Genomic DNA, 50,199 nt, shown 5'->3' with positions numbered 1-50,199 from the left:
TTATTTTGCTTTGTGCAGCGCTATACCAATCACTTTTCATTTGATTATCTGGTAGCACCCCTGCATTAGCCCCCGCCGACAACGCCAGTGTTAAACCAATTGCAGACGCAATTTTATTAATTTTCATTTTTAAGTTCCATTGATACGTTATGGTCAAGAAAGTTAGTAATAATCAGAGCGTTTATACTAGGCGGGTGCTAATGCAGGTGTGCTACCAGATAATCAAATGAAAAGTGATTGGTATAGCGCTGCACAAAGCAAAATAACCGCTAAACAGGCAATGGCTAATACCGCACCAGCAACAAAAGCAAAAAACGTGATTTTATTTGTCGGCGACGGTATGGGTGTATCAACGTTAACAGCCGCACGTATTCTTGCCGGTCAGCAACAAGGTGCTTTAGGTGAAGAAGGCTTTTTGAGTTTTGAAGAGTTTCCATACTCCGCGCAAATAAAAACGTATAACGTGGACGCGCAAACGCCTGATTCGGCTGGCACCATGACAGCAATGGCATCGGGTGTTAAAACTGATGTCGGTGTGGTTGGGGTTAACGAAAGTATCGAACGTGGTAATTGCAGCACAGTTGCAGGGAATGAGTTGATCACCACCACTGAACTGGCAGAAATTAAAGGCTTAGCAACGGGTATTATTTCTACCGCACGGATCACCCATGCAACACCCGCTGCGACTTATGCAAAGTCGGCAGATCGTAATTGGGAAGATGTCTCAGATATGCCTGAAGCTGCGGTTGCCGCAGGATGTGAAGATATCGCCTCACAGTTAGTTAATTTTGAAAAGAATTTAGAAGCGCGTTTTGCCGGTGTAGATGTTGATGGTCTAGAAGTGGTGATGGGCGGTGGTCGTCGTCATTTCTTACCAAAAGACGCGGCATTTAATTCTGCTGATGCAGTGAGTGGTGTTGAGGGTGACCGCACCGATGAACGCGATTTAACAGCACAATGGCAGCAAATGTACAGTGATGGTAAATACATTACTGATCAGGCAGGCTTTGACTCAATAAATGGCGATACTAAACGCGTATTTGCATTATTTAATGAATCGCACATGCAATATGAAGCGGACCGCAGCAATGATATTGCAGGTGAACCTTCATTAACGCAAATGACGACTAAAGCGATTGATATCTTAAAGAATAATGAAAAAGGGTTTTTCTTAACGGTTGAATCGGGTCGTATCGATCACGCCCACCACGCGGGTAATGCTTACAACGCACTCAATGACACCATTGAATTTGCCAATGCGGTTAAAGCCGCAGTTGAAAATACCGATCCAAACGAAACGCTGATTTTAGTTACAGCCGATCACAGCCATGTATTTACCATTGCTGGCTATCCAAAACGCGGTAACCCAATTTTAGGCCAAGTTGTAGCTGTTGGCAGTGATACAGCAACACTTGCGGCTGATGGTATGCCATATACCACGGTAGGCTATGCAAATGGCTTAGGCTTTAGAGATTTAGGTGATGAAACCGATGCCGATGCGTCATATTTAGAGGCCGCGATTGCAGGACGTGTTGATTTGTCTGCAATTGATACTTTAACACCAGGCTTTCATCAAGAAGCAACAGTTCCTATGGGCTCAGAAACCCACGCTGGTGAAGATATTTCACTACACGCAACGGGACCTGGCGCGCAGTTAGCACAAGGTGTGGTGGAACAAAATGTGATTTTCCACATTATCAATCAAGCGCTCGAACTAATAGAAGAATAATGGTGATCATAATGAAAAAATTAAATTTAATCTCTCTTGCCGTGGTTGTTGCCTTGGCGGGTTGCTCTGATGATGACGATAAAATTGAGTCACTGAGTGTGGAAAATACCATTGCAGTTGGCTCTGAGCAATGTATCAATGGTGGCATTGAAACCCAAACGGGTGAAGACAGTAATCAAAATGGTGAGCTTGATGCCGATGAAGTCACGGCTTCAACGGTAGCTTGTAATGACCCGGCAACGTCATTAAATGCTCAGCAGTTAGCACCGCTTACGACCAATACTTGGTTTAAAGAAGCGCAAACCAAGTTAGTTACTAGCCAAGATAATATCGCTAATATTGTTAAAGAGTCTGGCAAAGCAAAAAATGTCATTCTGTTTGTTGGTGATGGCATGGGCATTTCAACGGTAACAGCAGCGCGTATTTTAGCCGGTCAGTTACAAGGTAAAATGGGCGAAGAGCATCAGTTAAGCTTTGAAACACTGCCGTTTTCTGGTTTTGCTAAAACCTACAATGTTGATGCACAAACACCTGACTCAGCCGGCACCATGACCGCTATGGCGTCGGGTGTAAAAACAGATGTTGGTGTTATTGGTATTGATGAGGCCGTGGTTAATGGCAATTGTTTATCAGGCAAAGGCCATGAGCTTATTACTTCATTAGAATTGGCTGAAATTGCAGGTAAATCAACTGGGATTATCTCAACAGCACGTATTACCCATGCAACGCCAGCGGCAACTTATGCAAAATCGGCGAGCCGTAACTGGGAAGATATTTCTGATATGCCAGAGTCTGAGGCTGCAAATTGTGAAGATATCGCCTCGCAACTGGTTAATTTTGAAAAGAACTTAGAAGCACGTTTTGCTGGAATAGACGTTGATGGTATCGAAGTGGTAATGGGCGGTGGTCGCCGTCATTTCTTACCTAAAGATGCAGCATTTAACTCTGCTGATGCGGTGAGTAGTGTGGAAGGGGATCGTACTGATGGTCGCGACCTAACTGCAGAATGGCAGGCTCAATATCCAACTGGTCAATATGTGATGGACCAAGCGAGTTTTGATGCGATTGATGTGATTAATACTAAGCAAGTATTTGGTTTGTTTAATGAATCCCACATGCAGTATGAAGCTGACCGTAGCAATGATATTGCTGGCGAGCCATCTTTATCACAGATGACAGCAACAGCATTAGACGTACTAGATAATAACGACAAAGGCTTCTTCTTAACAGTTGAAGCTGGGCGTATTGACCATGCTCACCATGCGGGCAATGCCTATAACGCGTTAAACGATACGATTGAACTGTCAAAAGCGGTGCAAGTGGCGCTTGATAAAACCAGTATCGAAGATACATTAATTATTGTAACTGCCGATCATAGCCATGTATTTACCATTGCTGGCTACCCTAAACGCGGTAATCCAATTTTAGGTAAAGTGGTGGCTGTTGGTGAAACTGAGCCAAGCCTTGCTGCCGATAACATGCCATACACTACAGTTGGTTATACGAATGGTGGTGGTTTTAGAGATTTAGGTGAAGAAACAGATGCTGAAGCAGGCTACAACTTTGCTCCAGTAACGGGTCGTGTTGATTTGACTGATGTTGACACGCAAAGCCCTGGTTTCCACCAAGAAGCGTTAGTGCCTCTTTCATCTGAAACCCATGCTGGTGAAGATGTTGGTGTTTATGCCCGTGGTCCTGGTGCGCATCTGGTCACGGGTACTAACGAGCAGAGCTTTATTTTCCATGTGATGGATTATGCTGCTGATTTAGTAAAGCAAGCCGAGCAAAAAGTGGCTAACTAAGCAATGATAGCGAAATACGCTTAACAAAAAGAGCAACTCACATTTGAGTTGCTCTTTGTCATTAATTTGCCAAACAAACACTTTACAGTGATCTACCGTATTACATCGGAAAGAGAATTTAATGAAAAAAATCATCTTATCTTTAGTGTTAATAAGTCCACTGGCCAGTGCTGCACAGTGCGCGCTTGATAACCAATATGTACAAGCAAACTATCAGGTTAGTAAGCAAGCAGTAGCCAATACGCTAGCACAGACTGAGCAATTTACCTTGTGGCGAACACCGCATCAGGTTGCCGAACAAGGCCGTGAGTTAGTCGAAATGTGGCAGCAATTGAGTAATCAGCAAATTCGGCCAATTCGTTATTTTCAAACGCAGCAGCGTGGTATTGAATATCAGCCAACAGAAGTGCAAGTTCAGCAAGATTGGAGTACTAAATATCAGTTAGTGAGTGATGATTTTATTGCAAAAATGACTCTCAAAAGTGAGCAGGGCGAAGGGTGTGAGCAACTGCAAAATTATCAATTAGTGCAAGGTGATACTAAGATTGAGCTTGCATGGTTGGTCAATAAAAAGCTGGTAAGCTCAATGCGTATTAGCAAACCACAGTTAACACAAACATTAACCTTGGCTACTGTGCGTTTTGATAAAGCAGCTGTGTTGCAACAATTTGCCCGCTGGGATAGCTATCAAACCACCGATTATGCGGATATAGGTGATAATGAAGGCGACCCATTCTTAGCTAAAATGATCAACTTAGGATTTATAGAGCATGGTGCATCGGGTTTTTATGACGCCAGCGGTAAAGCGCTAGGCGGTGGCCATAGTCATTAAAAAGAGCGCTTAAGCGCTCTTTTTAAGGATTAACCTGTTGTTAGAAGCCGAAACGCCAATTTATACTAGCAACGCGCCCCGTGCCTGCAAAGTAACGGGTGGCGGCTGGGTTAGTTTGGCCATAATAAGTGATATAAAACTTATCGGTTAAGTTATCAATCCCTAAGCTAAATGCGCCGTATTGTTGCGTTTGATAGTTAACTGATAAATCAACCGTAGTGTAACCGGTAAATTCACCACCGGTGTTGTAGTCACGGTCAAATAGCTTATTGACTTGTAAGCGACTGTCGATGTTATTGAGCCACTGTTGCTGCCAAAATAAGTTAAGGCGTGTTGGTGAGATATTGCTGCCGCCTAAATCACTTTCTACAACATTGTCACCATCACCATCATATTGACCTTGGGTATCCGCATAATTGGCACCAAAGCTAGTATCGTCATTGAGGAAGTATTGTAAGCTTGCCTCTACCCCTGATATTTCAGTACGTTCACGTTGTACACTGTAAATACCATCGGCATCTGCTTGTAAACGTGAACCTAAATCAGAGTCTGATTCAAAATAACTGGCTTTAAAACTAATTAAATCATTGTTGTATTCAAGGCCGACTTCACGGTTGTCTGAAATTACTGGTTCAAGGTTTAAAAAGCTCTCAACTGATAAACCCGGTTGGTTAATACCACGCAGTACTCGCCCCACATCAGCCATGCTAAAGCCTTCGCTGTAGCTGGCATAAAAACGTAAATCTTTAGTGATTTGATAAACAACCCCCACATTGCCCAGCAACTCGTTAAAGCTTGGCTCACCCCCTTCAACAAATTGGCTACCGTAAGAAGCCAGCGTGGTGAAGTCATCTACCTTTAACTTACCGTATTCGTAGCGAGCGCCGACGTTGAAGGTCCAATCTTCAAGGCCATCAAAACGCAGTTGTGCAAATGGTGCGGCATTATCAAATTTAGTTTCTGGAACCCAGTTACGGCCAGTTTGCGCCAGTTCTTGATAGGTTTCATCGCTTAATAAATCAAGCCCGGTAACTAAATCAAAATCACTGCCAGCAAGGTTATTTTTCGCATAGGTTAAGCGGCTACCGAACTTTTGTGACTTGTTTTGCGATTGATCAAAAATATCATCGCCATAAGCAGGATCTTGGAATGTCGCAAAGTTACCACCGCCGTACATGGCAGCAAAATCCTGCATAAATACTTGCAGTGATAAACTACCGCCAGCGATATTGTTATGTACATAGTCAACAGTGGCAGTAGTAACACGGTTACGCGGCGCTTCTCCTTCGATATCACCTTTTTCAGCGCCAGTCGGGATCCCGTTTGTTACATCACCATTGGTTGCTAAATAGTCGCCATTCCCTTCAATTTTGTAATGGTTAAGCATCACTTGTAGGCTTTGTTCACTGTCTAATTGGTACTTGGCTTTAAAGAACAAATCTAGGCTGGTTGAGTCTTGGGTATCACCTTGAGCGCCATCGAGACCGACTAAATCGCCATTGCCATCACGGTACATACCAGTGCTGCGTGCTGACACGCCCGCTACTATGCTTAAATCGTCTTGCTCTTGGCTAAATAAGTAGCTGGCTTTATAGCTTTGGCTATCGCTACCACTACCACCGGTTGTTGGCGCGCTAAATCCGGCCGTTACTTGATGATTATCATCTCCAGGGGTTTTGGTAATGATATTGATAATACCGCCACTGGCGCCCATGCCTTGAATTGCATTGGCACCGCTGATCACTTCAATGCGCTCGATCATCGCAGGGTCAATGGTATTGCCATCACGAGAGCCATTGCGTAGCGGGTTTGATTGTGGCACACCATCAATCATATAAAGCGGTTCACGGCCGCGTAGCGTTTCACCTGCACTGGTCATTTTTTGCCTGCTTGGTGAAAAACTCGGTAATAAGTTACCAAGGATCTGCGACAGATCTTGCGTATGTGCTAATTGCTTTGCAATGTCTGCTGCGCTGATCACGTTAATTGTCGCAGGTACTGTACTTACAGGGGCAGTGCTACGAGTGGTTGATACTGTGATCTGTTCAATATCAGTTTGAGTATTAGCCAGTGCTGCTAAAGGAGTAAGTAAAAACGGTAAATAATATTTCATGGGCACGATGTAATCACTATTTATGATGGTAGTAAAAATTATTCGTATTTATACATTTATTTAATACCATTATCAATATTTTCAACTTGAATCGTGCTTCACTGTTGTGATTAATTGAATGAAGCCTTGTGTTACCAGGATCAATAACGGCTGATGCTACAAATAAAATTGGCTAAAATGGCTTTCCTCCTTTAACTTTAATAAATATATTTTTTAAGGAGAATGAACCATGAGCGAAACAAAAACAAATCATCCCCATGGGGTTTTCTGTTGGTCAGAGTTATGCACATCAGATTGGAAAAATGGTAAAGCTTTTTATACTGAACTCTTTGCTTGGGGGGCGGATGATCAACCGCTTGGTGATGATCTTTATTACACTATGTTGCAAAAGCAAGGTGATGATATTGCTGCCATGTATCAAATGTCGAACGAACAAAAAAACGCAGCGACGCCGAGCCATTGGTTAGCTTATATTGCGGTAGATAATATTGATGAAGTGGCTGCAAAAGCCAAACAATTAGGTGCTGAGATTATCGCAGGGCCGCATGATGTAATGGACGCGGGTCGCATGCTGTTACTTAATGAACCAGGTGGCGCATTGTTTGCTTTATGGCAAGGCAATCAACATCAAGGATGCAAACGCTTAAGTGAGTTAAATACCCCGTATTGGCATGAGCTGGCAACTCGCAATAGTGCCGCAAGCCGTGAGTTTTATTGCCAGTTACTGGGTTGGCAAAGCGTTGAAAAACCAATGGAGGGAATGAACTACACGTTATTTACAGTCGCCGATCAACCGGTTGCAGGGATGCTTGAAATGACGGATGAATGGCCTGCTGATATTCCTGCTCACTGGATGATTTATTTTGCCGTTGATAATTGTGATAACTATGCCACAACGGCCCAGCAACTTGGCGGTGAAATTTGTGTACCACCAACCGATATTCCTGAAGTGGGTCGTTTTAGTGTGATCACCGATCCACAAGGTGCGGTGTTTTCAATTATGACCTCCGCTATGAATGACGTGAAATGCAGCTAGTTACGGTTAATTAAATTGACTAAAAAAGCACTTTGGTGCTTTTTTTATTTTTCTTTGCCCCAAACTCTCAGTTATTGATTGTATATAAAATGGGAGCAAAAGTATGACAAAGCACGTGGTAATTACAGGCGCAAACCGCGGTATCGGCCTTAATTTATGTCGGCAATATTTAGCAAAGGGCTATCATGTCACAGCCGTGGTACGTACCCCAAGCACCGAGCTGAAAGAGTTAGCGGTCACCGTGATCAGTAATATCGATGTTGCAAATGGCGCAGACATTGCGGCTCTTGAAAACCAGTTACATGGCCATAAGATTGACCTGCTGATCAACAATGCCGGTATTTTCCATAATGAAAGTATGGCAGAGATGGATTTTGACACCATCAATCAACAAATTGCAGTAAATGCTGTGGCACCAATTCGGGTTACCCATGCCTTACTGCATTGCCTTGGGGTCGATGCGAAAGTCGCCATGATCAGCAGTCGCTTAGGGTCGATTACAGACAATGACTCAGGTGATTATATTGGTTATCGCATGTCAAAGGCTGCACTTAACGCGGCATCAGTCTGTTTAGCTCATGAGCTAAACAGTAAAAAAATTGCTGTTGGGTTATTTCACCCTGGCTTTGTGCAAACGCAAATGGTTAATTTTGCAGGTGATATTTCAGCAGAGGAGTCTGCACAGTGCTTAACAAAGCGTATTGATGAACTCAATCTCAGTAATAGCGGTGGTTTTTGGCATGCAAATGGTGAAACTCTACCTTGGTAGATTTACCAAAATGCACAGTGAGTGCCGTTACATTTCAACAGTTGGTGGGTAAAAAGCCACTAACTGCTGAAATCTTTAGCTAATTTTTGATGCTATTATTTGCTATAATCTTTCTATTAAAAGCCTGAACAGCCGTATTTAGAGAGCAGCACATGGAATTAGAGCAAGATAGCAGTTTAACCCTTCCGTTATTTCTTTTTGATGAGAACTTAAGTGAGCGAGATTTATCGACCCCAGATCTTTCGCTAAGCGTACTTTTAGATGACGACTTACTTACCCAGCTTTGTCAAAATCCAGCATCAGATAGCAGTATTGCTATTACTATTGCAGATTATATTATCGAAGCTCATAACCCGGCGTTTGCAGACTTAGTAACTGATGCACATCATGCACAGTTGACTCTGACCCATGGGCCATTGTTAAGTGCGGTGCTCGATACACTGTCAGAACAAACATTTGTGTCACCGCAAATGGATATGATGCCGACCTTTGATCTGGGTGATGAGGACGAATAAAGCGATGAAAAAGTCTTTTTTGCTGAGTGTATTTATTATTGTGCTCAGCGGCTGCGCTTACTTAGGCGCTGCCCATTACAATCAACTTTTTGGGCCAGAACAAACACAACAACGCATCGTTGAGCATACTACTGGTAGCGGTGCCGAGTTTTTACAGCATGTGCAACCGGTGCTAGAAAGCCGCTGTGTTGTGTGCCATGGTTGTTACGATGCACCATGCCAACTTAAATTGTCATCGCCAGAAGGGATCGACCGTGGTTTAAGTAAAGAGCTAGTGTATGACGGCACCCGTTTGTTAGCCTCAACACCGAGTCGGTTATTGTTTGATGCCACGCAAACCGAGCAATGGCGCGAAAAAGGTTTTAAACCAGTGCTAAATGAGCGAGAGCAGTCGGAGCAAGCTAATCTGGCTGGTAGTGTACTGTATAACAGCTTAGTACTGAAATTGAGCTCGCCTTTACCAGAAGATGACATTCTTGATGATGAATTTGATTTTTCACTGGATCGCGAACAAAGCTGTACCAGCATGGGCGAGTTTGACCGCTTTGCAGATAGTCAACCGCATGCAGGTATGCCTTACGGATTACCCGGTATTTCACGGACTGAATTTAAGCACCTAGAAAAATGGCTTAAAAGCGGTGGTAAAATGGCACATATTAAACCGCCAAGTAAAGCCGTAACAGCCCAAGCTCAGCGTTGGGAAAGCTTTTTAAATCAAGATGGTTTAAAGCACCAGCTAGCTGCACGCTATATATTTGAACATTGGTATCTGGCGCATATTTACTTTGCCCAAGATGGTGAAAAAAGCTTCTTCAAACTCGTGCGTTCAAGTACACCACCAGGGCAAGAGATCAAATTAATTAATACCCGTCGCCCGTACGATGACCCGAAAGTAGAGCGTGTGTACTACCGTTTGATGCACGATAGATCAACCATCTTGGCAAAAACACACCTACCACTGGCGCTAGACGATACTAAACTGGCTCGTTTATACCAGCAGTTTATTGCCGCGGATTACACGGTTGAAAAAATGCCGAGCTATACCGTTGATGTTGCATCTAACCCGTTTAAATCTTTTGCGGCAATTCCAACGAAATCTAAATATCAATTTATGCTTGATGAAGCAGAATTAATTATCATGGGCTTTATCAAAGGGCCTGTATGCCGTGGTCAAATTGCCTTAAATGTTATTAATGATCATTTTTGGGTGGCGTTCGCTGATCCTGATAAAGCCGCAACACCAGAAGTAGGGCAAATGCTAATGCAGCATGAAGATGCACTTGCATTGCCTGCAGCGGAAGAAAGCAATGCTTTACCTATTTCTAGCTGGGTAAAATATTCTAAGCGGCAAAGCACTTACCTAAAAGCTAAGGTAGACTTGGCGAATCGTATGTTTAAAAACGGTGAAAACCTCACAACTGACGTGCTATGGCGTGGTGAAGGTGTTAACGATAACGCGGCACTGACGATATTTCGCCATTTTGATAGCGCAACAGTCGTTAAAGGGTTTATAGGCCAAGAGCCAAAAACCATGTGGGTATTAGACTACGCACTGTTTGAGCGTATACATTACCTGTTGGTGGCGGGCTTTGATGTGTATGGCAATATTGGTCATCAGCTAATTACGCGCTTATATATGGACTTTTTACGGCTAGAAGGTGAGCAAAACTTTTTAGCTTTATTGCCAAAACAACAGCGCCAAGAATTAAAAGCAAATTGGTATCGCAAATCACCAACCAGTCTTACTGAATTCTTTAAAAGTGGCGAAAGCTTTAGCCAACCAACTGGCGTGGAATACCAAACTCAAGATCATCAACATGAGCTATATGGTTTAATTAAACAAACTCTTAAGCCTGTTCTTAGCCAACGCTATGATTATAGGCAAGTGCCAGAGCCGCTACAGCAGTTAAATAACATGCCTGCCAAGGCCGTTAACTTATTGCCGCAAATATCTTATGTGTTAGTCAAAGATGGTGACAAAGAGCACCAAGCCTATACCTTGATCCACCATAATGCGCACTATAATATTTCCAGCCTATTAAACGAAGAAGGGCAGCGGGCTTATGCAGAAGATACCGTCACTATCGTGCCGGGCTTTATTGGTGATTACCCGGAAGCTATTTGGTATTTGCACAACCCGCAACAGCTTGCATCATTTGCAGAGCAATTGCCTATGATGCAGATTGAAGCCGACTACAGCGCATTGAAAAGTCAATTTGCTATTCGTCGTACGCATCCACAGTTTTGGCAATACAGTGATATTTTGCATCGCGTTGCAAAGCAATATCGTGGCGTAGAATACGGCTTATTTGATTATAATCGTTTAGAGAATAGGTAACGCTGCAAGCTGCGAGTCATGCGCTTTTTCAAGCTCGTTGCTCGCAGCCCCAAGGCTAAATGGTTAACGTCATCATACTTGTGTATAACATTTATGGTTTGCACTCTAATCGCTAAAAATTTAGTGGCGGACTTTTATATCGCCTACACCAACTTCAATGTTAATAGTGTGCTGGCCATCACCGCGGTATTTACTGGTTGAGCTGACTATTTTACGGCTATGCTTAGCATCATTTTTCATTCCCGAGATCTTGGTATCACCTACACCACTATCAAGCGTGATCGATTGATAATCGGCTAATGCACTGCTGATGCGAACCGCGCCTACACCAACGTCAATTGCCGCAGAGTTAGCAAACTTATTCACTTCAATATCGCCAACACCCAGTGCTAAATCTATCGCCATAGCCTCCGGCATACTTACTAACCAAGTTTGTTGAACATCATCCTCAGCAATCGACAGGCTCAACTTATCGCTGCTTTGTTGATGTTTTAAGGTGATCTCTTCAAGTGCGACATCATCACTAAAGAAACTATTATTTTTAGCTTTTAGTTCAATAGATACAGTGACCTGATTGCTTTTGTTAGTGCTCAGTTCTAGGCTGCCAACGGGCACGTCAATGGTTAGTTTTTGCTGCCCGCTGATGTCAAAGGTATGCTCAATTTTATGCTCTGCTTGGGCAAATGCGCTACAGGTTAATAAAACGCTGGCTAAGGTAGTTATGCTTGCTGTGTTCATTTTTTTACTCGTTGTTGATGGTTTTATAGGTTAGACGTTGGCAGATTAAAAAAGGTTTAAACCGCGTGAATTTTATTCTATAGCCATACTAATTAAAGTCATGTACTTTCAAATTAAATTAAACTCTGTGGGCTAAAAGGAACCGCTGTGAAGTCAATTAAACTCAATAATGTTACTGCCAGTCTGGGCAACGATGAGCGAGCCAGTTTTGTAGTAAGCAAGCTAACGTGGCAGGTTGAAAGCGCTCAGCATTGGCTGCTGCTTGGCGGCAACGGAGCAGGAAAATCAGCCATAACAGCAGCATTACTTGATCAAGCTAATATTGTCAGTGGTACGCGAAGCTGTGATTTTGAGCGTACCGAAATCGTCTCTTCAGATCTGCAAAAGCAATTAATTGCCGCCGAATTATTAGCGGATCAAGACGACATCAGCGATGGTAAAACCAGCCCTAAATTGATATCTGAGTTAATTTATCAGCAATCAAGCCCATATTTTGACGAGCAACTATGCCAACAGTTAATTACAGGGTTTGCTTTTGCGCCATTGCTTAAGCAACGTTTGCGCGCACTCTCCACAGGGGAAACACGCAAGCTGATGTTAATTAAAGCATTAAGTAATCGCCCCGAATTGATTGTGCTTGATGAACCGTTTGACGGTTTAGATGTTGAAAGTACTGAACTATTAAACGCCATATTGGCAGATTTAAGCACCAGTATGAGCATGGTCTTTGTACTTAATCGTTTAGACGAAATCCCAGCCTTTGTCAGCCATTATGGCTATGTGAGTGCCGGAGAGTTACAGCATCAGCTCGCTACTCCTGATAACAAACAGCGTGATGATTTATTCAAACTATTACACTTAGAGCATACGGATTTAACCATCCCTAACAAAGACGTGGCACACAGTGCCCCAGAGTTTAATGAGCCTGAGTTAGTAAGATTGCGAAATGCTATGGTCAGTTACAGTGGCAAGGTTATTTTTAGCCACTTAAATTGGACAATCAAAGCACGACAGCATTGGCAGCTCAGTGGTAAAAATGGTTCTGGCAAAACCTGCCTACTTAATTTAATAACTGGCGATAATCCCCAGTGCTATAACAATGATATTAAGGTGTTTGGTTTTCAGCGTGGCAGTGGCGAGAGTATTTGGCAAATAAAACAGTACATCGGCTATATTTCCAATGCCTTGCATATGGAGTATAGAGTCAGTATTTCAGCACTCAACACCATAGTATCGGGCTTTTACGACAGCATTGGTTTGTATCAACAAGCAACTCAAATGCAGCTTGATATTGCCATGCAATGGTTAGCGCTGTTAGGTTTAAGCGAGTTAAAAAACACCCCGTTTACGCAACTGTCTTTTGGTGATCAACGCATGCTATTGATTGCCCGCGCCATGGTAAAACACCCAACATTATTAATTCTAGACGAGCCATGTTTAGGGCTTGATGAAGCAAATCGACAGCGTGTTTTACTGTTAATCGAAAAAATATGCGCTGCCGGCAGTAGCACAGTGATTTATGTCAATCATCATGCGAAAGATAAAATTACCGGGATAGAGCACTATTTAGATATGGCAGATTTTAGATAAGGAAAAGGTTCTAGGTTTTAGGTGCTAGGCGCTAGGAAAAAACCAGAGCAGCTCGGCGTTAAATTTACCGCCGTAGGTTGTGGTTGATAGTCATTAGTTCTTTTTGGCCGTTTGCATCCAGTGGTGGTCAAATTTAAATCAATCAATAAACTCGTTACTTCATTTTTCGATACGGCTGTTAAGTAAGTAACTTACGGCAAATATATATTAGCGCTATGCGATAATCCTTATGTTATTAGCGCAGTAGTCACCAATATATTCCTCTAAAGCGCTGCGTCTCTTAACCTCTTTGCGAATAAATTTTAATTGCGCGGGTAGCAGAGTTTACCTCGCGACAATGGGATGGCATTCACGCTTGCAAGTCACTCGCCTACAAGTGCTATCCGCCGCGCTCATGTAGGTCGTCATTTATGGCGACAGCTTTAGTTATTGGAATTGACGCGCTAAAGCACGACCTACGCCCATCTCAGGATCTAGTTACCTAATCTCTTTGTGACTAATTTTTCTGTAAATAAGTATTGTTGAAAAGTATATTGTGTAAACTCGTCAGCTTTTTGGTCATAATCTTAAATGAAAAAATCAAGTGGATGTCATTTCATTTTAGAGCCTAGAGAGGTTAATTAACTATGGAATCTATAAGGATAGCCGTCGCGACGTTGGGATTTATCGCCGGCACGTTTTTGATAGTGGGGATGCTAATTGTCCATTTTGACTGGGCATACTTGTTTGCAGGTTTTGTCTTTTATCTTTTTACTTACCTTGTTTGGCCAAGCAAAAAGCGCGGTAAGCGTGTTTCAGAAAGCTCTATAATTGACAAGCTTGAACTTATAGTTGAGTTTCCTATTGAGCTTATAATCTGGTTGCTTAGGATACTAGGGGGGGTATTTAGAGGCTTATTAGGCGGTAAAGGTGATGGAGTTGATATTGACTTCTAAAGGAAACAGGCGCCCATTTTTATAATTTCAGTGTCCTTACGCTATTGGCGCAGCAGTGGCTCATACTTCTTTTGTATATTTCTCTAAAGCGCAGCGTCTCTTAACCTCTTTGTGAATAATTCACTAAATTTATTTTGCACAAAGAGAAGGGAATGAGAAGTAAATGAGGGGAGCTTAACGCTTAGTATTAGCATGCTTAAATAATCGATAATCCAACACGAATATCATCAAACGATTTAAGCAAAATAGCAACTCGGCTATGGTTGAACCATCAATAAAAATACATTAAAAACGAGTGATGCTACAGGCTCGTTATATTTTTCAGAGCGCGCGGTGAACATCCATACTTTTATGTAATATTCTCACGATTAAAATTTGCTGTGCTTTATGTTTTTTATAATAAATTACGTGGCTACCTTGAGGCTGTTTTCGATAACCCTCTCTTATGTAATCGCAATTAATTCCCAGCATAGGTTCGTTGGCTAATTGATGAAAAGTACTATCTAACAGTTTTAAGTAGTCATTTCTTTGCGCTGTACCCCAATTTAACTGAGTATATTTGGCTATTTTTATTAAATCGCTTTTGGCTTTTCCTGATAATTCGAATTTCGACATTAGTGGTTATCTTTGTCCAGCTCTGAAATCAAAGAATCATACGAGTAATCTGCAACGCCACTGTTTTCACCGTCAATTAGCATATTGCGTAAATTCATTGTTTTTATTTCCTGATCTTCTAGGGCTCTTAAACCAGCACGTATCACTTCACTTGCTGAACCATAACGACCTGATTTAAGTTGCTGATTTATAAAATTATCGAAATGATCGCCTAATGTTACACTTGTATTCTTAGCCATAATGTAAAACCTTTTAAATACCAATATATATTGGATTATGGTATGAAAAATATATCAAGGCAATTAAACGGGCAAAAAACAGTTGGTTTTTTCTCGTACCTCGCTAGTTTTAGCCAGCTATTATCTTGCCACTTAGCCAAGCGCTGGTTTTGTGGGAGCGTGTGAATAATTCACTAAATTTTTTGCACAAAGAGAAGGGAATGAGCAGTAAATGAGGGAAGAACAACAGATTCATTGAGCTGAATCCATGGGACACAAAGCCTGATTATTCATCCTGTAGGTCGTCATTTATGGCGAGAATCTATTAGCTATTGAAAGTGACGCGCTAAAGCACGGCCTATGCCAACCTCAGCCTCTTTGTGAATAATTCACTAATTTTTTTGCACAAAGAGAAGGTAATGAGAAGTAAATGAGGGAAGAGCAGAAAACTGGGGCGCTTGGCTATTACTAACCAAGCGGGTGAATTGTTTATTGGCGAGTGATCACAGGCGAGTTACTGTAAAACCTTGCTCGTTAAATTGTTTTAATAAACCGTGTTGCTCTGGTAAGTGCAGGGCGCCTACGGCGATAAATAGCTTTTCTTTACCGATGCGTGGCGTGAGTTCTTTTACCCAGTTATTGTTACGTTCAATAAGCATTACTTGTTCGCTGATCTCGCCATAGTTGCTGTCGTCAAAGCTTTCATTGTAGTACTTCGTTAGCGTAGCCATATCGCCATTTTTCCACGCATCCACTAAGGTAATAAAGTAGGTTTCTACGTCGGCAAGCTGTTCAAACGTTTCTTCAATCATCTCGTTGCTTAATAACGAGAGGTGATTAAACATTTCCATTTGATACTCAAGGGTTTCTAATTCACCAACCGCTATTTTTTTCTCTTTAGCGTAGGCGAGTACTTGTTTATCAATGCCGGTTTGATCAGAAAACCCCACGTTTTGAAATTCCATTTGCATCATGGTTACCATCACCGCCCACGGGGCTAGGTTATTAAACATTGCGATATCTATCGACTTTTTGCTGAAGTATTCTTTTAATTTGGCGTAGTTCTGCTCTGATAATTCGCTTTGTAGGGTTTTACCGTTTTTTAGCATCATAAATGGCAGAGAGCGGCGCTGCATTTCCATCGGGCTAATTGCACTGATATCTACTTCAACAATCACTTTATCACTGGCATCAATGGCTTTGGTGACTTTCCCTGGCAGGCCTTTCATACTGGCATCGCCCACATGTACGGTGCCAAATAAATAGCTGTTAACGCCATTTTTTTCGATTTTCCAAAGCCCCGGTTCGCTATGACTGGCAAAACTAATACACAGTAAAAGCGATAAAATAAAGTAACTGCTAATACGCTGAGTGAGATTCATAATTGTCCTTATTGTTTGGGTATACATCCATATTAAACCAATATGTTTAATTGGGTAATGTTAAAATTAATGCTAAACGAGAATCTGCTTTATTCTCAGCTCTGATAGTAAAGTTATTTAGGTTACATAAACTCTTTACTATCGCCAATCCTAAGCCGTGGCGTTGGTTATTGGTTCGAGAGCTATCTAATTGATAGAGCGGATCAAAAATCGCTTCAAGTTGTTGCCCACTTAATGGTGTTGCGAGGGCATTACAAAGTGTAATTATTGTTTTGTCACTGGCTTGTGTTACCTGCAAATTAACGCTGTGTTGGCGTTCACCATAAAATAATGCGTTATCGAGTAAGTTAGATAAGATAGTGTGCAAGCAAAACTTATCAACGTTAACAAGCAAATCTTCGGCAATGTCGAGTTGTAATCGTTGTTCAATATCAGGGTGCTTAAACTGTAATTCATTACTGATATTGTTAATAAAAGCACTTAAATTGAGCTTCTCAATAGTCAGCTCAATGGCACTGCTACCCGCGCGTTGTAATAAAAGCAGGTTATTAACTATGGTTTTCATGCGCTGTGAAATAGCCAGTATATCGCTGGTATAAGTGGCGCTAATTCGCTCGTCATTGGGGTAACGTAGCGCCACTTCGGAAAGGCTAATTAGTTCCGCAATCGGTGTTTTTAATTCATGGGCTATATCACTGGTGAGGCGTTTTTCGTTTTGGTAAAGCTGTTGATTAGTAGTAATAAATTTATTGAGTTCATTACGGATTGGCTCAATTTCTTCTACTTTAAAATCACTGTTAATGATCTGTGCTGTTTCGGTGATATCCAGCTGTTTGATTTGTTCGTTTAGGTTATTCAGTGGATACAGGCCGCGATTGACTATGCGGGTGACTAAATAGCGCACGCCAAACACTGCAATAATACAGGTAAGAACAAACACTACATCAATAATGATCAACACTTTATTCAGTGCTGCGGTTGGGGCGGCAATGGTTAATACCATGGTATTAAAATGGCCACTGTCAGCTGTATTGTCGTCTGCTTGTTGGGCAATAAAATGGCTGATCATTGCACGCCCAGCTTCGCCATTTGGCAAGCTGTAATCAATAATTCTAAATTCATTAATGGCAATATCTATATTAGGCAAATCAACACCGGGGTAGAGCTGTAGCGAATCTGACTTTTCAAAAGTGTGTTGTTCATGCCAAAGCTGATAAAACTCGCTGGGATTGGCTTGCTCGTATTCAGACATAAATTCGCCAGCAAAATCAAATTCAAGCTTGCCAGCATGATCTTTTACTAGGGTTTTTAAATAATTAGCTTTGTTAGTTAATGATTGATTAAATTGGTTTTCTACCCAAGAGTCGACGCTTAGATCGACCGTTAAAAAAATAGTAACTAAGATCAGTGAAATAACAGCTGTAATATTATTTACCAGCTTACGTTTGATTGAATGGAGCTTAGTCTTGTGAGGCAACATAACCGAATCCACGTTTGTTTTTGATAGGTAGCTCGCCACCGAGTTGACGCACTTTTTTCCGGACTGCGGAAATGTGTGCTTCGAGAGCGTTCTTTGAGAGCATATCAAATTGGCCAACAACGGCTTCACTGATCATTTCAAGCCCCATTACTCGCCCTTTGGCGCTGAACAAGCACTCAATAATTTTATATTCATTACGGGTCAGGTTGACTGGTTGCTGTTGATAATGCAGCGTTTTTAAGCTCAAATCTAATACGCAATCAGCAACTGATAAGGTATTTTGTTGGCTGTGCAGCTGACCACGGCGAGAAAGTGCTAATACGCGAGCGTGTAATTCTTCAAATGAAAACGGTTTTGTTAGGTAATCATCAGCGCCTGTCATTAAGCCTGAAATTTTATCTTGTGCTTGTGAGCGTGCTGACAAAATAAGCACCCGAGTTTGACTTGAAGTGCTGCGTAGTGCTTTGAGTATGCTCATGCCATCGACACTTGGCAGCATTAAATCAAGAATAATTAGATCATAATCACCGCTGAGTGCCATGCTTAAACCATGCGAGCCATCACCGCTACTATCGACAGTAAAACCGAGATTATTGAGGCCTACATCTAAGCTGCGTCTAAGTGGTTCAGAATCTTCAATGATCAGTATCTTCATGATGTTTACTTTATAACAAACCATAAGCCTTGCTACTTTAGCAAGGCTTAGCAATTAATGATACCAACCGTTTTGGTAGGCTATATTACCAAAATTAGCATGGCCAAGGGCTGTTTGCACAAGCGCTTCGTCGTTTGCTGATGGGATCAGTTGATGTTGATTATAGATATAAGTTGTAGCAGCTTTATGTGGCTGTAAAATTACTACCTTATTGCCTTGTTCACCATTTGCCTGAATGTACGCAAAGTTTTTATCGTATTGCATCATGGCACGTTGTTGCTGTGGAGCGATGGGCTTTGATAGATCGCGACCAATCATTGGATGCTCGCCACTGGCACCGATCAATGATAACAGGGTGGCAGGAATATCAAGTTGACTGGCAAGCTGGTGGTCGCGTTTTGCTGGAATGTCTTTACCAAAGATCACCGCAGGAATCCGAAAGTGGTCAATAGGCACTAAACTCGCACCGGAGACTCGTGAGTCATGATCGGCAATAACAATAAATACGGTGTCGTCCCAGTAAGTTGATTTTTTTGCCTTTTCGATAAAGCTACCGAGTGCATAATCTGCGTATTTTGCTGCATTATTACGAGTTTGTTTGTCATTGTCGTAAAGGGCAATTTTATTATCAGGGAATTCATATGGGCTATGGTTAGAGCTTGAAAACACTAAACTGAAAAACGGTTTACCTTGTTGTTGTAGTTTAGTGAGCTCGATATCCGCTTGGGTGTATAAATCTTCATCTGACGCGCCCCAAGAGCCGTTAAAATCAATATTCGCAAAGTCATCACTATCAACAATTTCTTGAAAACCATTACCTAAAAAGAAGCTTTGCATATTATCAAAATGACTTTCACCACCGTAGATAAATTGGGTGTGATAGTTTTGCTTGGCAAGAAAATCGGCAATCGTAAAGAAATCCCGTTGTGATTTATCGAGCTTTACCACTGCGCGTGAAGGGGTTGGTGTGAACCCAGTAATAACCGCTTCAATACCGCGCACTGAACGCGTGCCCGTCGCGTATAAGTTATCAAACCCCCAACCTTGTTGATAAAGTTTATCTATATTAGGCGTTAATGGCAGGCCACCCAATGCTCCAACATAACGGGCACCTAAGCTCTCTTGCAATATAATGACGAGGTTTTTGGCTTTTCCGTGGTGTGTTGCTTGGCGAAAGGTTTTTGTTGGCGCGCTGCTATCATTAAACACTGCGTTTTGCAGGAGCATACTTTTGCGTACAGTACTTAGCAATTGGTCTTCTGGCAAAGCGCCATAAAAGTCCTGACTAGATTTTTCATTACTGAGCTGCTTAATAGCAAAAGCAACGCTATAGAAAGAGTTAAGGCTAAGATCATTAAGTAGGTGATCCGTAGAAAATGCCACCATCGCTGGGTTTAAAGGGCGATGGCCAAAAGAATTACGTGCTCCTAAAACCGTTAAACATAATAACGAAATAACCAATACACTATGCTTGAGGGGTGATAGTTGAGTACGGCTGTGCCATTGAGAGGCAAACACCATTGCTGCGGCTTTGATACCTAACCCCAGTAGGATGAAGGTACAGATGATTTCAGTTTTATAGCCTGAAAAAATCATCTTTGACACTTCCTTAGGATAAATTAAATACTCAATAAACAATCGATTAGGACGTAGATCGTATTCGCTGATAAAAGTAGGGGTGATCACCTCAAAAAAGATCAGCAATGCGGTCATTATCAGCAGGTAGTATTTTATTACTGTGCGAGTCATATTTTGTTTACCCAACACGGAAGCTACAATCAGCAACAATAATGCGGGCATAAGAATATAACTTAATGTTGATATATCAACACGTAAGCCACCGACAAAGATATTAAGCCAGGCATGAGAGCTAAATACTCGCTCACCTTGCCACACACTTAAGCCAAAACGAGCCAGTGTAAGCATCATAAGAGATAGGCTAAAAAAGGCCAGTAACAGCCAATATGGACCAAGTTTAGTTTTTAATTGGTGTAGGCTGAGTTGTTGCGTTATGCCCATAAGATAGCCCACCAAATCAGAGCACTAATCAGCATTGCGATAAATACGCTAGCAGAGGCAATGTCTTTAGCTAAGCCAGATAACTCATGGTGCTCTGTGCTAATACGATCAACTACCACTTCAACAGCGGTATTTACCAATTCGGCAAATAATACAAATAGCAAACTGGCAATTAAAATGAGCTTATTGCTAGTAGTAATATCCTGAAGCCAGGCAAACACGCCGAGCACTAGAAATACTGCAAGTTCTTGCTGAAATGCCGCTTCAAAGCGGGTCATCCATTTTAAGCCATTGAATGTATGGCGTAAGGTGAATATAAGACGCATCAGCCCTTGGCGTTTGAGTACTGTTTTTGAGTTATTCATGGTGAGTATTCGCTTTGTTATTGTTTGCTTTACAAGTGCTTAGTAAATCTAAAGAGGCTTCATAGCGGCTGCTTTTGAGGCCGATCAGATTGGCTAAAGTGTGAAAAATATTGTCGTGCGAGCTGGCTTGTTGCAGATCGAGTGTGCGTAAGCAGCTTTCATTGATGCGTTGATTGTTTTTTGCAGCCCACATATACAAGGGCACATGAGTTTGCTCTGAAGGGGCAAAACTGTATGGAAAACCATGTAAATAAGCGCCATTTTCACCCAGAGATTCGCCGTGATCTGACACATAAATAAAGTTTTTGTCTATGCTGTCAGGTAACTCTGCAAGTTGCTGAAGGACTTGGCTGTTGACGTAGTCGCTGTAGGCAATAGTGTTGTCGTAGGTGTTAACTAGTTGCTCAGAACTACAGTTTTGAATATCGCTGCGATCACAGGTGGGAGTGAATTGTTTAAACTGCTCGGGATAACGCTGAAAATAAGTAGGCCCATGGGATCCCATCATATGCAATACAATTACCGTATTTGCTTGGCTCAAATTAGCGAGCTTACGTTTCAGCGGCGCGAGTAAAGCTTCGTCATAACAAGGCTCTTTTGTGCACAGCGCTGAATTATCAGGGGTAATAGTAATAGTTTCGATACGGTTGCAGGCATTCTTACAACCACTGTTATTGTCTATCCACAGCACATCAGCGCCAGCTTGTTGGGCGATATCGAGGATATTTTGTTGATTGTCAGCTTCACTACGTGAAAAGTTTTCGTGCTGTTGCAATGAAAACATACAAGGCACAGATACTGCTGTTGCAGTGCCACAAGAGGCAACATTACTGAGGTAGGTCACATTAAAAGGGCGCGTGTAACGATTGGTGTCGCGCTTATAACTTTGGTATGCAAAATTAGCGGCACGGGCTGTTTCACCAACAACAATTACTGTGACTTGTGTTTGTGTGGGGGCAATTAGGGTTGGTGTGGGATCGAGTATTTGAAATGGCTCAGCAGTCACTAACCATTGATCGCGAATATACTTATAGCCACTACTTAAATATTGAAACGGAATTAACTCTTTTTTTAACAGCTGATTGTTACGTCCCGTTGCTGCGTAGTCGGCATAAAAATTCAGGATAATAACCGCGATTAAAGCAAAGCAGCCAAGTAATAATTTACTACGGCTCAATATCTCTTGGGAAACAGGGCCAAACCGTACCTTGGTTTTAACTAAAATCAGTAATGGCAGCAGGGCGAATAAGGTGAAAAATAGTAGAAATTGTGGATTGAGATAGCTGATAGCTTCTTGGCTGTCGGTCTCAAAGGTGTTTTGGATCATTGAGTAATCAAACACCACTCCGTAATTTAAAGTGCCGTATAAAACTAAGCAAGAGCACAGCAATAAGATGTAATTTACGGGTTTGAGTAACCATCGGCTCGACAACAAAGAGAAAAAAATGATCAACAAGCACAGTAGTAGTAACGGCACCGAGAGTAAAAATAACCAAGAAAAAGCCGGCAAGGTGGTGATGGCCGTAAAGGCACCTTGCATAAATGGAATATTAATAATTAAGCAGTAGTAACTTGCAAGGGCGATAATAAATACGTTAGCACTACAGGTAATATAAAAACGCTTTTTCAAACCCGCTCGGAGAAATTCAGTGACGACCATAAATTAACAACTCATATCTAACTTAGTGGCCAGATGATATGAGCCGAAACTTAAGAAATACTGAAGAGTAACTAGGCATTTCCTGAGTGGTGGCATTTAAATAGAATAATTTATCGCGAGTTCGTCAAAAATTAATCAAACCGCTAATTGGTTATAACGAGGTATGAAATATCAATTGTTTCGCATATGAGAAAAATTAATCTATTTGTGTGGTTATGTTGGATTTTTATGCCTTTAAAGGCTGGTGTTTATATGAAAATTGGATTGATTTTAAGGTTGACTTAACCCCCTCATCGCGGTACTAATAGAAAAAGACAGCGAGGGAAGTAAATAACCCTCACGCGAACAAACAAATTTTTGGTATTGATTACATGCTTACAAATGCACTAAACCTAGTCCTAATTAACGTCGTGGTGATTATTATTACCGCGGGGGCTTGTTAGTGCTTTAAAAAAGAGAAGCATTGAAAAAGCCCCCCGCACTTAACAGTCCGGGGGGCTTTTTAGTTTCAGGGTTTAGAATGAGTTATTAAGTTTAGATATGTCACTGAGGAATGAGGATTTATTAATGACAGGCGCAGAGTTAACGATTGATTTATTAGCCAAACACGGCGTAAATGAAGTTTTTGGTTACCCAGGTGGGGCCATCATGCCAATTTACGATGCGCTGTATGGTGCGCCAGTTAAGCACTACCTCACTCGTCATGAGCAAGGTGCAGGATTTGCGGCGGTTGGCTTTGCGCGTAGCACCGGTAAATTAGGAGTCTGTTTTGCAACATCAGGGCCTGGTGCGACTAACTTAATCACCGCACTTGCTGATGCGATGATGGACTCAGTACCATTACTGGCGATCACCGGGCAAGTACCTACTGCAGCAATCGGCTCTGACGCGTTTCAAGAAATCGATGTACTAGGCATGTCATTGTCGTGTACTAAACACAGTTATATGGTTGAACGTCCTGAAGATTTAGCCGAAATCCTACAAGAAGCCATGCACTTGGCGCAAAGTGGCCGTCCGGGTCCTGTTTTAGTTGATATCCCAAAAGACATTCAAATGGCGCAAGTGCCTTTTCATCCTTGGCTTGCAGCTGACGATTACTTACCTCAGTTAGATTTAAATCAAGTCGCCATTGCTAATCAGTTATTAAGTGAAGCGAAACGCCCAGTGGCTTATGTTGGTGGCGGTGTACAAGCGGCCGATGCCCAACAGCAGTTAATGCAGTTTTTAGATAAAACGCAAATGCCAGCAGTATCAACATTAAAAGCGTTAGGCAGTGTATTACCTGATTACGAATATAATTTAGGCATGCTGGGCATGCATGGCGGCCAAGCTGCAAATTTAGCGGTACAAGAGTGTGATGTACTAGTATGTATAGGTGCCCGCTTTGACGACCGGGTAACGGGTAACTTAAGTAAGTTTGCAGCCAAAGCAAAAGTAATTCATTTAGATATCGATGCAGCAGAGGTAGGTAAACGTAAACCGGCTAAAGCTTCGTTGATTGCAGACTTAAAAAGTTCATTACCTCAGCTTGAGTGTTTTGTTACTGAGCAAGCTTGGTTAGCGCATACCAAAGCGATGATGACTGAACATGCATGGCGTTATGATTACCCTGGTGAAAAAGTATTTGCACCGTATTTATTAAATCAGCTTAGCCAACGTATGCCGAAAAATGGCGTGGTTTGTTGTGATGTAGGCCAACACCAAATGTGGGTAGCGCAGCATATGAAGTTTAGCCACCCAAGCAATCATTTAAGTAGCGGTGGTGCGGGCACTATGGGCTTTGGTTTGCCTGCGGCGATAGGTGCACAAGTTGCGCGACCAAATGATTTTGTGATCACGGTTTCAGGTGATGGCTCAATCATGATGAATATTCAAGAATTAGCGACGATTCGTCGTAACAATTTACCGGTAAAAATATTAATTTTAGATAACCAGCGTTTGGGTATGGTTCGCCAATGGCAAGAATTGTTTTTTGAAGGGCGTTATTCTGAAACTGATTTATCGGATAACCCAGACTTTGTGCAATTAGCCGCGGTGTTTGGAATACCTGGGCAAGCAATTACTCATGCAAACCAAGTTGATGATGCTATCACTGCATTGGTTAACAGTACCGGTCCTTATATAGTACATGCATGTATAGATGATAAAGAAAACGTATGGCCATTAGTACCACCGGGTGCTGCCAATGATGAAATGATGACGGAGAGTGCAAAATGAAACACAGCTTAACAGTTGCTTTAAAAAATCAAAGTGTTGCCGTGGAGCGCTTTTTACGCGTAGTTCGTCATCGCGGTTTTGATTTAACCCATTTTCAACTGAATATGGATGATGGCCAGTACCAAGTAGCTATGACAGTCGATAGTGATAAACCGATTCATTTATTAACTACACAGCTTAATAAGCTGGTGGATGTTAGGCATATCACATTAGAGAATGTACACCAGCAAGCAATGTAGTTTGCTGTAGCAACTAAATCAACAGGGCTATTGGGATTTCCCTTTAGCGATAAAAATTTAAGAATGAGGATGTCAGCGGTTTATTAATCGCTGCAAAATACTGAGGTAACTATGGCTAAATTAAGAAGTGCAACTACAACTGAAGGTCGAAAGCGCGCAGGTGCTCGTGCATTATGGCGTGCAACAGGGATGACAGATACTGATTTTGGTAAACCAATTATTGCGGTTGTAAACTCGTTCACACAATTTGTACCGGGGCATGTGCATCTTAATCAACTTAGTGAGCTCATGGCTGAAACCATCACCGAAGCCGGTGGTGTGCCAAAAGAATTTAATACCATCGCCATTGATGATGGCATCGCCATGGGCCACGGCGGTATGTTGTATTCATTACCATCGCGCGACTTAATCGCCGACTCGGTTGAATACATGGTTAATGGTCACTGCGCCGATGCGATGATCTGTATTTCTAACTGCGATAAAATCACCCCTGGGATGATGCTTGCGGCACTACGTTTAGATATTCCAGTGATCTTTGTGTCAGGCGGCCCGATGGAAGCAGGTAAAACTAAGCTTGCCAATATCGATATCAAACTTGATTTAGTCGATGCAATGGTAAAAGGTGCAGATGAGTCGGTAAGTGATGCTGATTCAGAGCAAGTTGAACGCTCAGCATGCCCAACCTGTGGTTCATGTTCTGGTATGTTTACCGCCAATTCAATGAACTGTTTATTAGAGGCAATTGGCCTAGCACTACCGGGTAACGGTACTACGCTTGCGACTCATAAAGACCGCAAACAGTTGTATGTTGAAGCCGGTGCACGCATTGTTGATTTATGTCGTGAGTATTACCAAAAAGATAATAAAGACGTACTACCACGCGCCATTGCCAATAAAACAGCCTTTATGAATGCCATGGTCGTTGATATTGCTATGGGTGGCTCGTCAAATACCGTATTGCATTTACTTGCAGCTGCGCAAGAAGCCGGTGTTGATTTTGATATGTCGCACATTGATGCGTTATCTCGTAAAACACCATTCCTGTGTAAAGTAGCGCCTGCAACTGCGCAATACCATATTGAAGATGTACACCGTGCTGGTGGCATGATGGCGATTATACGCGAACTGGGTAAAGCGGGCTTAGTTGATATGTCGGTAAACCATGTTGCCGGTATGACGATGGCTGAGCTGGTTAAAAAATGGGATGCTACTGATCCAAACAACGAAGCTGCACAAACGTTTTATCGTGCAGGCCCTGCAGGCATTCGTACCACCAAAGCAATGAGTCAATCGTGCCGTTGGGATGAAGGCGACAATGACCGTGAAAATGGCTGTATCCGAAGCGTTGAACATGCATTTCGCCAAGATGGTGGCTTAGCGGTATTATCGGGCAACTTAGCGGTTGATGGCTGTATTGTAAAAAGTGCGGGTGTAGTTGATGAAATGCTACACTTTGAAGGCACCGCCGTGGTGTATGAATCGCAAGATGATTCAGTTGAAGGTATCTTAAATGATGAAGTAAAAGCCGGTGACATCGTGGTTATTCGCTACGAAGGCCCTAAAGGCGGCCCAGGTATGCAAGAAATGCTTTACCCAACCAGTTACTTAAAATCAAAAGGCTTGGCTGAAAAATGTGCCTTGATCACCGATGGTCGCTTCTCGGGTGGTACGTCAGGTTTATCAATTGGTCACGTCTCACCTGAAGCTGCCAGCGGCGGCGCCATTGCCTATGTTGAAAACGGCGATAAAATTATTATCGACATTGCCACTCGTGAAATTACGTTAGCACTAACAGATGATGAGCTTGAAGCACGTAAGCAAAAGCAGCTAGCCCGCGGTAAGCAAGCGTATAAACCGCTTAACCGTGAGCGTTATGTGTCATCTGCGCTAAAAGCGTATGCGCTACTTGCAACTAGTGCCGATAAAGGCGCGGTTCGTGATCTAGCCAAACTGGAGGAGCTTAGCTAATTATGGTTTCTCAAGAGCTCGATTATTTTCGCGCTATTATCCAAGCCAATATGGAACCACTGGCAAAAGTGACTGAGGTTAGCGAAATGGCTGAACTCAGTGCACGCCTTGGTAATCAAGTGTGGTTAAAGCGTGAAGATCAGCAGCCCGTTTATTCATTTAAGTTACGGGGTGCTTATAACAAACTGGCTAAGTTACCAAAAGGTTCTGTGGTGATAACCGCATCTGCTGGTAATCATGCCCAAGGCGTGGCGCTAAGCGCCTCACATTTAGGTCATCAAGCGACTATCGTCATGCCGGTCACTACACCTGAAATAAAAGTCAGTGCAGTACGTGCACTCGGTGGTGAAGTGGTATTACATGGCCATCATTTTGATGCCGCTAAAGCGCATGCACTAGAACTGACTGAACAGCGCAATGGCGTATTTGTACCACCCTTTGATGACCCAGATGTGATTGTAGGTCAAGGCACTGTTGCTCGTGAACTAATGCAGCAACTTAACCAGCTCGATGCGGTATTTATTCCGGTTGGCGGCGGCGGTTTACTCGCTGGTATGGCGGTGTATATCAAATCATTGCGCCCCGATATTAAAGTGATTGGCGTAGAAGCCGACGAAAGTGCCTGCTTACAAGCTGCCCTTGAAGCGGGCAAACCGGTAGAGCTGGAACGGGTTGGTAGTTTTGCCGATGGTGTGGCGGTTAAAATTATCGGTGAAGAAACCTTTCGCTTAGCGCAAAAATTTTGTGATGAAGTGGTCACCGTAACGGGCGATGAAATTTGTGCTGCGATGCAAGATATTTTTGTCTCAACTCGCGCTATTGCAGAGCCTTCTGGTGCGCTGGCAACGGCGGGGCTGAAAAAATGGTGTCAGCAAACTGGCCAAAAAGGATTGCATCTAGCGGCTATTTTATCCGGCGCTAATTTAAACTTTGATCGCTTACGTTATGTTGCCGAGCGCACTGCACTGGGTGAGAAAAACGAAGCGTTATTTGCGGTGACCATTAATGAACAGAAAGGCAGCTTTAAACAGTTTTGTGCTTCATTAGGCGGGCGGGCAATCACTGAATTTAATTACCGCTTTGCAGGACCCGGTGAAGCGCAAATATTTGTTGGTATTGCGCTGCGTCAAGGTCAGCAAGAGTTAGATGAACTCAAAGCTGCGTTGACCACTAATGGCTACCAATTTTGTGATTTATCGGATAATGAGCTCGCTAAACTGCACGTGCGCTATATGGTCGGTGGCAAAGCGCCAGAGCAACTCCATGAGCGGTTATTACGCTTTGAGTTCCCTGAATACCCAGGCGCACTGGCGCGCTTTTTAGATACCTTAGGCAGCAATTGGAATATTACTTTATTTCATTATCGCAACCATGGTGGTTCGATGGGTAATGTATTAGCTGGGTTTGCCATTGAGCCAAATCAGTATGAGGTATTTAACGAGCACTTAAATCGCTTAGGGTATAGCGTGCAAGATGAAACGCTGAATCCGTGTTTTACACAATTCTTAACCACGCAAGGGCCTGTAGATAGGGATAAAGCCGCTAATCAATAAGTTAAAAACTTTAAATAGCGCTTTATCTTTATTATGAAGCGCTATTTTTCTTGTTATAAATACCCCTAAAAGCGCCGAGCACTGCACCGTAAGAACTGCTATACTGCGATTTATTTTCTGCCCTTAAGTTGTTATGACACTTGCTGAGCAATTTGCAGCCCTCGACACATTATTATTTTCTACTCGTCACTATTGGCAATGCACCGCATTCGATTTTGATCAGCTACCTTGGCCTGAATTAGAGCAAGCATTAACGGCTTTGAGCGACCAACAAGTTGCTGAGCTCGATAGCGAACAGCATACACTGTATCAATTTTTTAGCCCGTATATTGCGGCAGTCACTGATCTAGCCGCTCTGTGCGAGTTACCTCACGCTACAGCCACTCGAGCCGAGTATCCATTTTGGCTAAGTAATGGTATTAAGGGTCGCAAGTTTACGCAACTGCAAGACTTTGTCTCTGCGCTTGGTGAAGACTCGCGCTTGCCGGTATTAGAATGGTGTGCAGGTAAAGGGCACCTGGGGCGCATGTTGGCATTTAATAGTGCGCCTAGTGTACATAGTATCGAGTTGCAACAACATCTCTGTGAGCAAGGCCAGCAAAGCGCCCAGCAACAAGGGCTAGCTATGCACTTTAGCCAAGCCGATGTGCTTAAAGACGATGTAGCCAAGTATTTTCAACACGCACAACATGCGGTCGCACTGCATGCTTGCGGTGCACTACATCAAACCTTTATGAGTCGTGCGGTAAGCGCGCAAACACAAAAAATTAGCTTATCGCCGTGTTGTTATCATTTATTCACTGATAACGACTATCAAGCCATGAGCGATGTTGCGCAGCACAGTAAGTTAAAATTAACCCACCGTGATTTAAAGCTCGCGTTACAGGAAACCGTTACGGCACCAACTCGGGTTGGTAAAGTGCGGAGAACCGAAGTGCAATGGCGATTGGGTTTTGATGCTCTTAGAAAAACACTGACTGGCGAGCAGTGTTATGTCAGCGTGCCTTCTGTGAACAAGGCCATTTTTTCAGATTCATTTAAAGCTTTTTGTGCATGGGCTGCAGATAAAAAGGCCTTGGAGTTACCGCAAGGTATTGATTATGATTACTTTTTGGCTAAAGGGGAAATGCGCAAAAAAGTAACTGAGCGTATTGAACTGGTCCGTCATGTGTTTAGAAGGGCAATTGAGGTTTGGCTTGTGCTCGATCGTGCTTTATATTTGCAACAACAAGGTTATCAAGTCAATGTGCTGACGTTTTGCGAAAAACAATTAACACCGCGCAATATTTTGATCCAAGCTAATTTTTTAAATACCGTATAAGAGGCGCAATGAGAAAGTTAAAGAATTTATTTGAAAATAATAAACGTTGGGCGGCACGCACAAGCGAGAATGATCCTGAGTTTTTTAAAATTCTATCAATGCAGCAAAATCCTGAATATTTATGGATCGGTTGTTCTGACTCGCGTGTTCCGGCTAACGAAATTGTTGATTTAATGCCAGGTGAGCTATTTGTACACCGCAATGTTGCTAATGTAGTCGTGCATACTGACCACAACTGTTTATCGGTCATGCAATACGCGGTTGAAGTGTTAAAAGTGAAACACATCATGGTCGTTGGTCATTATGGCTGTGGTGGCGTGCAAGCGGTACTTAATGACGCTAAGTTTGGCCTGATTGACAACTGGTTACGTCATGTTGGCGATGTAAAAGAAAAGCATTTAGCTCGCCTCAACGCACTGCCCGAGAAAGACCGCTTAAATAGCCTAGTTGAATTAAACGTGATAGAGCAAGTACGCAATGTTTGCCGTACCAATATTGTGCAAGAAGCTTGGCAGCGCAATCAGGAATTGAGTATTCATGGTTGGGTATACGGGTTAGCAAATGGTCACTTACACGATTTAGAATCAGTGGTTACCTGCACAGAAGAAATGACCGACAGCTATAAAACCGCAACAAACCGAGTATTCGAGCGATTAGCTGAAAAAAGTTAGTCGTTTTAGTTAAGGTGAACTTAGGTTCACCTTTGTTGTTTATAAAACCGCAAAATAGTTTTGACTTCATAAACATAAATAAACCTATATTTAGCAATAGCAAAAGCTTAATGACATTTGTTTTCATTTGTATTTGTGTGTATCATCTAGTCAGCTCTGCTAGGTAGCCACTTTTTACAGATACCTAGTAAAAATAGAGTGAGTGCTATTACGCTATTGGTCATGAAAACTCAACAATCCCAACTGCGCAACGCAACGTTCGTGTTATTTCTTTGTCATAATTAGGATATGTTATAAAAAATGAATAAGTCATTTCGATTGCTGCCTCTTGCTGCCGCTGTTTCTTTAGCAACAACTGTTGCACCAGCATTTGCTGAGCAAAATAAAAAAGTGCTAGATGAAAATCTTGAAAAAATTACCGTTACCGGCTCTTATACCGTTAATGAGGTTGTTGATACCGCAACCGGGCTTGGTTTAACACTCAGAGAAACCCCTCAGTCTGTGACCATCATCACTAAGCAACGTATTCAAGATCAAGCCCTTGATACAATTATTGATACCGTCAACAATGCCGTGGGGGTGTCATCACAAGAAGTTGATAACGTAAGAAACACCCTGAACTCTCGTGGTTTTGAAATTAGTAATTATCAAATAGATGGTGTGCCTATTTCATGGAGTTTAGCGGCGGATTCAGGCGAGACTATCAGTGACGTGGCAATTTATGAACGGGTTGAATTTGTTCGTGGTGCAACCGGCTTGCTCACTGGTGCAGGTGATCCATCAGCATCAATTAACTTAGTACGAAAACATGCCAATAGCACTGACTTTACGGGTAATGTCAGTGCGGCGATCGGCAGTTGGAATAACAAAGAATTGACCGCAGATTTAGCGAGCGGCTTAAACGATGCCGGCACAGTACGTGGTCGGGTTGTTGCAAAATACGAAGAAGGTGAGTCGTATGTTGATTTATATGAAAATGAAAGCAAGGTGTTATACGGGGTATTAGAAACCGATTTAACAGAGCAAACATTGCTGCGTATTGGCGGCAATTATCAAAAAAACACACCGACTTCGCCTATTTGGGGATCACTCGCTAGTTTCTATAGTGATGGTACGCAAACTGATTGGGATCGTTCAAAAACTACCGCTGCTGATTGGACGCAATGGGATACTGAAAACACCAATTTATTTGTTAACTTACATCACTCATTCGATAATGGTTGGCAATTTGTTGCCAACTACAACAGCATTAATTATAAACAGCAAACCCGTTTATTGTACTTGTTTGGTACGGTTGATAAACAAACCGGTGAAGGCTTAGGCAGTTCAACCTATAAAAGTGATGGCGAGAGCGATCAAGATAGTTTCGATATCCAGCTAAAAGGTGATTATGCACTGTTTTCTCAGCAACATGAATTTGTACTCGGTGCGTTGTACAGTAAGCAATCTTCACTGGTAAATGCCTATGACGCGCTATCAGCTGCGCCAGCAGTGGGGAACTTTTTTGAATGGGATGGCAGCTTTGCTGAACCAACGTGGTCAGACCAAGCGAGTGTTGCCCAAGACATGGATACCAAGCAAACCGGTTACTATGGTGCCACTCGTTTATCGTTAACAGATAACTTTAAAGTGATTGCTGGTGGCCGTTTAGCGAGCTGGGAGCGAGAAGGCGAAAGTTATGGCACTGTCACAGACTTTGGTGATGATAATGTGTTTATTCCTTACGCTGGGGCTTTATATGATGTTAGCGAGCAGCACCGTGTTTATGCCAGCTACACCGAAATATTTAAGCCACAAAATGCGCAAGACCGTTACGGTGACTTTTTAGATCCCGTCGAAGGTAAAAGCTACGAAGTCGGGTTAAAAAGTACCTTCTTAGATGATATGTTTCATACCACTTTTGCGCTATTTCGTATTGATCAAGACAACTTAGCACAAATTGACCCAGGTTATATTGTTCCAGGCTCTGTTAATAGCGAAGCACAACGCGCCGCGCAAGGCACGGTTAGTGAAGGTTTTGAATTTGAAGTGGTGGGTCAACCCGTTGATGGCTGGAACATTAACGCAGGTTACTCGCAATTTAAAGCTGAAGATGCTCAAGGTGCAAAAGTTAATACTGAACAACCGCGTAAGCAGTTTAAACTATTCACTACTTATCAATTAATTGATCTACTACCCGCATTAACAATTGGTGGCGGTATCAATTGGCAAGATAGTACTTATGGTTTAGGTGTTGATGCAAACATTGAGCAAGCAGCGTACTCATTGGTGAACCTGATGGCACGTTACGAAATTAATGACAACACCCAAGTGCAACTTAATATTGATAATCTGCTAGATGAAAAATACTACAGTCAGATTGCATTTTTTAACCAGTATAAATACGGCAACCCGCGTAATTATAACCTCAGCATTAACTACACGTTTTAGTTACTTAGCACACAGAACAAACGACAGACGCTGTCTGTCGTTTATTCTGCGTCATTTATTCGGCGGGTTTGTTTTGCTCGCTGGTTAGCTGTTGTTCTAGTAAGGCAACTTTAGCTTCTAATTCAACTAGCTTTTCACGGGTGCGGATAAGCACTTGGCTTTGCACATCAAACTCTTCGCGGCTGACAAAGTCCATTTCAGCCAGCTTGTTTTGAATGGCCTGTTTGGTTTTTGCTTCAAACGTATCCGCAAGGTTTTTAACGCCTTGTGGCATATTACTGGAAATCTGTTTGGCTATTTCTTCAAGTTTTGCTGGGTTAATCATGTTCGTCCCTTGGTGTCGCCTAAAAAAACAATCTTACCTTATTAACTAGGCGTATTGTAGTGATTACGTTAAAATTGCCTGTCTTTATGCAATCCCTTTGGTCGATATGAAACTCAATCCTAAACAAGATGAAGCGGTAAAATACATTAGTGGCCCATGCCTAGTATTAGCAGGAGCAGGATCGGGGAAAACACGTGTAATTACTAATAAAATCGCTTACTTAGTACAGAAGTGTGAGTATCAAGCTCGTAATATTGCAGCCGTTACCTTTACCAATAAAGCCGCAAAAGAGATGCGTGAGCGGGTTTTTCAAACTCTGGGGAAAAAAGAATCCAAGGGCTTGTGGGTCTCGACCTTTCATACTTTAGGGCTGGAGATCATTAAGAAAGAACTAACAACGCTGGGTTTTAAACCGGGTTTTTCGTTATTCGATGATCAAGATACCAATCAATTATTGGGCGATCTAACTGAAGATGAGCTAAAAAAAGACAAAGATTTACTCAACCTCTTAAAAATGCAAATAGGCAGCTGGAAGAACGAATTGATCTTACCAGAGCAAGCCATTCGCGAAGCGCGTGAGCCACAAAAAGCGTTATTTGCGCAGTTATATGCGCGTTATCAAACCCAGTTACGTGCTTATAATGCTTTGGATTTTGATGATCTGATTATGATCCCGACTATTTTGTTAACCAGCAATGCAACGTCTCGGGAGCGTTGGCAGCAACGCTTTCGTTATTTGCTGGTGGATGAATATCAAGATACCAATACCAGCCAATATCAGTTGGTTAAGTTACTAGTGGGAGAGCGGGCGCGTTTTACTGTGGTTGGCGATGACGACCAATCAATCTATTCTTGGCGTGGTGCGCGGCCGCAGAACTTAGTGTTGTTGAGTAAGGATTTTCCGGGTCTGCGATTAATTAAGCTGGAACAAAATTACCGTAGCGCTGGGCGAATTCTAAAAGCTGCGAATATTTTGATTGCTAATAACCCCCATGAGTTTGAGAAAAAATTATTCAGTGAGCTTGGTTATGGTGAGCCGATCAAAGTGATTGGCTGTCGTGATGAAGAGCACGAAGCAGAGCGGGTGGTGGCAGAGATCATCTCGCATAAATTTATGAAGCGCACTAGTTATAAAGATTACGCCATTTTGTACCGCGGTAATCATCAAGCCCGTGGTTTTGAAAAATCACTGATGAGTAACCGTATTCCTTATAAAATTAGTGGCGGTACCTCGTTTTTTTCCCGCTCTGAAATCAAAGACATCATGGCGTATTTACGGTTATTAGTGAATCAAGATGACGATAACGCTTTTTTGCGTATTGTAAATACACCGCGGCGTGAGATTGGTACGGTGACCCTTGAAAAGTTGGGCACTTTAGCCAATGAAAAACATGCCAGTTTATTTGCCACTTGTTTTGATACTGACTTAGGTTATCGCTTAAAAGGACGTGGTTTAAACTCGCTGGCAGGCTTTGCCCGCTGGGTGGTTGAGCTTTCAGATAATGCGGTACGTGGCGATACCCTTGAAGCGGTAAAAGACTTAGTAAGGCAAATCAATTATGAGGCTTATTTATACGAGTCATCGCCCAGTGCTAAAGCGGCTGAAATGCGTATGAAGAACGTGTCTGAGTTGTATCGCTGGATCACCGATATGCTTACTGGCGACGCTGATAACCCACCGCTAACGCTCGCCGAAGTCGTAAGCAAGCTTACGTTGCGTGACATGCTGGAGCGCAACGAAGAAGAAGATGAAGCTGATGCAGTGCAATTACTGACTTTACATGCCTCTAAAGGCTTGGAATACCCTTACGTGTTTATGGTCGGTATGGAAGAGGGCTTATTACCGCATCAAGTGAGTATTGATGAAGAAAACGTTGATGAAGAACGCCGCTTAGCGTATGTAGGAATTACCCGCGCGCAACAAGAGTTGACTATGACCTATGCGAAAATTCGCCGTCAATTTGGTGAAACCTCGCAAACGGAGCTGAGCCGGTTTGTGCAAGAGCTACCACAAGATGATCTGGCTTTTGAAAATAAAAAAGCGCCAAACACGCAGGCTGAACGAATGGAAAAAGGCCAAGCGAGAGTCGCTAATTTACGCGCCATGTTAAAAAAGCCAGAGTAGTAACGAGCCTACGCTTAGTTTAATAGTTGCTCGACTGTGGGAGCTGCTGGTATTGCAGTGCTGCTATTAATTGCATGTTGCTTACCAATGAATAGCAATAAACCATGGCTGTCGAGCAAGGCTCTATAATTGAGGATTGAAGGGCCTTTTGCTATTACTTTAACTTGCTTTATTTTAGTAATTGCGAGTACGCCTTGCAGTTGTAAATCAAAGCTTTTTTGTTGTAACACCCGTTTACTAAAGGTAGAGCTAAGCAGTAAATAATCGAAATGAAGATCGCACAGTAAATTAAGTTCGCAACGGTCTTTGGCAAAATCATTTAAGCCAATCGAATAACCCAGCTCATTGAGCATTTTTAAATTACTCATTTGCACAGCCGAAGCGTAACGGATCTCTTGTTCATTAAATAATAAACAAATTTGTTTTTTGACGTTGTGGTTTTGCATTGTTTGGCATAACGCTTGAAACTCAATTTTTTCGAGTAATAAGCCAGAGCAAGGAAACAATACCTTAGCCAATTGTGCCGCTTGGATCTGTTGACAGGCTGTAGTTAATAATTGCAATTCAACTTCGAGCTGTTGCGCTTTATCTGCGGCAAATTTCTTTAATATTTCAAAACTGGTGCTACCAAGTACCGGGTGTTCACCAAATGCTTCAAGTAATGACTCTGATTGATGCTGTTCATCGAGTGTGATGATTTCAGAGCAGCGAAAGTGCATTGGTAAAGAATCTAAGTGATGGCTGGTCTCTAATTCATAAGGACTCGTACCGGCACTAAGTAACGGATGATAAAACTCAAAGCGGCTGCGGCCTGCATTTTTGGCATAATACATCGCAGCATCTGCATCACGGATAATTTCATCGGTATGTTTATAATTTGTTTTAGAGTAGGTGATCCCGACACTGGCACCGCTTTGTACACAAATACCTTTCATGCAAAATGGTTTTTTCATTAGTTCGATTAAGCGCTTAGCCACATCTTCGGCTTGCTGACGTTCGGTTAAGTGGGTTAATAAAATAACAAACTCATCGCCACCTAAACGAGCAAGTAAATCATGCTCACGAATACACTGTGAAAACGATTCACTAACCCCAATTAAAAACTGATCGCCCGCTTGGTGCCCTAGCTGATCGTTAATATCCTTAAACTTATCTAAATCAATAAACAGTACCGCAAACTGCTGCTCAGGGTAGCGTTGATAATGCTGTAAAGTCTTTTCTAACTGAGTTAAAAATAGACTCCGATTAGGTAATCCCGTGAGCGGATCATGATGGGCATCGTGATATAGCTGTTGCTCTATTTTTTTTCGCTCTTCAATTTGCATTTGTAAGTGCATATTGGTTTGACGAATTTCTTTGGTTTTTTCAGCAACTCGATATTCTAACTGCTGGTGACTGTGTTTTAATGCCTGAGCCGCTAAATGAGCTTGTAAAACGGTGGCAATCTGATGTGAAACAAAGGTGATAAGTTCAAAATCGTCTTGATCAAAAACATGTTTATTATTATAGGCTTGGCAGGTTATCAGGCCAATAACACCTTGTGCTGTTTTAAGTGGCGCACCTAACCAACTGGTTGCTGCGTGTAAATCAGCGTATGACTCTGGACGTTCTACTTCGCCAGATTTTCGCAGCTTCTCTGCGCGGGTAGAGTCAATCAGCTGAGTTTGTTCGGTACGTAAAACTAATTCACTATAACCTTTGGCAAAAGGACGCGGTTGAGTATTCTCTCTATATTCATCTACACAGTACGGAAAGTTTAACCAGCCGGTTTCTCGATCGTACAAGGCAATGTATAAATTTTCAGCGTAAGTTATTGACTTTATTATTTCATGTACCTGTAGATAGACTTCATCAATATGCTTCGTTTGCGTTGCTAATTCTGAAATTTTAAACAGAATATGTTGGCGTGCGAGGGTTTTTTTATGTTGTTCTACTTCGAGATTAAGTGCTTCATTACTTTGTGTTAAGGCGCGAGTCCTTATTTTTACTTCAGACTCTAGTAGTTCGCGCTTTTTTACCCGCTCGATAGCCGTCGATAAATACAGCGACATCACTTCTAGGAGTTCAATTTGTTGCTCAGAATAACATTGTTCCTTGTCGTAACTTTGCGCAACTAATACACCAATAATACTTTGCTCTCTGTATACCGGCACACCGACCCAATGCTCCGCAGGTGTACCAAGTACCTTAAATAATCCTTTATCCGCAGCGGCCTGCATCTCTTCACCTTGGAAGTAGGTGGTTTTGCCTTGTTTAAACACATACCCAGTAACGCCTTGGAGAAAGTTATGATCTTGATTAAGGGGCACCGAAATACCATCTTTTTCATCGGCAAAGTAAGATAATTCAAGGGTGTTACTAAATTGATTTAATAGCACCACGTAAAAGCTTTTACTGGGTACATAATCTTGCAAAATATTGTGGATAGCAGGGTAAAGTAGCGTTAATTCGGCAACAGAACTGGCTTGCTCTGATAATTGGATCAGGGCATTTTGTAAGTGGTGTGATTGCTTATACTTTTGGACTAAAGCTTTTAAACGACTATTCTTATGCTCTAGCTTATGTAATAAGGCCGTTATATCTTCCAATGACAGTAACCGATTTTTATTATTGTATATTTATTGGGCTTATATTTTCACTTTTTCGGTTAATCGTCAAGCGGACAATAGTATTAGAAAAGCATAATAATAAATAATGATAAAGGTAGGGGTAAACTTATTATGGTAATAAAAAAGGCTGATTAAAATCAGCCTTTATAAAAATGTAGTACAGTATTAAGTATTAATTTTTGGTCATGAAATCGATGGCTGCTTGTAGCTCATCATCTGAACAATCCATACATGTGCCTTTTGGTGGCATCGCATTAAAACCGTTAATTGCATGATTTAAAAGAGTATCTGCGCCTTTAGCTAAGCGTGGAGCCCAATCATCAGCTGATTTTGGTGCGCCGAGTGCGCCAGTACCATGACATGCAAAACAGGCAGCTTGGTAAACTTGTTCACCAGTGCGAGGACCCGTCGGCACTTCAGCAACGGCTGCTTTATCGCCTTCAAAGTAAACTGCACCAACCGGTGCGATACGTTTTTTGATCGCATCTTCAGTCATAGAATTATCATATGGCTGTGCGTATGCGGTGGTTGCTAGCAATAATAATGCAGCTGATAGTTTTTTCATTTTGCCTTGCTCACTTCGATTTGAACGTGATCAATCACGATAGATGACGGAATTTAGCACGATTATAACGCTTAGCCACAATTTATAAAACGCTGTGAGCTGTTTTTATTTTGAAAAAACGACATTTTTTGTGTTAGCGCAAAAAATGTCGTTATAAAACTCAGTAATTGTTCGCTAATGGTTTAACACATTTTAATGACAGCTTTGACCAGTTTTTCAATCCCGGCATCGGCATCCAAAATTGATTGTGCCAGCATATAAGCCGGTGTGCTAACTAGTTTGTGTTGCTCATCAATTACGATCTCATTGACGGCACATTCAACATGATGCGCGCCAAGGCTCTTAAGTGAATCGGCAGTATCAGCGTCATTACCTATGGTCGCTTTAACACCATTATCATAGAGCAAAGGGATCATTGCAGGTGCTATACACATATAACCTGCTGCTTTGTTGGCATCAGCAAATGCTTTACCTACGCGTAGCATTTCAGCGTTTAATTGTGCTTGTGCACCTTTGCTAGCAAAATCACACAGATTTTTAGCTGCGCCAAAGCCACCAGGGACAATTAACGCATCAAAATCATTAACTGCTAATTGAGATAGCGCTTTAATATCACCTCTGGCAATACGTGCCGCTTCAACCAATACGTTACGATTTGGCAGCATTTCTTCGCCACTGAGGTGGTTGATAGTATGTAATTGTTCGATATCAGGAGCAAAACATTGATAGCTTGCGCCAGCTTTCGCAATATGTAATAAGGTTAATACTGCTTCGTTGATCTCCGCACCGTCATAAACTCCACAACCTGCTAAAATTACAGCTATTTTTTTCATAAATTATGCCCTTATTTATTTATATATATACCCAAGCCATCTCAAGATGCAGAATTCAGCGTTTCACAGGTGCTTAATATCAAGGCGTTACTTTGCAAGAATGGCAGTCCCTTTTAAGAAGTAACAACGATGAGAGTAAGTACCTGTGAAACGCCCAAGGGGTTGGTTTAAAAGCGATTTATACTGCGTTATTGATTTTAACAATAGAACCACTATTACTTGCAATCAATGCCTTGCCTAAATCGCTTTTAATTCCAACTGAAACTCGCATCTTGAGGTGGTTTGGGTATAGTCAGTTTAGCATGACTTTTTAGTGGTCGTCGTGACCTTTGCAAGATCATTTTATGATCTTAACCATGAGCTATTAAAGATTATTTTTATTTTCTAATGCTCTCAAGGGTGAGTAAAAACACGCTATATGCTTTTTTAAAAGATCGCTAAGAGGAAAAAATTATAAAGGATCACTATGATCTTTGATCCATTGTGATAGAATGCTCGTCCGGTTATTTATAAGGGATGAATTAACCGTTATTAGTTGTACCAACAAGCAAAATAAAGAGAAACGCTAAAATGCTTTTCCACATTGCTATAAAAATAATAAAAAAAGAACCTCGCATTATCTTTTTTAAATAAAACATACACTTAAACCTTTTCTAAGCAGTTTTTAATTGCTTTGGAGGAATAGCTTGTGGGTGTTATCTACATAGTTATCCACAGCTTGCTCTTGTTTGGTCGATTAAACAAAGCTTAATTGGCAGTCGTTTTATCTGTGTCCTTATGGCATGCTTATAATTATTTCGTTTTCTCTCATTTAGGATCCAATTACACCATGGCTCAGATCCCTGAAAATCCACTTATTTTAGTTGATGGCTCTTCCTACTTATTCCGTGCATATCATTCACCACCGCATTTAACTAACTCCAAAGGTGAAGCAACCGGCGCTATTTATGGCGTTGTAAATATGATGAAAAGCCTGATCAAACAATATGATCCAAGTCATATGGTGGTGGTTTTTGATGCTAAAGGTAAAACTTTTCGTAATGATATGTACAGTGAGTACAAGGCCAATCGCCCACCGATGCCCGATGACTTACGTACCCAAATAGCGCCGTTGCATAGTATTATTAAAGCGATGGGCTTTCCGCTTATTAGCATTGAAGGTGTGGAAGCCGATGACGTGATTGGTACTTTTGCACGAATCGCCTCAGAGCAACAGCGCCATGTATTGATTTCAACCGGCGATAAAGATATGGCTCAGTTAGTGAATGAGCATGTCACCTTGATCAATACCATGACCGACAGTATTTCTGATCCCGAGACGGTTGTTGAAAAGTTTGGCGTTGGTCCTGAGCTAATTATCGACTACTTAGCCTTAATGGGTGACAAGGTTGATAACATCCCTGGTGTAGATGGCTGCGGTCCTAAAACGGCGGTTAAGTGGTTACAAAAATACGGATCGTTACAAGGTGTGCTTGATCATGCCGATGAGATCAAAGGTAAGATCGGCGAAAAACTTGCCGCAGCCGTTGCGCATTTACCGCTAAGTTATGAACTGGCGACCATTAAATGTGATGTTGAGGTTGAATCAGACCTAGATACTTTCAAACTACAAGAACCTAACCGAGACGAATTAATCGCTTTATACGGTGAATGCGAATTCCGCCGTTGGTTGGCTGAACTACTTGATAACCCGAAAGATACCGATACTCACTTAGCAGTGCCAAGTGAAGCGAATGAATTACCGCAAGTGGCTGATGCTCACTATGAAACAATCCTGACCACAGAGCAATTAGATACTTTAGTCGAGCAATTAAATGCCGCTGAACTATTTGCCTTTGATACAGAAACGACCAGCCTTGATTATATGCAAGCGCAGCTTGTGGGTATGAGCTTTGCTGTAAAAGCGGGTGAAGCCGTGTACTTGCCGATTGCCCATGATTACCCAGGCGCGCCTGAGCAATTAAGCCTAGAGACGGTAATGGCTAAGATTGGGCCAATTTTAGCAGATAAAAGCAAAGCGAAAGTAGGGCAAAACCTTAAATACGATAAGAGCGTATTAGCCAATGCCGGTTTTGAACTTAAAGGGATTAAGTTCGATACTATGCTTGAATCTTATGTGTTCAACAGTGTTGGCACGCGCCATGATATGGATTCGTTAGCACTAAAATACCTAGGTCATAAAAATATCAGCTTTGAAGATATTGCCGGTAAAGGTAAAAAGCAGCTGACGTTTAATCAAATTGAACTGGAAAAAGCCGCGCCGTATGCAGCTGAAGATGCCGATATTACGCTGCGCTTGCATGAAGTGTTATGGCCTAAAATAGCTGCCGATGAAAAACTTAAAGCGGTATTTGAAGAAATAGAATTACCGCTGCTTAGTGTAATTTCAGATATTGAGCGCACTGGTGTAGCAATCGATAGCAAAATGTTAGCGGCACACAGCCAGCGGTTAGGTGAGCGCCTAATTGAACTGGAAAAAGAAGCCCATGAAATTGCCGGTGAACCGTTTAACTTAAGCTCACCAAAGCAACTACAAGTACTGTTGTTTGAAAAACTCAAACTACCCGTTATTAAAAAAACGCCAAAAGGCGCGCCATCGACTGCGGAAGAAGTGCTGCAAGAGTTAGCTCACGATTATCCACTGCCAAAAGTGATCATCGAGCACCGCGGTTTATCTAAGCTTAAATCGACTTACACCGACAAGCTGCCATTAATGGTGAATGAGCAAACTAACCGTGTGCATACGTCTTACCATCAAGCGGTAACGGCGACAGGGCGTTTAAGTTCGACCGATCCTAATTTACAGAATATTCCCATTCGTTCAGAAGAAGGGCGTCGTATTCGAGAAGCCTTTATCGCTGCTGATGGTTATAAAATTGTCGCTGCCGATTACAGCCAAATTGAGCTCCGTATTATGGCGCATTTATCGCAAGACAAAGGTTTACTCAGTGCGTTTGCCAATGGTCTTGATGTGCACAGTGCAACCGCTGCAGAAGTATTTGGCGTTGCTTTAGAAGATGTCACTACCGATATGCGTCGTAAAGCCAAAGCGGTTAACTTTGGTTTAATTTATGGCATGTCGGCATTTGGTTTAGCGCGTCAACTTGATGTGCCACGTCATGAAGCACAACACTATATTGATAAATACTTTGAGCGCTTCCCTGGGGTGCTTGAGTATATGGAGTCAACTCGAGGCAAAGCGGCTGAAAACGGTTACGTTGAAACCATCTTTGGTCGTCGCCTGCATTTACCTGAGATCAATGCCCGTAATGGCGCTCGTCGTAAAGGGGCGGAGCGTGCCGCGATCAATGCGCCAATGCAAGGCACTGCCGCTGATATTATCAAAAAAGCGATGTTAACGGTCAATAAATGGGTGTATGAACAAGCACCGGGTACCGTTAAGTTACTAATGCAAGTGCACGATGAATTGGTCTTTGAAATTAAAACTGAGTGTGTTGAACAATACACTACAGAAATTTGCCAGTTAATGTCTGATGCTGCGAAATTAGATGTGCCATTAGTTGTAGAAGCTGACAGCGGAGATAATTGGCAACAAGCCCATTAACACTGAGCTTTTTGAATCATGTAAGCGTGGCTGTACTGTGTACAGCCACGTTTTTTTAGCTCTGGGGAAACAGTGCTAAAAACCGTCTTTTTTGATTTTCGGTGAGATGTTGATTGAGTAATTGCGCGATCTTTTGCTCGGCTTGCTGTGGATCATGATGTTGTTTTAGCTGCACAATTTGTTGCTGCAATTGCTCGCTAAGCGTTTGCCACTGTAGGCGTTGCTGTTGTAATGCAATTAACCGTGTTGCTGCGGCATCGCCGAATTCCGCTGCGAGTTGATTGTAATCTTGCTGCTGCAATGCCTCTTTATAGCTGTTGTTTAATTGCTGTAACTGTTGCGTTGCTTGCAATGATTGAGTGATCTCATCGGATTGCTCAGCGTCAAGGTTAGCTAACAGCTGTTGCTTCAGCTCTTTAGTTAAACTGTTATCGGCATTGATGGCTAATTTGGCGATTGTATAACGTTGCCACTGATTATCGTCAGCAAAGAGCAAAGCAATTTCAGCTTCGCTAAAATAGCGCTGCTGAAAAGCAATCATTTCAGCTAATTGTTCACTTAGTGGTACATGAGCGAGTTGTTGTTGCAGCTCTGCTAGCGCGACTTTAAAGCTGAGGTAGCGATTAAATAGTTCACTGTTTTTCTTGCAAGCAGCCAATTTATCGCAATGCTGTTGCGCTTGCAAAGCGGTAAATTCAGCGGACTCTTGGCTGGCTAAAATAATGTGTTCAAAAACGTTATCAATCGCCACCGGGATATCCACCTGCGGTGGTGGTGTAGCTACTCGTTGCGCTGGGTTGGATAAGTAAATTAACATGCTGCTAGCGACAGCAATCGCTAGCACTAGGCTGAATAACCATTTCATTATTTACAGACCTAAGTTTTTCAAGCGATTGGCATGTTGGCGATAGACAGTCAGCGGATCCGTGGCAAACAAATGATGGAAGCCAATCATCTGGTTTACTTGATCAAGGTGGTTCATCCGATAATTATCTTTTAAAACATAGCCTAAATGACTGCTACAGCGTGACACTAAACCGTCGTCGTCCCCTGGGATCAGCAACGAGGTCAGTGCTAATGCAGCATCTGATGGGTCAAAAGCATTGGTTAAAGTGCGAGTGCCACTCCAAGAGAAATAATACACCCCGTTACTTGCACGCATAGGACCTTGTTGGCATGGTGATGCTGGTAAACCTTCTGGGTATTGCTGATTAAATGCCAGCGCGCCCTCTGTGGTTAAACTCTGCAAAGCACCCATTGCATCTTGTGGTAACTGGCTATTGCCAGAAAGTAAGGCAATGAGTCCACCAAAAGCATCAAAAGCGGCTTTTGCTACCCCCTCAAGCGTTGAACCAGGTGTTAGTCCTTCACGGACGACATCAGCCACTGGACTACCAAAATTCACTCCGCCAACACTGGTTGCAGAAGCAACTAAGTCGGGGCGTAGTGAGGCCACATAGCGAATACTCTGCGCTCCTTGACTGTGACCGATTAGGTTTACTTTGGCAACGCCTGTGAGTGCAATAATTTGTTCAACTTGTTGCAGTAATTGTTCGCCGCGTTGTTCAGAACTATGCAGCGAGGATACGGCTGTAACGAAAACCTGTGCACCGTCACGACTGAGACTCGTGGGCACCCGATAAAAGTAATCAACCCCTAACACATCGTCAAAGCCCATTAAGCCATGGGCTAATACAATGGGATATTTGGTTTGGGTGTAGCCGGCCTGCGCGGCATTACAGAAGATAAATAGCAAACTGCATAGGTATAGCATGGTTATTTTTTTCATGATCTGTGCTCTTTTATTGTGTGTGTTGTTGGTAGCTTTTGAGCTGCTTAACCAGTTCAAAAGACGTGGAGTTTTTATTCTAATAAGTTAATAGAACAAATTTTGAGCACACAATCAATGTTAATATTAAGTTAAATTAACATGCAATTTGTAGATTTCGTTATATGTTTATCAATTCTGCAGGTGAGTACCTGTATTTAGTTTATTTATCATTATTAGTTTGCTAAAGTCCGCGCGTCCTCATCCTGTAGGACATCCTGTTGATGATGCACTCGAAAGGGTGCAACGTATTGATAGCTTCTCCCCAGTTTGCTATACCGACCCAGTATTCATTTACTGGGTTGTTTTTTACCCCTCTTATTTAATTAAACTGCTATTGATTGCACTTCATAGAACAAGTGATACCATTGAATCTCATTTTCATTTTGAAAGGAATGCGTGATGGTTAAGTCAATTGCGATATTGGGTCTTTCGTTATCAAGCTTATTAGTCTCTGGTGTTGCCAGTGCTGATTGGCAGGTTAATAATGATCAAAGTAAAGTAAGTTTTGTGTCTATTAAGTCAAATAGTATTGCTGAAGTGCACCACTTCAAAAATGTGTCAGGTAGTTTAGCTGAAAATGGTTCTTTCTCGGTCGATATTGATCTGAGCTCAGTTGAAACTATGATCCCTATTCGTAATGAACGCATGACTCAGTTGTTATTTGAAACCGCGAAGTTTCCAACAGCAACCATAACAGCAAATTTAAGTAAGCAATTAAAAGTGCTTAAGCCTGGCCAACATGTGTTTGAAGGTGTCAGTGCTGAACTTGATTTTCATGGCACTAAGCAAGAGATTAAACTGGATGTTATGGCCAACCTGTCTTCGCAAGGGGATATTAGCGTTTCGTCAATGAGCCCGATTATCATTAATGGCGCAGACTTTGCCGTCATAGATGGCATTACACAACTGCAAAAGTTAGCCGGTTTGCCATCAATAGCAACGGCTGTGCCTGTTAGTTTCTCATTAACGATGAGCAAGCTTAAATAATGTACTCTTTGAATGAGCTTGCCACAGCACTTGAACAGCCAAGCAAGCCATTTTCACAGTGGCAGCCGCAGCATTGTGGCGAGCTGCCTATTATCATTAACCAGCAAGGTGAGTGGTTGTATGGTGGCAGTAAAATTAATCGTATCGCTATGGTTAAGCTGTTTGCCTCAGTTTTGTGTAAAGAGCAGGATACGTTTTATTTAAAAACGCCAATCGAAAAAATAGCCATTACAGTCCACGATGCTCCTTTTATAATCGTTAATTGGCGCTTTGCAATGACAGAGCAAGGGCAAGTGTTATGTTGTGTGGATAATTTACAGCGAACGTGGCTAGTAACGTGCGAGCAGCCTTTAATAGTACAAGGTTATCAGGGTGCTGATGTACCGTATTTACAGTTACCTTATGGCTGTAGTGCGCGGGTCTCTAGAAGTGTGTTTTATCAGTGGGCTGAAATAGCCGATGCTGATCAGCAAGGCTATTTCATTCAATCTGCGGGTCAGCGCTTTTACTTAAATGTGTGATTAAGCATCTGATTCAGGCGTTTGTTCAACATCAGTAGGCGGTATCGCAACTATTGGTCCTAGGAACCATTCATCTAATTTCTTCGCAACTTCAGGTAATCCAGTGCCTTTTAAAGATGAAAATGCATGAACGGTAATATCACCCTCTAAAGTGCTTAATTCGCGACGAACTTGCAAAACTTGTGCTTTACGAGCGCCTTGCTTTAATTTGTCTGCTTTAGTTAACAATGCCAATACTGGAATTTCACTGCCAATTGCCCAGTTAATTAAATCACGGTCTAAATCTTTAAGAGGATGACGAATATCCATTAGTACAACGATACCCTTTAAACTTTGACGTTTTTGCAGGTATTCGCCTAATGACTTCTGCCACTTCTTTTTCATTTCGATCGGTACCTTAGCAAAACCATAACCAGGTAAATCGATTAGACGCATATCATCAACATCGGCTAATTCAAATGTGTTAATGAGCTGCGTGCGGCCAGGGGTTTTACTGGTACGCGCCAGTTTTTGGTCTGTTAAAGCATTAAGAGCACTAGACTTACCGGCGTTGGAGCGGCCTGCAAAGGCAACTTCAATACCCGTATCAGTAGGTAATTTAGTGATATCTGGAGCGCTGGTTACGAACGACGCAGTGTTATATTTGATACGAGATTTGAGCACAGGCTCTCCTAGAAACTTAATTAAGTATTACAGCGAGTAAACTTTACTTAATTAAAGTTCACTTAAGGGGCGCATTTTATACTATTACGACACTATTAAAAAGCTGATTTGGACGAAGATCGCAGCCTAAAATAAACTAAAACGGTAGCTCTAAAGCTTAATCTAGGTCAAAACCCTATAATTTATAAGTTTAATATGAGTAGAAAACGTGCCAGAGAATTTATTATCGTGTAGAATATATAAATCACAACATCCATATTGTAGATGATACAGGGTCGGAAACAGAGAATTCACCATGAAAAAAATAGCACTATCTTTAACTATATTGCTTGGTGCGTTGTCAGCAAGCAACGCAACAGCATTTGATGGCGATGTAAACGCAGGTAAAGAAAAATCAGCAACGTGTGCGGCTTGTCACGGCCCAGACGGTAATGCGCCGGTTAATATCTACCCAAAAATTGCAGGCCAGCACGCAGATTACATTTATAAGCAACTTGTCGATTTGAAATCAGGTATGACTTCAGGTGGCAAAAAAGGTCGTATGGACCCTGTCATGAGCGCAATGGCAATGCCATTAAACGATCAAGACATGAAAGATGTAGCGGCTTACTTTGCATCACTTAACATGTCAGAAGGTGCGACACCTAAAGATGTAGTTGAAGTTGGCGCAATGCTTTATAAAGCTGGTGACGCAGAACGTGGTATCCCAGCATGTGCTGCATGTCATGGTCCACGAGGGAATGGCTCATCATTAGCTATGTTTCCAAAAATCTCTTTTCAACATCCTGAATACATCAAGGCACAACTTGAAAAATTCCGTGATGGCACGCGCCACAATGATTTAAATGGCATGATGCAAGATATTGCGAAGAAACTAACGGATAAAGATATCGAAGTACTGTCTAAGTACCTAGGTGGACTACACTAAAGTAGTATAGATTAATTGTATTATTAATACTAAACTCCATATTAGTTACAAAAAGCAGCGTAGGCTGCTTTTTTTGTATTTGTAATTTGTCGATATTACCCTTCTCTTTGTGAGACATTGACCATGTCTGAGTGTAAGCTAAATCTTATTTTTATTTTTGTTTTTATCATAACCTACTGTAATTTAATGTTTTCACAATGTTGCAATTTATGTTGTGTAAGAAAAGTTATATAAATTAGTTGTAACAAAATTATTAATGCGTAAATTAACCCCTGTCGCTGCAACAATAAGAACAAAATGGATTAAACTACACGGAAAGTAGTGTGACGTGATTATCGGGGATAAGACATCGGTTGATGTCTGCAAGGGAATATTAAAAAAGAGTCAATGAAGACCGAGAATAATAAAATCTCATGGAAGTTTAAAATAACAACAAAATGGAATGTTACACGGAAGGTAAAAATAATAACAACATGGAACAACAAAAATAATAACAATAATAAAGACTAAAAAGTCGAAGGGAGAAGTGTCCAGTTAAATGGCGCTCAGATTAGCAGGCGGTAGAGATGTTTTCTCTACCGCCTTTTTATTTGTCCTGTTACAATAGTCACTGTATATAAATAGAGTGCGCTAGTAGTCGAGTTACCCAACCTCATTCCGCACAAACCGAATTCTTCTGGCAAGGCCAGCATCGCAACGCCACAGTGCGCGTTGCTCAAAACCTCTTAAGTGAGATGATCAAGATATGAGTAGAACTAAAAAGTCACGTAAAATCCCGTCTAACGGTCCTGTTCGTTTAAGCCAAGATAAGCTTAAAGAAATGCGTGCGTTAAAAGAGCAGCGTGTTAAAAAAACCAAAGGTGCTAAACCAGGTTCACGTAATTCGATTGATGCTTTACAGCCAGAGAGCAAAGGCAATCAGCAACATAAAGACAAACGTGTTGGTAGTAAAAAACCAATCCCTTTAATTGCCGTTGCACCTGAACCAGTTATTGAGCTTAAACGTAACTTGAAGCCACAAGTTGAACTGAAAAAAGTAGTTCAGCCTGAGCTTTCACCAGAGCAAGAACTAGAAGCGCTAGAAAATGACGAGCGTCTATTAAAGCTGGTTGAATTGCATGAAAGTGGTCAGTTATTAACAGGTAAAGATGCTAAATACTTCAATAGTCGTATTGCTCGCCATCAAGTGTTATGTGAATTACTGGGTATTGAAGACGAAGACGCCGCTGATGATTTTGATGATGAAGAATTTAGCGAACAAGGTAATAGTGATTTTGATCATTACTTGTCGAACGATTTAGCCAATGAATGGTTAGATGACGAGGACGATAAATAATGAACATGATGATCTTAGCTCTGTGTGTTGGTGCTGTGATCATTGCGGGGCTGGCATTTTATGCCGGCCAGTTACTGTATAAACTCAGTGCGCAAAAAAAGCAGATAGTGAAAGAGCAGGCAAAGCAACAAGCAAAGCTTGCCCAGTCGCGTTTAGAGCGTAATGCCAAACTCGCCGATAGTATTCATTTAATCGCTCGTGCTATGCATCAGGAGCAGTGTGAGTTTTCAGAAGGGAGCTTACGTATCTGGGTGCTAATGTCGCAATACAGCTTTACGGATGACGAAGACCTTCCAGGGCGTTATCCAGGTATATTTGCTATGTATGAAGTAGTAAAAGAAATGCCAACGCATGACGCTCGTAAAAAATATTCGAAAAAAGAAATATTTAAACAAGACAGCGCTCGCTGGCGTGCTGAAGAAACTCATGCAAAGCAAATTAAAGCTGACTGTGAGAAAATCATTGAAGAGTTTAAAGCAGCCCCTGGTAGCGAAAACGTGGTGTTTAACTAATTTTACAGTATCTATAAAAAAGCAGACCTCGGTCTGCTTTTTTTATGCTTGTGTGTTCAGGTTAAATTACCCGTGAGAACCGAGTCGCGTTAATCTGGTTTTGTAAATGGGCGTCAAAGCACATGCAGATGATGCGAATAAATAAGTTACCCCGTTCGGTCACAGTAATCATGTTTTCATTGATAGTTACCATACCATCCGCTACGAGT

At 42.0% G+C, this 50,199-nt stretch carries 39 protein-coding genes and 2 pseudogenes; 23 read left to right on the top strand and 18 right to left on the bottom strand.

The annotated features are described in order from the left end of the window. Window positions 1–196 precede the first annotated feature (196 nt). From ENH88_RS09810 to ENH88_RS09800, 3 genes and pseudogenes are all read left to right on the top strand, one after another. Window positions 197–1,729, top strand: a pseudogene (locus tag ENH88_RS09810) (alkaline phosphatase); the annotation flags it as partial. An 11-nt stretch (window positions 1,730–1,740) separates the two neighbouring features. Beyond that, complete coding sequence (locus ENH88_RS09805) at window positions 1,741–3,531, top strand: alkaline phosphatase (RefSeq protein ID WP_304182088.1); 1,791 nt, start codon at window positions 1,741–1,743, stop codon at window positions 3,529–3,531. 121 nt (window positions 3,532–3,652) lie between these two features. After that, entirely contained in the window at window positions 3,653–4,363 is a 711-nt protein-coding gene (locus ENH88_RS09800; RefSeq protein WP_304182087.1) for a hypothetical protein, read from the top strand. A gap of 40 nt (window positions 4,364–4,403) precedes the next feature. On the opposite strand, the gene ENH88_RS09795 is transcribed toward ENH88_RS09800, so the two are convergent. After that, on the bottom strand, window positions 4,404–6,476 hold the full coding sequence (locus ENH88_RS09795; RefSeq protein WP_304182086.1) for a TonB-dependent receptor: 2,073 nt from the start codon (window positions 6,474–6,476) through the stop codon (window positions 4,404–4,406). A gap of 229 nt (window positions 6,477–6,705) precedes the next feature. Between ENH88_RS09795 and ENH88_RS09790 the strand changes: the two genes are divergently transcribed. The 4 genes from ENH88_RS09790 to ENH88_RS09775 all read left to right on the top strand — a co-directional run bounded on the left by ENH88_RS09790 (window position 6,706) and on the right by ENH88_RS09775 (window position 11,134). Beyond that, window positions 6,706–7,512 (top strand): VOC family protein, encoded by an 807-nt coding sequence (locus ENH88_RS09790; protein ID WP_304182084.1) that lies wholly within the window; start codon window positions 6,706–6,708, stop codon window positions 7,510–7,512. Window positions 7,513–7,615: 103 nt separating this feature from the next. Then, a complete protein-coding gene (locus tag ENH88_RS09785; RefSeq protein ID WP_304182082.1) occupies window positions 7,616–8,281 on the top strand; it encodes an SDR family oxidoreductase in 666 nt (221 codons plus the stop codon). 152 nt (window positions 8,282–8,433) lie between these two features. Beyond that, the gene (locus ENH88_RS09780) at window positions 8,434–8,796 is read left to right on the top strand and encodes a hypothetical protein (RefSeq protein ID WP_304182081.1); all 363 of its coding nucleotides are present in this window, start codon (window positions 8,434–8,436) and stop codon (window positions 8,794–8,796) included. Between the two features lie 4 nt (window positions 8,797–8,800). Next, window positions 8,801–11,134, top strand: coding sequence for a fatty acid cis/trans isomerase (locus tag ENH88_RS09775; RefSeq protein ID WP_304182080.1), 2,334 nt, complete (start codon window positions 8,801–8,803; stop codon window positions 11,132–11,134). A gap of 120 nt (window positions 11,135–11,254) precedes the next feature. On the opposite strand, the gene ENH88_RS09770 is transcribed toward ENH88_RS09775, so the two are convergent. Further along, on the bottom strand, window positions 11,255–11,872 hold the full coding sequence (locus ENH88_RS09770; protein WP_304182078.1) for a hypothetical protein: 618 nt from the start codon (window positions 11,870–11,872) through the stop codon (window positions 11,255–11,257). Between the two features lie 147 nt (window positions 11,873–12,019). Here ENH88_RS09770 and ENH88_RS09765 point away from each other — a divergent pair, with 147 nt between their 5' ends. Both ENH88_RS09765 and ENH88_RS09760 read left to right on the top strand, forming a co-directional pair. After that, window positions 12,020–13,462 (top strand): ATP-binding cassette domain-containing protein, encoded by a 1,443-nt coding sequence (locus ENH88_RS09765; RefSeq protein WP_304182076.1) that lies wholly within the window; start codon window positions 12,020–12,022, stop codon window positions 13,460–13,462. A 626-nt stretch (window positions 13,463–14,088) separates the two neighbouring features. After that, window positions 14,089–14,397 (top strand): hypothetical protein, encoded by a 309-nt coding sequence (locus ENH88_RS09760; protein WP_283709571.1) that lies wholly within the window; start codon window positions 14,089–14,091, stop codon window positions 14,395–14,397. Between the two features lie 321 nt (window positions 14,398–14,718). On the opposite strand, the gene ENH88_RS09755 is transcribed toward ENH88_RS09760, so the two are convergent. The 8 genes from ENH88_RS09755 to ENH88_RS09720 form a co-directional block, all read right to left on the bottom strand. Next, complete coding sequence (locus ENH88_RS09755) at window positions 14,719–15,012, bottom strand: type II toxin-antitoxin system RelE/ParE family toxin (RefSeq protein ID WP_064667323.1); 294 nt, start codon at window positions 15,010–15,012, stop codon at window positions 14,719–14,721. Further along, window positions 15,012–15,251 carry a type II toxin-antitoxin system ParD family antitoxin gene (locus tag ENH88_RS09750; protein ID WP_283709570.1) on the bottom strand — a complete coding sequence of 80 codons (240 nt, stop codon included), beginning with the start codon at window positions 15,249–15,251 and terminating at the stop codon, window positions 15,012–15,014. Before ENH88_RS09750 ends, ENH88_RS09755 begins: the two co-directional genes overlap by 1 nt. A gap of 482 nt (window positions 15,252–15,733) precedes the next feature. Further along, a complete protein-coding gene (locus tag ENH88_RS09745; RefSeq protein ID WP_283709569.1) occupies window positions 15,734–16,612 on the bottom strand; it encodes a TraB/GumN family protein in 879 nt (292 codons plus the stop codon). A 46-nt stretch (window positions 16,613–16,658) separates the two neighbouring features. Beyond that, window positions 16,659–18,092, bottom strand: coding sequence for a sensor histidine kinase (locus ENH88_RS09740; protein WP_304182071.1), 1,434 nt, complete (start codon window positions 18,090–18,092; stop codon window positions 16,659–16,661). Then, entirely contained in the window at window positions 18,073–18,747 is a 675-nt protein-coding gene (locus tag ENH88_RS09735) for a response regulator transcription factor (protein ID WP_304182070.1), read from the bottom strand. Before ENH88_RS09735 ends, ENH88_RS09740 begins: the two co-directional genes overlap by 20 nt. A 54-nt stretch (window positions 18,748–18,801) precedes the next feature. Beyond that, window positions 18,802–20,766 carry an LTA synthase family protein gene (locus tag ENH88_RS09730; protein WP_304182068.1) on the bottom strand — a complete coding sequence of 655 codons (1,965 nt, stop codon included), beginning with the start codon at window positions 20,764–20,766 and terminating at the stop codon, window positions 18,802–18,804. Further along, on the bottom strand, window positions 20,757–21,131 hold the full coding sequence (locus ENH88_RS09725; RefSeq protein WP_192541313.1) for a diacylglycerol kinase: 375 nt from the start codon (window positions 21,129–21,131) through the stop codon (window positions 20,757–20,759). Before ENH88_RS09725 ends, ENH88_RS09730 begins: the two co-directional genes overlap by 10 nt. Next, on the bottom strand, window positions 21,124–22,791 hold the full coding sequence (locus ENH88_RS09720) for a phosphoethanolamine transferase (protein ID WP_304182065.1): 1,668 nt from the start codon (window positions 22,789–22,791) through the stop codon (window positions 21,124–21,126). Before ENH88_RS09720 ends, ENH88_RS09725 begins: the two co-directional genes overlap by 8 nt. 567 nt (window positions 22,792–23,358) lie before the next feature. Between ENH88_RS09720 and ilvG the strand changes: the two genes are divergently transcribed. The 7 genes from ilvG to ENH88_RS09685 all read left to right on the top strand — a co-directional run bounded on the left by ilvG (window position 23,359) and on the right by ENH88_RS09685 (window position 33,190). Continuing rightward, entirely contained in the window at window positions 23,359–25,008 is a 1,650-nt protein-coding gene (gene ilvG / locus ENH88_RS09715; RefSeq protein ID WP_064667330.1) for an acetolactate synthase 2 catalytic subunit, read from the top strand. Then, window positions 25,005–25,247: an acetolactate synthase 2 small subunit gene (gene ilvM, locus ENH88_RS09710; RefSeq protein ID WP_304182064.1), complete on the top strand. Its 243-nt coding sequence runs from the start codon at window positions 25,005–25,007 to the stop codon at window positions 25,245–25,247. The genes ilvG and ilvM overlap by 4 nt, the downstream gene beginning before the upstream one ends. A 111-nt stretch (window positions 25,248–25,358) precedes the next feature. Next, window positions 25,359–27,215, top strand: coding sequence for a dihydroxy-acid dehydratase (ilvD, locus tag ENH88_RS09705; protein ID WP_064667332.1), 1,857 nt, complete (start codon window positions 25,359–25,361; stop codon window positions 27,213–27,215). Between the two features lie 2 nt (window positions 27,216–27,217). Further along, window positions 27,218–28,768, top strand: a complete 1,551-nt coding sequence (gene ilvA / locus ENH88_RS09700) for a threonine ammonia-lyase, biosynthetic (protein WP_304182063.1) — start codon at window positions 27,218–27,220, stop codon at window positions 28,766–28,768. Between the two features lie 133 nt (window positions 28,769–28,901). After that, window positions 28,902–30,089, top strand: a complete 1,188-nt coding sequence (locus tag ENH88_RS09695; RefSeq protein WP_304182061.1) for a methyltransferase — start codon at window positions 28,902–28,904, stop codon at window positions 30,087–30,089. An 8-nt stretch (window positions 30,090–30,097) separates the two neighbouring features. Further along, the gene (gene can / locus ENH88_RS09690) at window positions 30,098–30,760 is read left to right on the top strand and encodes a carbonate dehydratase (RefSeq protein WP_304182059.1); all 663 of its coding nucleotides are present in this window, start codon (window positions 30,098–30,100) and stop codon (window positions 30,758–30,760) included. Between the two features lie 300 nt (window positions 30,761–31,060). Next, complete coding sequence (locus tag ENH88_RS09685) at window positions 31,061–33,190, top strand: TonB-dependent siderophore receptor (protein ID WP_304182057.1); 2,130 nt, start codon at window positions 31,061–31,063, stop codon at window positions 33,188–33,190. A 55-nt stretch (window positions 33,191–33,245) separates the two neighbouring features. Here ENH88_RS09685 and ubiK read toward each other — a convergent pair whose 3' ends face one another. Next, entirely contained in the window at window positions 33,246–33,515 is a 270-nt protein-coding gene (gene ubiK / locus ENH88_RS09680; protein WP_304182055.1) for a ubiquinone biosynthesis accessory factor UbiK, read from the bottom strand. Window positions 33,516–33,621: 106 nt separating this feature from the next. Here ubiK and rep point away from each other — a divergent pair, with 106 nt between their 5' ends. Continuing rightward, complete coding sequence (rep, locus tag ENH88_RS09675; RefSeq protein WP_304182052.1) at window positions 33,622–35,640, top strand: DNA helicase Rep; 2,019 nt, start codon at window positions 33,622–33,624, stop codon at window positions 35,638–35,640. A 14-nt stretch (window positions 35,641–35,654) separates the two neighbouring features. Here rep and ENH88_RS09670 read toward each other — a convergent pair whose 3' ends face one another. The 3 genes from ENH88_RS09670 to elbB form a co-directional block, all read right to left on the bottom strand. Further along, window positions 35,655–38,228: a diguanylate cyclase domain-containing protein gene (locus ENH88_RS09670; protein WP_304182050.1), complete on the bottom strand. Its 2,574-nt coding sequence runs from the start codon at window positions 38,226–38,228 to the stop codon at window positions 35,655–35,657. 193 nt (window positions 38,229–38,421) lie between these two features. Then, window positions 38,422–38,814, bottom strand: coding sequence for a c-type cytochrome (locus tag ENH88_RS09665; protein WP_304182049.1), 393 nt, complete (start codon window positions 38,812–38,814; stop codon window positions 38,422–38,424). Between the two features lie 182 nt (window positions 38,815–38,996). Beyond that, the gene (elbB, locus tag ENH88_RS09660) at window positions 38,997–39,647 is read right to left on the bottom strand and encodes an isoprenoid biosynthesis glyoxalase ElbB (RefSeq protein WP_304182047.1); all 651 of its coding nucleotides are present in this window, start codon (window positions 39,645–39,647) and stop codon (window positions 38,997–38,999) included. A gap of 829 nt (window positions 39,648–40,476) precedes the next feature. Here elbB and polA point away from each other — a divergent pair. Beyond that, window positions 40,477–43,212: a DNA polymerase I gene (gene polA, locus ENH88_RS09655; RefSeq protein WP_304182046.1), complete on the top strand. Its 2,736-nt coding sequence runs from the start codon at window positions 40,477–40,479 to the stop codon at window positions 43,210–43,212. A gap of 55 nt (window positions 43,213–43,267) precedes the next feature. On the opposite strand, the gene ENH88_RS09650 is transcribed toward polA, so the two are convergent. After that, on the bottom strand, window positions 43,268–44,077 hold the full coding sequence (locus ENH88_RS09650) for a lipase secretion chaperone (RefSeq protein WP_304182044.1): 810 nt from the start codon (window positions 44,075–44,077) through the stop codon (window positions 43,268–43,270). Window positions 44,078–44,080: 3 nt separating this feature from the next. Continuing rightward, window positions 44,081–45,001 (bottom strand): lipase family alpha/beta hydrolase, encoded by a 921-nt coding sequence (locus tag ENH88_RS09645; protein ID WP_304182043.1) that lies wholly within the window; start codon window positions 44,999–45,001, stop codon window positions 44,081–44,083. Window positions 45,002–45,442: 441 nt separating this feature from the next. Here ENH88_RS09645 and ENH88_RS09640 point away from each other — a divergent pair, with 441 nt between their 5' ends. After that, window positions 45,443–46,030: a YceI family protein gene (locus ENH88_RS09640; protein WP_304182041.1), complete on the top strand. Its 588-nt coding sequence runs from the start codon at window positions 45,443–45,445 to the stop codon at window positions 46,028–46,030. Then, a complete protein-coding gene (locus ENH88_RS09635; RefSeq protein ID WP_304182040.1) occupies window positions 46,030–46,551 on the top strand; it encodes a DUF1285 domain-containing protein in 522 nt (173 codons plus the stop codon). The genes ENH88_RS09640 and ENH88_RS09635 overlap by 1 nt, the downstream gene beginning before the upstream one ends. Here the strand turns inward: ENH88_RS09635 and yihA are convergent, their stop codons facing one another. Further along, entirely contained in the window at window positions 46,552–47,214 is a 663-nt protein-coding gene (yihA, locus tag ENH88_RS09630) for a ribosome biogenesis GTP-binding protein YihA/YsxC (protein WP_304182039.1), read from the bottom strand. A gap of 295 nt (window positions 47,215–47,509) precedes the next feature. On the opposite strand from yihA, the gene ENH88_RS09625 reads away from it, so the two are divergent. The 3 genes from ENH88_RS09625 (at window position 47,510) to ENH88_RS09615 (ending at window position 49,990) form a co-directional block, all read left to right on the top strand. After that, entirely contained in the window at window positions 47,510–48,142 is a 633-nt protein-coding gene (locus ENH88_RS09625; RefSeq protein ID WP_304182038.1) for a c-type cytochrome, read from the top strand. A gap of 745 nt (window positions 48,143–48,887) precedes the next feature. Then, complete coding sequence (gene yihI, locus ENH88_RS09620) at window positions 48,888–49,478, top strand: Der GTPase-activating protein YihI (protein WP_304182037.1); 591 nt, start codon at window positions 48,888–48,890, stop codon at window positions 49,476–49,478. Next, window positions 49,478–49,990, top strand: a complete 513-nt coding sequence (locus tag ENH88_RS09615; RefSeq protein WP_414704827.1) for a DUF2489 domain-containing protein — start codon at window positions 49,478–49,480, stop codon at window positions 49,988–49,990. The genes yihI and ENH88_RS09615 overlap by 1 nt, the downstream gene beginning before the upstream one ends. 61 nt (window positions 49,991–50,051) lie before the next feature. Here the strand turns inward: ENH88_RS09615 and ENH88_RS09610 are convergent. Beyond that, window positions 50,052–50,199: pseudogene (locus ENH88_RS09610) on the bottom strand (oxygen-independent coproporphyrinogen III oxidase); the annotation flags it as partial.

This window comes from Pseudoalteromonas prydzensis (assembly GCF_011050055.1).
GTDB lineage: Bacteria > Pseudomonadota > Gammaproteobacteria > Enterobacterales > Alteromonadaceae > Pseudoalteromonas > Pseudoalteromonas prydzensis_A.
Note: the sequence above shows the minus strand (reverse complement) of the source record. Positions and strands in the feature narration are given on the sequence as shown.

Bases quoted from the DNA above. Each gene is read 5' to 3' on its own strand.
- ENH88_RS09805 (WP_304182088.1), top strand. From the start codon at position 1,741: ATGAAAAAATTAAATTTAATCTCTCTTGCCGTGGTTGTTGCCTTGGCG.
- ENH88_RS09800 (WP_304182087.1), top strand. From the start codon at position 3,653: ATGAAAAAAATCATCTTATCTTTAGTGTTAATAAGTCCACTGGCCAGT.
- ENH88_RS09795 (WP_304182086.1), bottom strand. From the start codon at position 6,476: ATGAAATATTATTTACCGTTTTTACTTACTCCTTTAGCAGCACTGGCT.
- ENH88_RS09790 (WP_304182084.1), top strand. From the start codon at position 6,706: ATGAGCGAAACAAAAACAAATCATCCCCATGGGGTTTTCTGTTGGTCA.
- ENH88_RS09785 (WP_304182082.1), top strand. From the start codon at position 7,616: ATGACAAAGCACGTGGTAATTACAGGCGCAAACCGCGGTATCGGCCTT.
- ENH88_RS09780 (WP_304182081.1), top strand. From the start codon at position 8,434: ATGGAATTAGAGCAAGATAGCAGTTTAACCCTTCCGTTATTTCTTTTT.
- ENH88_RS09775 (WP_304182080.1), top strand. From the start codon at position 8,801: ATGAAAAAGTCTTTTTTGCTGAGTGTATTTATTATTGTGCTCAGCGGC.
- ENH88_RS09770 (WP_304182078.1), bottom strand. From the start codon at position 11,872: ATGAACACAGCAAGCATAACTACCTTAGCCAGCGTTTTATTAACCTGT.
- ENH88_RS09760 (WP_283709571.1), top strand. From the start codon at position 14,089: ATGGAATCTATAAGGATAGCCGTCGCGACGTTGGGATTTATCGCCGGC.
- ENH88_RS09755 (WP_064667323.1), bottom strand. From the start codon at position 15,012: ATGTCGAAATTCGAATTATCAGGAAAAGCCAAAAGCGATTTAATAAAA.
- ENH88_RS09750 (WP_283709570.1), bottom strand. From the start codon at position 15,251: ATGGCTAAGAATACAAGTGTAACATTAGGCGATCATTTCGATAATTTT.
- ENH88_RS09745 (WP_283709569.1), bottom strand. From the start codon at position 16,612: ATGAATCTCACTCAGCGTATTAGCAGTTACTTTATTTTATCGCTTTTA.
- ENH88_RS09740 (WP_304182071.1), bottom strand. From the start codon at position 18,092: ATGTTGCCTCACAAGACTAAGCTCCATTCAATCAAACGTAAGCTGGTA.
- ENH88_RS09735 (WP_304182070.1), bottom strand. From the start codon at position 18,747: ATGAAGATACTGATCATTGAAGATTCTGAACCACTTAGACGCAGCTTA.
- ENH88_RS09730 (WP_304182068.1), bottom strand. From the start codon at position 20,766: ATGGGCATAACGCAACAACTCAGCCTACACCAATTAAAAACTAAACTT.
- ENH88_RS09725 (WP_192541313.1), bottom strand. From the start codon at position 21,131: ATGAATAACTCAAAAACAGTACTCAAACGCCAAGGGCTGATGCGTCTT.
- ENH88_RS09720 (WP_304182065.1), bottom strand. From the start codon at position 22,791: ATGGTCGTCACTGAATTTCTCCGAGCGGGTTTGAAAAAGCGTTTTTAT.
- ilvG (WP_064667330.1), top strand. From the start codon at position 23,359: ATGACAGGCGCAGAGTTAACGATTGATTTATTAGCCAAACACGGCGTA.
- ilvM (WP_304182064.1), top strand. From the start codon at position 25,005: ATGAAACACAGCTTAACAGTTGCTTTAAAAAATCAAAGTGTTGCCGTG.
- ilvD (WP_064667332.1), top strand. From the start codon at position 25,359: ATGGCTAAATTAAGAAGTGCAACTACAACTGAAGGTCGAAAGCGCGCA.
- ilvA (WP_304182063.1), top strand. From the start codon at position 27,218: ATGGTTTCTCAAGAGCTCGATTATTTTCGCGCTATTATCCAAGCCAAT.
- ENH88_RS09695 (WP_304182061.1), top strand. From the start codon at position 28,902: ATGACACTTGCTGAGCAATTTGCAGCCCTCGACACATTATTATTTTCT.
- can (WP_304182059.1), top strand. From the start codon at position 30,098: ATGAGAAAGTTAAAGAATTTATTTGAAAATAATAAACGTTGGGCGGCA.
- ENH88_RS09685 (WP_304182057.1), top strand. From the start codon at position 31,061: ATGAATAAGTCATTTCGATTGCTGCCTCTTGCTGCCGCTGTTTCTTTA.
- ubiK (WP_304182055.1), bottom strand. From the start codon at position 33,515: ATGATTAACCCAGCAAAACTTGAAGAAATAGCCAAACAGATTTCCAGT.
- rep (WP_304182052.1), top strand. From the start codon at position 33,622: ATGAAACTCAATCCTAAACAAGATGAAGCGGTAAAATACATTAGTGGC.
- ENH88_RS09665 (WP_304182049.1), bottom strand. From the start codon at position 38,814: ATGAAAAAACTATCAGCTGCATTATTATTGCTAGCAACCACCGCATAC.
- elbB (WP_304182047.1), bottom strand. From the start codon at position 39,647: ATGAAAAAAATAGCTGTAATTTTAGCAGGTTGTGGAGTTTATGACGGT.
- polA (WP_304182046.1), top strand. From the start codon at position 40,477: ATGGCTCAGATCCCTGAAAATCCACTTATTTTAGTTGATGGCTCTTCC.
- ENH88_RS09650 (WP_304182044.1), bottom strand. From the start codon at position 44,077: ATGAAATGGTTATTCAGCCTAGTGCTAGCGATTGCTGTCGCTAGCAGC.
- ENH88_RS09645 (WP_304182043.1), bottom strand. From the start codon at position 45,001: ATGAAAAAAATAACCATGCTATACCTATGCAGTTTGCTATTTATCTTC.
- ENH88_RS09640 (WP_304182041.1), top strand. From the start codon at position 45,443: ATGGTTAAGTCAATTGCGATATTGGGTCTTTCGTTATCAAGCTTATTA.
- ENH88_RS09635 (WP_304182040.1), top strand. From the start codon at position 46,030: ATGTACTCTTTGAATGAGCTTGCCACAGCACTTGAACAGCCAAGCAAG.
- ENH88_RS09625 (WP_304182038.1), top strand. From the start codon at position 47,510: ATGAAAAAAATAGCACTATCTTTAACTATATTGCTTGGTGCGTTGTCA.
- yihI (WP_304182037.1), top strand. From the start codon at position 48,888: ATGAGTAGAACTAAAAAGTCACGTAAAATCCCGTCTAACGGTCCTGTT.
- ENH88_RS09615 (WP_414704827.1), top strand. From the start codon at position 49,478: ATGAACATGATGATCTTAGCTCTGTGTGTTGGTGCTGTGATCATTGCG.